Consider the following 42,725-nt stretch of genomic DNA (forward strand, 5'->3'; position numbering starts at 1 on the left):
ATGCGGAGCCCTTGTGGGAAGTACTCGGAGTCCTTCTGCTTAAACTCGTTCTCGGACATGCCCCAGTGCACCCACTGGGTGCCGTTGCCTGGTTGCCAGACGCCGGCGAAACGGCCTTCTTCGATTATGAGTGAGGTGATGCGGAGCCCTTGTGGGAAGTACTCGGAGTCCTTCTGCTTAAACTCGTTCTCGGACATGCCCCAGTGCACCCACTGAGGCGTCAGGCGGCCCCATGTCTGGGGTCCGACGATGCCATCGACCGCTATGTCGACGCGTTGCTGGAATTCGCGTACTCGGCCATCGGTGACGGGGCCGAATCGGCCGTCGACCACGAGCTGCAGGTCCGGAAGATGATCGTTGAGCAGCCGCTGGAGCTTTCGTACGGCCGGCCCGTGAGAGCCCTGTTGCAGGGTAGGAGTGCCCGCAGCGGCTTCCTCCGACTGCTCGCCGCCGGAGAGCATCCACCAGGTCTGCGGGCCCACCACGCCGTCGACGGTGATTTCGACACGCCGCTGGTACTCCTGCACCCGGGCATCCGTCGCAGGTCCGAAATCCCCGTCCACGGCCAGAGACGGCAGATCGGGGACGTGGTCGTTCAGCAGATGCTGCAGCTTCCGCACCGCTTCACCCTGAGACCCCTGAGAAAGTGTGGGAGTGCCGAAGTGCACCCACTGGGTGCCGTTGCCTGGTTGCCAGACGGCGGCGAAACGGCCTTCTTCGATTATGAGTGAGGTGATGCGGAGCCCTTGTGGGAAGTACTCGGAGTCCTTCTGCTTAAACTCGTTCTCGGACATGCCCCAGTGCACCCACTGGGTGCCGTTGCCTGGTTGCCAGACGGCGGCGAAACGGCCTTCTTCGATTATGAGTGAGGTGATGCGGAGCCCTTGTGGGAAGTACTCGGAGTCCTTCTGCTTAAACTCGTTCTCGGACATATCCCAGTGCACCCACTGAGTGCCGTCACCCAGTCGCCAGACCGCCGCGAAGTCGTTGCTTGTCATGATTCCTCCACTGCGACTTGCATTACCAGGTATTCCTGACGTCAGCCGTTCGGTGGCCTGAGCCTGACTGAGTCCGTTACTGCGTCAGGCGGCCCCATGTCTTGGGTCCGACGATGCCATCGACCGCTATGTCGACGCGTTGCTGGAATTCGCGTACTCGGCCATCGGTGACGGGGCCGAATCGGCCGTCGACCACGAGCTGCAGGTCCGGAAGGTGATCGTTGAGCAGCCGCTGGAGCTTTCGTACGGCCGGCCCGTGAGAGCCCTGTTGCAGGGTAGGAGTGCCCGCAGCGGCTTCCTCCGACTGCTCGCCGCCGGAGAGCATCCCCCAGGTCTGCGGGCCCACCACGCCGTCGACGGTGATTTCGACACGCCGCTGGTACTCCTGCACCCGGGCATCCGTCGCAGGCCCGAAATCCCCGTCCACGGCCAGAGACGGCAGATCGGGGACGTGCTCGTTCAGCAGATGCTGCAGCTTCCGCACCGCTTCACCCTGAGACCCCTGAGAAAGTGTGGGAGTGCCGACATCGTCTGGTATGACCGGCGTGCCGCCCACATCGGGCTCACTGGCAAGCGTTCCGGCTGCTCGATATATCGACGCCAGATATTCCTGCCCTGCTTCGGCGAGGCTTTCAAGCAAGGGGGTGTCTTCTTCTTGCTCGAGCGCTTGATTTCCCATAAACGGAGTTGCAGTAGCCCGAGGGGCAAGAGACTCGAAGTGAAAAGATTCAAGCGCGATGACACCTGGGCCGTGCGGATCGAACCGTCCATCAACGATTCCCGTCACGTTCTGCTGGAAAAGCGTGATCGCGCCGGTGGTCTTGGAGCCTACCAGGCCGTCAACCTCGAGGAGGGGGGATATTTCATTCTGCCCCCTCCAGTCGTTCAGCATGAGCTGCACGTACGCAACATCCGAATTCGAGTTGCTTCCCCCGCTTCCGACGGACTGCTGAAGCGGGGACTCGGCCGTCGAAGCGAAGAGGCTGGCGAAAGCAGGGACGAGCACAGGCCCGGTTGTCAGAATCAGGTAAACCAAGGCTGCCACAACGGCCTTGATGAGTAGCTTTTCCAGCAACTCTCCCAGAGCTCTGTCCAGGCAGATCTTGTACACCACAACGCCGTTGCGCGGCATATCGGTCACGAAGCGCACCTTGACGGGAACCCCGAACCATGTCCCATTCCAGACCGGCACGTCTACGGCGCCGCTGAAGTGCGTTCCCCTGCTGTAGACAAGCCCATTCGGGGCGCATACCTCACCCTCGAACCACTGAACTTTTTTGATCGCCTTGTTGAGGCCGTCGATAGTGTCGGGCTTGATCTCGTAGAATTCTCGGCGCCCTGGCTCGGTAGTGATGATGTCGGGCACCGGAAAATGCGGGTCGCCCGGTTGTTTTTTGGCCAGGCATTGGGCGCGAACATCCTTCGTGAGGAACGGGTTGTGCATCTGAAGGTATGCCAGGAGGTGATCGCACCGATGGAACCCCATGCCCACATCGAAGAAGTCGGTCTGAAGAGTCCCCGGTTTGAGGAATTCTTGGCAGCCACCCTTTTCTTTGCAGTAGTGCTTCTTGATGATGCGTTCTGCCACGTCTCCAAACAGTGAGATCATCCTGCGCTCTACCGTGTCGGGCGAGCCCTCGTATGCTTCGCTGGGCGCACGGCAAATGCTCATGATAATCCCCTTCGGGTAACCCGTCCGGCGCGTGGTGCTTCTGACTGGGTCTCACGTCGCTGCCTGGCCGACCTTCACGGCGGCCTTGGCTACCTGTTCCGGCTTGTCCCGCGAGATGCCGAGACGTTCGAGCATCGACCGGTCCACTGCCGTCTTCCCGGCCGGCGGAAGGTAGAGGGTGGAGATACCTGTCACCGGTGCGTCGGGCAACTTCGCCAGCGGGACGTGCGTCATGACCGGGTCGCACACGGGAATCTGGGCCGCCTCGTACACGACCACGTCGTGATCCGCGGAGTACTCCTCCTGGAGAACGTCGACCAGAACTTCGAGGCCTGACCTGCTGTAAGGCCGATCTGTTCGGTAGCCCATCTCGCCGATGACGGCGATCTGCCAGAGAATCAGCGGGACGTTGGGGTCGTAGCACCGATGGTGGACGAGGAAATCCATCCTCTGCGACGCTCCGGCGGCGAACTCCCTAATTCCACAGTAATAGCAGCGTGTCGCAGCGCAACTCGACCACGTCGGGCGTGACTCGACGCCGGTATCGTCAAGAACTGGACGGACTGGAGGGCGCGGCAGGCGTGATGCGTGCTCAGCCCGTGAGACCGATCTCGCGTAGGGCGTCGGCCGGGCGGTTTCGGTTCTCCCGAAAGAGCGAAACGGACATCAGGCCACGTACCGCCCTCTCAGAACCCACCTGCAAATGGAGTCAACCGCCACCTACGAAGCCACACATCCGTACGGCACCGAATCTCTTCGGTGCTGGCCGTCTGGAGTGTGCTGGGGTAGTTGGCTATCCGTGCGCTATCCGGACATTCGGACGCTCCGGCTTGGTTACGGAACTTGGAGGTTTCGGCAGACGTCGACCTGCTCATGACCTTGGTCAGTCTTGCCTTGCAGGCTCAGCAGACATGGCCGATTCCCGGCGATGGCCCACGAGCGCGGTGCAATGATCAACACAGCGGGACACTCCCACGTGAAAATCTCAGCGGAAGCTGAGCAGCACCCATTTCCGGCAGGTGGCACCGTGACGGACAGGGCGCGCGAAGAAGACGCCATTCACGGAATCGTGGAGCGCCTGACGAATGCCTTCAGCGCGACCCACAGCCCTGCCGAGGTCGAAGACGCTGTAACCAAAGCTTACGCGTCGTTCACGGACCGGCCTGTACGCGAGTTCGTCCCCGTACTGGTTGAGCGCAAGACGCGGAGCATCCTGAGTAATCATTCAGCCGACGAAGCGTAGCCAGAAAGCTGGTCCGCCAACCTCCAGACTCCATCGGCAAAATGTCGCCCAGGGGAACGAACGCTCTGGTCCGTCGTCCCTTCTGCGTGAGCGATGCGTGAGCGGACGGTGTGGCAGAAGCTGTTCTGACGTGGACCGCGCCCCATGGCGAACCTGTCCTGACCTGGTCGTTCCGGACACCGAGTCAGCGTCCGGAACCACCCAGCAAGATCCAGCCAGGACTTGAACGCCATGGGATGGACCCACTGTTCGCTCGGGCGGGGTTAGGAGCCTTCAGCGCCCGCTCCTTGACCTCCGGGGCAGACCGACGAACCGGTCCTCGAAGGCGTGCCGGGCCTGGGTGATCCGGAGCTGGATGTCGCGGAAGACCTCGTCTTCCTGATCGTTCACGGCGTCCCGGACAGCGTTCGTCCACCGTTCCCAGAACGCGCCCAGCAGCCTGCCGGAGGCGGCCCGACGGTGGGTGGCCGTGCGCAACCAGGTCAGCGGGCTCGACATCATCGCTGCCGTCATCCGCCGGGACGGTTACACAACGACGCTTGCTTCGTCGGCGCCGCCTGAGCGAACTTCGCCTACGACCACGATCTCGACGCCCCCAAGATGAGCGGCGGCATCTACCAGTGATCTCCGGCCGGCCCAAATCGCGGATTCTGCAGATCCTCTCTCCCTGACGGCCCGATCACCCGGGCCGCTGTTCACCACTCCCCTTCGAGGTAGACGCCGTGATCGCCCATCTGCAGCGCGCCAGCAACACCGTCGGCCTGCTCTCATACCTGTACGGGCCGGGCGAACGCGGCAACCACGCCAGTCCCCGGCTGATCGCGGGCGACGGCCACGGAGCGCCGATCGAACTGCTCGCCGAGTCTGGCTCGCTGCCTTACCTGGCCCATGCCCTCGACGCCCCCGTCGAGCGTCTCGGGGCCCGTGCACCCGAACAGCCGACCTGGGTCTGCTCGGTCCGCTCCGACCCTCGTCGGCCGGACCTCACCGACTCTCAGTGGGCCACCGTCGCCCGCCGCCTGGTGGCCGCCACCGGGATCGCCCCGGGCGGCGATCCGGACGCCTGCCGATGGATCGCCCTGCGCAACCAGCCCCGGCAGGTGCACGTAGTGGCCACCCTCGCCCGTGAGGACGGCAGCCTCCACAACGCCTACCGCGACGCCTTCCATCTGCAGACCGAGTGCCACCGCATCGCCGGCGAACTGGGCCACCTGCCCACCGCCCCTCACCCGATACCCCGCGCCCAGGAGACCCACGTGCCTGCCCCCTCCATCACCATCACCGCCGAGCCCAGTGGCAGCGTCTCGGCGAAGGGTGCAAGCGACGACCTTTCCGCCACGCTCCTCAGGCACGCCGGCTTCCAGCAGATCGAGGACTGGTATGGCCGACGCCATCGCCTTCCCACCACCACGCAGGCCGCTGAGCGTGCTGCCGTCGCCACTCATGCCGCCGAGATGCTCCGCGCAGCCCGCTACGACGTCGACCTCGATCCCTTCCTCGACACTGCCCGGATGGCCACCCCGGCGAACCCGCTCGGGCCCTACACCGCCGGAGCGGAACTCCTGCGGCTCACCGACCAGATCAGGGCTGCCGAGAGCGGTGCAGACCTTCGGCAGGCAGTCGACCACCTCCTTCACCCCGAACACGGCGCACTGGAGCGAGTCCGAGAAGCGCTGGAGGCAGCAGGCGAGCAGGTCACCGACCTCGATGACGAGGCGTACCAGCTCGCCGACCGGTTCGGCTTCGCTGCCGAGTTCGTTGGCTCGGCGCAGTCGGAACTCGTTGGTGCGGACGGCGAGTTGCGTCGTGTCGGCGACTCGCCGCAGCCCCAGATCGAGACACGGGCTCACTCTCCGAAGCTCCCCGACCCTCGAAGTGCCGCTCTCGCCACGTCGCCTGCAGCGGCTAAGGCCAAGGTCTCTTCGGCCCTCGGTGCCGGGGCGGCGGACGCCGGCGCGGCCGCACGTCCGTCGCAGGTCCCTGGCCCTCGGACGCGGTGACCCGGATGATCTCTTCGCACCCTCCGACCGCCAGCCTGCCGCGCACCTACCTCGTGCGGGCCGCCGGCGCTGGTCGTCCTGCCTGGTGCGGTGCTGTTCGTCCGGCCCAGCGCCGGAACGACGATGCCGTGCCGCTGCCCTGCTACGCAACGAGACCGACGCCCGGACCCAAGTCCGTCCATCCGAGTGGGGCCCGTCGGCTGCGTGCCCGACCCAGCCGGGAAGTCCAACCCAACGGCCGAGGAGCAACCGTGCCCGAGTTCTACCCGAGCGTCGGCGAGGCGGTCAGCGCCGCGATGCGGTGCAACATCCGGCTCGCCCATGGCAGTGAGACGTCGGGCTCCGACAGGCCGCTGCAGGTCCGCTATCTGCCCCGTCCTTCCGCTGCCCCGTACTCCGTCCCCGGGATGATCGCGCGGCTCACCGAGACCGCAACGCCCAACGCGGTTGCCGCAATCATCGAGGAGGTCAACGGTGCACTCGTCGGGGCTCTGCCGCAGCTGACCGAACTCGTCGCTGCTGCCGCCGACTGGACCCGTGTCCGCCTGGCGTTCGACGACCCCCACCTTCGAGACCTGGACGCCGCTGGCCGCCGCCCACGGCATGCTCCAGGACGTCCAGGAGCAGTTGAAGCTCGCCGAGGACGGGATCGCCGCGTGCCCTGCCGAACTCACCAATCCCAGGCACCACAAGATAGTCAACGTCCTGCGGACCAGGGAGCTGCTCACCGACGTTTTCGGTACCGGCGCGGTCGCCTCAGCCTCGACACCCGCCGACGGCGAACCGGCAGCGCGTTGCCCGTACCTCCTCGCCGACTGCCGCCGCCCAACACGCGAGGTCCCCGACCAGTTCCGCAGACGCGTCGGCGAGCGCTCCGCCGACCCGAGCCCCCCCCACACCCGATAGCCCCGACCGTCCGCTTTCTTCGCGAACAGGAGCTGCTTCGATGACCAGCAGAAGAGCGCCGCGCGCCCCGCCCCATCACCCGCCTGCGCTCACTCCCAGGACCCACCGTGCCCGCACCGCGTACCAGCGCGCCCTCGACCACCACCGGGTCGGACGCGCTCCTCTACCTCCTCTTCGGCATACTCGGAATCACGCTCGCCTTCGGTTCGCTGGCGTGGCTGACCGGAAATCTCAGCAACTCCCTCTTCGGCAGCGGCTCTTGGGCTCCGTTCAGGGCTACCGACGCGCTGCTTCACCCCGATGTGCTGTGGCCGCACCTGGGCTCCACGGCCCTGCTGGTCGGCGCTCGGATCTTCCCCGGGCTGCTGTCCGTCTGCCTCACCATCCTCGGCCTGGCGCTGTGGATGCGGCTGCGCGGCGGCGCGAAGAACGGCCTCGCCCGCAAGGCCGACCTCGCCCCGCTGCTGGACAAGGAGATCACCGCCAAGGCCAGGAGCCTGCGGCCGTCCCTGAGCGGCCGGGAGTGTAAAAGAGGTCGCTCCTGCTGACCGCGGCATCCTGCTCGGCACCCTCTCCCCGGGCCGCGCCGCCGTCCGCTCCTCCTGGGAGGACGTGATCGTCGCGATCATGGCCCCGCGCTCCGGCAAGACCAGCGGACTGGCGATCCCCGCGATCCTCGCGGCCCCCGGCCCGGTCCTGCTGACCTCGAACAAAGCGGCCAACGACGCCTTCACCGCCACCGTGGACGCCCGCGCCAAGGTCGGCACGATCTGGACCCTGGACCCCCAGCAGATCGCCCACCACCCCCGCGAGATGTGGTGGGACATCCTGGCCGACGCCCGCGACCTGGCCGGGGCGAAACGTCTTGCAGGACACTTCGTCGCCGCCAGCGTGGACGAGTCGAACGGCTCCGACTTCTGGTCCACCGCCGCGAGCAACACGCTCGGCGCACTGTTCCTCGCTGCCGCCAGCCACCAACGTCCGATCACCGACGTCCTGGCCTGGCTCGCCTCCCCTGCCGACCGCACTCCCGTCGACCTGCTCACCGACGCCGGCCACGACGCGGTCGCCGCCCAGCTCCAGGGCACCGTCTCCGGCGCCACGGAGACGCGGGACGGCATCTATGAGACCGCGCGGCAGTATGCGAGCTGCCTGCTCGATCCGGACGTCGCGGCCTGGGTCACGCCCAGCAAGGATCTCCCCGAGTTCAAGCCCTTCGCCTTCGCCACGTCCCGCGACACCTTGTACCTGCTGAGCAAGGACGGTGGCGGCAGCGCGAGCGCGATCATCGCCGCTGCGGCCGATGCCGTGATGCGGGCGGCCGTGGTCGTCGCCGAGCGCTCGGGCGGGCGGCTCGACCCGCCTGCCCTGTGCGTCCTCGACGAGGCCGCGAACGTGTGCAAGATTTCGGATCTCCCCGACTTGTACAGCCACTTGGGCAGCCGGGGTGTCATCCCGATGACGATCCTGCAGTCCTATCGGCAGGGCCAGCGGTGCTGGGGCGAGGCCGGAATGGACGCCCTCTGGTCCGCCGCCACCGTCAAGATCATCGGAAGCGGCATCGACGACGCCGACTTCGCCGACCGCCTCAGCAGGCAGGTCGGTGACCACGACGTCCAGACCACCTCGGTGTCGACCAGCGAGGGCGGCAAGTCCACCTCGGTCAGCATGCGCACCGAGCGGATCCTGCCGCCCGATGCGATCCGTGCCCTCCCCAAGGGCAAGGCGTTGCTGCTGGCCACCGGCATCCGGGTGGCCTTGCTCGACCTCCGGCCCTGGTACAAGGAGCCCTCCGCCAAGGTGGTCGGCCCGGCCTCGGCCCGCGCGACGGAGGCCATCACGGAGCGGGCCCTCGCGAAGAACCTCGGCCGCGACGACTTCGGGCTGTCGGCATGAGCGCGCCCGCGCCGCTCCCCGGGCGACTCGGGCGCTCGCCGGCCGTTCTGCGCGGCGGCCAGTGGTGGCTGGTCAGCGAGGCCGGCTCAATACCCGCCACCGATCCCCCGTTCACCAGTGCTCTGGACGGCTTCGCCCAAGCTGTGGCCGCTGCCGACCGGGCGGTCGCCGACCTCCATGCCCAGCAGAGCGAGCCTCCCACTTCCGACGCGGGAGGTAAGCGATGAACCCGCTTCTGGGCGCCGAGCAGGCGGTACTCGGCTCCGTGCTGCTCGACCCGGGCCAGCTCTCGCATCTTGACTGGCTCGCGCCGGATCACTTCTACCGGCCGGTCCACCATGCGCTGTTCGCCGCGCTGCGCAAGCTCCGAAACGACGGCCACCCCGCGTTGGCAGCCGAGAAATCCGTACCTCTGTCGTGGGTGACCGACGCGGTCGATGAGGCCAGCCTTCACGTACGGGGGCTGACCGCGGCGTACGCCCACACTCTGATCTCGGCCTGCCCGCGTGCCGCACACGCTCCGGTATACGGCCGCATGGTGCTGGAGGGGGCGATCCATCGCAGCGTCACGGCGCACGCGATCCGTCTTCACCAAGCGGCTCGCGCCGACGCCCTGCAGGGCGAAGTCGAGGGAGCCCTGCACTACGCGGACGTTCTGACCGGAGTGCTCAGCGATCTCGCACAACGATGGGGAACCGAACCGCGCCCGGTCGCGCCCACTACTCCGCCGGCCACAGCCCTGGCTCCGCCGGTCCGGGCCGACCGGGTCGCCGAGGACGAGCGGTTCCTTCTGGCCGTCCTGGCTGAACGGCCGAGGGCCATGGACGAGGTGGTGGGCTGGCTGCGGCCGGGCGACTTCGCCGACCCGGCCCACGGGCAGCTCTACCGCTGCCTCGGCTCGCTGCACCACCGGGGCGAGCCCATCGACCGGATCACCCTGCTCTGGGAGGCCCAGCGGCGCGGCCTCCTGACCGACGGCACGTTGTCCAGCGACCAGATCACTGCCATCTGCGACTCCGTGGGTCTGGATAGCGCCGAATGGCTCGGCGAGCTGGTCATACGCTCCTCGGTCACCCGCACGGCGGCCACCTCTGCGCGTGCCGTCCGAGCCCTGGCGGAAAACGAGGCGCTGGCCCCCGGGCGGCTCATCAATCACGCCCTGCACGCACTCGGTCCCCTCGACGAAGTACGCACCCGCTGGCAGATGGCGACCGGCCGCCCCGCACCAACGCCGACGGCCCCCACTCCTTCGCCGAACGGCCCACTGCCCGCGCAGGTGCACGCCGCCCTCGCCCGCAGCACCCCGCGCCCAGCCTCGCCGCTCTCGGCCCGGCCCGGCTCTGCGCCTGCCCCAGCCGCCGCGCGACCGGCCGCCCGCAGCCACAGCTGAAGCCTCCGCTCTCAGCCTGCCGCTCGCCCTCTCCATTGGATTTCACCATGAACAGCACCCCTGTCTCCAATGCTCTGGCCCTGCGTGCCACAGCCTCAGCCTTCGATGCCCAGCGCGGCAAGCTGCCGGTCCCCGGAGACCCTCACCGCTCGCCCGACAGCGTCGCCGTCGCCAGGCAGATCTCCGAACTCGGCGAGCTGATAACCGGCTTGGGCGACGAGGTCCTCTTCCGTGCAGCCGACCAGGACCGGGAGGTCCACACTGCCCGGGTCGTCACCAGCTTTTCCGCGGCTGTGGGACCTGTCGGCGAGGCGGCATCCGCGCTCGGGGCAGTGGCCCACCAGCTCTTCTTCCTGGAGCAGACCGAGCACCTGCGCGACGCCCGGGATGCCCGGGAAGCCGCAACGCGGGTGATAGACGACGCGCTCGGTATGGCGGACACGGCCCTACGCGAAGCCGCCGACTCCCTTCACGCAGCGTCTGCGGCCCTTTCGCCTCCGTCCTTGCGGTTCCACGCCGCCCGCAGCCGGTCCACGACCGCAGCTCCCGTTGCGGCGCCACCTCCCGCCGGCGCCCCGGCAGCAGCTGCCCCGGACCGGATAGCGCGGAGCCGGTGACATGCAGACCACCATCGCGCGCCCTCCGCTGATCGGCTCGCTCTGCTCGGGGTACGGCGGACTGGACCTCGGGGTGCTGTCCGCCCTCGGCGGCACGCTGGCCTGGCACGCCGAGGTGAATCCGGACGCCTCGCGCATCCTGGCTCGGCACTGGCCCAGGGTGCCCAATCTGGGCGACATCACGACCGTCAACTGGTCCACCGTTCCCCGGGTGTGCGTCCTGACGGCGGGCTTCCCCTGTCAAAGACGTCTCGGTCGCCGGCCGGCGGGCCGGACTCAACTCCCAGACCCGCTCCGGGCTGTGGCTGCACGTCGCCCGTGCAGTCGAGGCCCTCCGACCCTGTTTGGTGGTGATCGAGAATGTGCGCGGCCTCCTCACCTCACCCGCCGGTTCCCCTGGCGACGTGGAATTCTGCCCGTGGTGTCTGGGAGACACCCCAGGTCAGCCTCCTCTGCGGGCACTCGGTGCCGTACTCGGATCCCTGGCCGACCTCCGGTACGACGCAAGGTGGCTCGTGCTTCGCGCTTCCGACATCGGAGCCCCGCACCGTCGCGAGCGCACCTTCCTCACCGCCTGGCCCACCGACCACCCTGCTCAAGACCCCGACCAGCAACATCGGCAAGAACGGCGGCTCCCAACACCCCGAGAAGAGGAAGAGCGGGGGCCACGGCCCAAACCTGGCCGACGAGGTGGAGTGGCTCCTGCTGCCGACCCCGAAGGCGTCGGACGGGACCAAGGGCTCGCCCAACAAGCGCCACGGCAAGGGGGACATGGCCCTGCCGAGTGCGGCGGCGTCACTGCTGCCCACACCGCGGACCGGCGACACCGGAACCCCGGGCCGCCGGCCGGGCAAGGGATGGCGCCCTCCCTCGTCGGCGGTAATCCTGCCGTTCTGGACGGAATCGGCTCCGGGAACCGGGGAGCAGACCAGCGATGGGGTGCATACGCCGCCGCCATCACCCGATGGGAGACGCTCACGCGTCCCGCGCCGCCGCCCACCGACGCGGCCGGACGGCTCCGTGCCGACTTCGTGGAGTGGATGCAGGGCCTGGAGCCCGGCTGGGTCACCGCCACTCCAGGGCTCGGCCGACCGGCCCAGCTCACGGCGCTCGGCAACGGCGTTGTGCCTCAACAAGCCGCCCGCGCAGTGCAGTTGCTGGCCCCTCCCTTCCCCCTTTGCCCTCGCTGCACGGCGGCGTAGCGCCTCACTACCGGGATTTCCCGGCCGGACCAAATCGCGGATTCTCCGGACCCTCTTCCCCATGTCGCCGTCCCACAGATGGAGCACGCCCCCATGTCCGACACCAGCAAGACCACCCCCGACCCCGGCCCCGAGCCGTTCCGCGTCCCCGACGGGGATCTCGACGACCTCGCCAGCGCCCTCGCCAAAACCATGGCCGAGGTCAGGCAGCACGGCGTCATCCTCGACCGCCTGGGCTCCGAGCCCGCTCCCGCGTCCGCTGCACCCCAGCCGACTGACGGCATTCCGGCCGTAGAAGCGGCCGACTCCGAACAGGGGGAAGGCCCCACCTCGGTGTTCATCCTTGCCTTGGGAGGCGAGGCGTACGCCGTCGAACTCGCCGCGCTCAGCGACTGGGTGAACTACCTCTTCCTGCCGGTGTACGGACGGGAGATCAGCACAGCTCGCCCCTGGTGTGCACAGTGGCACGAACACCCCGAGGCCGTGGCCCGGCTGCACGCCCTCTGGCTCGCGTGGCAGCAACTCACCGATGCCGAGGCCGGCCTGTCCGGTCCTTCGACGTGGCACCGCGACCACCTGGACCAGGCACTGGTTCATCTCCGTGCACCCGACGGCCCCTTCGCCGCGTGCACGACCAGCCCGGCCCGGCCCAACCACCGCGTGCTGGCAACCCCCGCACCCAAGCGGTTCGGGCTGGCGGCATGAGCAACGAACTCGACTTCCACCTCGCCGATTTGGAACCCGCAGACGCGGACTCCGAAGACGCGGAGCAGCGGTTGTGGTCCGGCGACCTGACGGTCCTGGCCGAACACCACACCACCCCCTACGGCTCCCACAGCTATGTCATCGCCCACGACAGGTCGGTCACCTGGGGCGTCCCCGGCGCACCGCAGATAGTCGCGATCAAGGTCGCGCGGGATCTCAGCCTGAACACGTTCACCTTCGAGTCGACCTACCACGCCACCTTGTCCTTCGCCCAGAACTGGCTGATCGAGCACGGCTGCCCGCCCGATCGGGTCGCCCAGGTCCGCTGGGACTTCATGAAGCCCACCGACGACCTCACTCTCTGGCTGGACCAGCAGATCCGGGAGTCGGGGGCCCGGTACGAGGTCATAGACAGCTGGACCTCGGACTCCGACCCGTGTGAGACGTGGACGTTGACCCGCGACTCCAGCGCCTCACAAGCACCGATTCGTGTCTTCCTCGAAGAGGGGAACCACGAGGCCCGCACCTGCACGATCCGCGAGGGCGCGTTCGACGACGAGGCCGCCGCTCGGAACTGGCTGGACGACCGCAGCAGTCCGCTGCCGCAGCCGCCTGGTTACCGCGGTGAGGCTGCCTCCCGGCTGGCACGCGCTGCCCTCTACCGGTCGGCCAGCACCTCCGCGACCCCGAAGGCCGGCCCCGATACCCGCCACGCGCCGTCGGCGGGCACGGCCCAGCGACCGAACCGGGGGAAGTGGCTGTGAGCCGCGCCCGCTTCGCCTTCGCTGCGCACCCGGATGCCATCGCGGACCTGCGGGCACTTCCGGACGAGATTCGCGACTTGGCACTGCTTGAGCTACAGAATCTCGTGCACGGAAGTGACGACTGCCTGCCGCTGAAGGGCCGCCTCGCAGGCTTCCACAAGGTCTACGTCGACCCGTCCGTCTCCTACCGGCTGATCGTCCAGTTCCGCCCGGCTCCACCGACTTCGCACCACAAGCGCGAGATCTACCTCCTCGCCGCCGGCAGCCGGAAGGACTACGCGGTTTACCGCTCGGCACACCTGCGCACCAGCCCTCAGCAGGACGGCGGGACAGCCTCCGCCGCCGAGGCGCGCGTGCAGGCCGCTCGATCCCGCTCTCCCCGCGCATTCGATCAGCCGACAGCCGTTCCGGCAACTCCTCCAGCAGCAGCCCAGCCCACTGCCGCCGCTTCCCGAAAGGCTCCCCAGCGATGACCGCCAACCGTGCCACTCTGGCCCGTGCCGAACTGGCGGTCCTCCTCACCAATGCCGCGCAGAACGTCTCCGGGATCCTCACCGCCGAGTACCCGACAGCCGCTAGCCGCTCCTACCTGCACCCCGTGCTGGGTGCGCTGGCCGCCGGCCCCAGGGTGGTCTGCGAATTGAACGACCGGCTCGAAGAGTTCGTGGCCGCCGAGCCGCTCCCCACGACGCCAGCAAGTCTGTTCACCCTGGCCTCCTACGCCTCCGCGCTGGGATGGCTCACCGAGTCCCTCGCCGAGCTGACCACCTCAGTCGACCAGATCTGCACACGCGTGGGCATCCCCACCGAGCCGCCGGACCCCGCATGCGCCGTCACCGCCAGCGTGGAGCAGGACAGCGAGTTCGACTTCGCCTTCAGCGCGCTGGAGTTGGCGGCGATTCGCACCGCTGCAGAGGCCGCCGGTCTCCCACCGGGCGACTACGTCGAGGTGCTCTCCGAGTCCCTGCTCGCAGCCTCCCGGATCACCGACGCCTGCATGGAGATCTCCAGCGGCCTCCTCGAAGACGCCGCGTACGTCCTCGGCGAGGCGACCGACCACGTCTGGATCGGCCACGGCCCCGACAGCCTGCCCACTCTGGTCCGTTCGCTACTCGCCCGGATGGAGGCCGCCGAGAGCGCCTCCCACTGACCACTGGGTCTCACCGCACAGCTGAAAACCCCTTATCCCCTAACGGAGTTCATCCCGTGCCCGTGTCCATCCTCGTACAGCCCTCCGCATCCTCGATCGGCTCGGTCGACGCCCACCGTGTCGAGGACGCGCTTTCCCTGATAGCACCGAAGTGGACCACCTGGTCGGCGCAGACCCTGGCACAGCAGGGCCACCCCATGCGTGTGCGTGACGTCGCCGCCAGGCTCTCGTTCATCAGCGAGCATCTCGTCGGCAAGCGACTGGCCCAGATGCACGCTGACGGGCTGGTCACCCGAGCCGACGACCGCCGCGGGGCCCCGTACCAGCTCAGTGCCCTGGGCGATTCACTCTCCCGGGTGCACCGTGCCCTGTCGGACTGGTCCCAGACCAACCTGTCGCTCGGCGCGATAGCCGGTGCCGAACGAGTCGAGGACGCCGTGCGGCGTCTGCACCTTCGGCATTCGACCGCCGTGATCCAGGTCCTCGACACGGGCGGCCCCATGCGGTTCGTCCGCATCGCCGAGGAGGCCGGCCTGGACAACAGCCTCACCCAGCAGCGGCTCAACCGGCTTCAGGCCGATGGCCTGGTCGCCCGTACCGGACCGCGCCACGGCGACCCCTACATCCTGACCGACGCCGGGCGGGCGCTGGGTCCCGTCTACGCAGCCATCGAGCACTGGAGTAACGCCGCCACACGAAAGCGCTCAGTACCCCCGGCCCCCGCCACGGCGGCCACCCGGACCCACACCGGCGTCCCGCTGGGGGCGGACGGCATCCGGACCGCTGCGGCCCTGCGCCGGAACACCGCCGCGCCGAGTGCCCTGTTCAGTCACGCACCGCAGGCGCAACCGCGGGTGCTGGCGGCCGTCACCGCCCTGTCGGCCGCTTCTCGGGGCCGGTGATCCAGGTGGCGCTGAGAGCGCGCCGCTTCTCCCCGTTGCCACGGCGCCCGCGTGCAGTCGAGCAGCCCGTTGCGCTGCGCACGCGGGCGCGTTCCCCTCCTACGCCCCCCGGAGCCTCGACTGTGAACGCCCAGCCCTACGAAGAGGTACTGGTCAGCCCCATGTACCTGGCCGGCTCCAACGGGACCGGAGACGCTGGCTTCGCCCCCGTCGCCCACTGGCCGCACCACTATCTCGACGAGGGTCCCTGCCGGCTCCTTGTGACCTCGCCCGACCAGAGGATTCGTATCGGCTGGTTCGGCGACGACTTCGAGCTGTGGAAGTTCACCGCAGCTGAGGACGCCGTCTCCGCACCCCGATGGCAGGCAACCTTCAACCATGTCACCCCGGCCGAGATCGTCGCCGGTCTCACCACCGCTCTGGCACACGACTACGCCGAAGCCGACGCCGCCGACGGCAACGGGCGCTTTCTGGCGAGCCCGTCGTTGTACTGGGCCGACGCGGTCCGGCCGCTGACCGATGCCGGCTGGGTCCGCGACGGCACGGCCCACCGCGGTACCGTTGAGATCATCGCCCCTGACGGACAAGCAGGCGTCCTGATCGACAACCGTCTCTCTGGCTGGGACGACGAAACCGTCACTCTGTGGGCCGGTCCAGTGGGCTGGGGCACTCGCGCGGAGGCGGTCTTCACCGCCCGCACCCCGTCCCACTTGATCGCCGCGACGGCCGCCGCCATGACCGATACAGCTCCTGTGCTGCGTGAGCGGCATCAGATCGATCGCAAGGTGGAGCATCTGGTCACGCTCACCCCCGTCGGTTCAGCCGCCCCCCAGATTGCTCGGGCTCCGACCCCACTCGACGTGCGCCGCACGGCTGTCGCCCAGGCGGTCCACCGCGCCGCACGTTTCCCGCAGACGGCCGCCGACCTCCGGGTCATGGCTGCCCGCAGCCGCACAGCGACTTCAGCACAGAACCGGTCGAGCAATTCCGCGCGCGCTCTCGGGACCAGGCCGCTGGCCAGCCCGTCGGCCTCACGCCACAGCCGCTGACGCCCGCACCCCGGGCCTTCCGGGGCATCACCTCTGACCAAAGCACCTCCGAATGCCGGGAGTTCCGTCATGCCCGACGCCACCGCACTCGACCAGGCCACAGCGATGATCGTGAAAGCCTGGGGCCGCCCTATCGAAGCTCTGGAATCCCTCGCGGTCCGCCGTCCCAGCGACGACCCGCTCCTGCGGTCGGCCATGCACATCCGATCGGCCCTGGTCATCACCGACAACGCCGTGTCCGTGCACCAAGACCGTCTGCACTCCCTTACCCGGCCCGGCCACGTGCCGGCCTTCTACGACCTGGAACGGATCACCAACTCGGCGGCGGACCTTCGCGTCGCCCAAGCGGAGAGCCGCACGTCGCTGCAGGCGATCAGCCACGTGATCGAAGCACGTGAAGCCGCCGTGACCGCGAGCGGGGCCCCAACAGTGCGGCTGGCCCAGGCCGCTGTCGCCCGCTCCGGGCACACGCCGCGCGCCCTGGGCCAGGCACCCGACCAGCCCGTCCCTCCGGCCGCTGTCGGCCCGACGGCGGCCGGCCTGGGGCCGCGCCGCTGACTGGTCAAGCGAGGCCCTCGTCTCGGTGGGCATCCCCGACGCGGGAGCCCACCGCGCGGGCCAGCTCGTCCACCGTCAGTTCAACGCGACGCCCATCCGCGCTCCGTTGCTCCACCACCTCGTCCTCGTCCCGCCGTCCCTCGGACTGGCCGCCGACAGCCCACTGGCCGTCGGCGGCCATCGCGATGTCACCCACCGTCCACGGCCTCCCGGCAGCGCGGATCTTGCGCTCCAGCCCGGCTCCAGCCCGGTGTCTGCTCGGCTGCGCCATCCCTGCTCCCCCTCCGGTCCCGTGCGGCCTGTTGCCGCAACCGAGTTAGGACAACCGCGTCCGCCGATCCATTCCGTGCCACGGGCCACCTGCTGACGGCCGCCAGTTCGCCCACGGCAGACGTCGCTTCCGGGAAACGACTACGTACTTCGGCACACCGCATGCCAACGTACGGGAGTTGGGAAAAACCGCAGGTCAACGAAGGGATCATCCAACCCGTGAACGCCTCCGCCACCCTCCTGCCCGCCGTCGTCCAGCCCCCCGTGGAAGACCGCTGCTGGCTCTCCTCCGACCATTGCGCGGGTCCGGTGCTCGACCTCCTCGGCCCCCTCGGCTGGACAGTCGTCGACACCCCGGAGGCCAACGTCCACGCGACGAGCCCGGACGGCCGCGTCTACGTCGGCTGGCTCCCCGAAGACCCCGCCGCCTGGAAGCGCGGCATCGTCTGGCAGGTCCGGGTACAGCCCACCGAAGGCGACCCATGGGTCCAGGAGTTCGGTCTCTACACCCCCGCCGAGGCCGTTGCAGGATTTCTCGCCGCGCTCATCGCCACCTCCAGCCGCTGACCTCGCTACCGCCCCCTGACTCGGAAGGCCCCTCCATGGCTTAGCGCGCCCCGCTCACCAACCACCACGACGACGGCACTCTCTGCCCGGCGGACCACAAGCACACCAGCTCCGGCAAGCCGCTTCCACCCCGACTGCCCCGGTCGCGCGTACACCCAGGCCATCTGCTCGTGCGGCGAATGGGAAATGAAGCAATCCGGCAAGGGCTACGTCAGCGAAAGCCGCAAGCGGCACCTCGCCGGCCGCACCCAGGGACCGAAAGTCCTTCGCAGCCTGCTTCGCCTCGACGGTTCCTGACGCTCCACCACCAACCCCGCCTTGCCGTCCCGTACCGCTCTCGGAGGTTCCCGTGCCCCACTCCCTGACCGTCGGCCACCTGCTACGCCAACTCCAGGAGCTTGACCCCAACCTGCCGATCCGCCTCGCCATCAACCCCGACTTCCCCTTCACCCACTACCTGGGGGCCGAGGTCGTCGTCCTGGACGGCAAAGCATTCATCGCCGACGACGGCCAGGAGGACTACCTCCCAACGACGGTCAGCGACGCCCTCGCCTGGACCTGACCAGTCCCACCGACACGCCCCGGAGGCTCCTATCTCGTCGCGATCCCGCCCTTCGCACGTCCTTGCGCTGCACGGCCTCGCCACACGGCCCATGCCGAGCGGCGTACGCGGCGCGCTGGTCCAGCACGCCTCTGACCTGCCCGACGGACCGGTCAAGATCACCTGGCTCCCCGCCGAGACCCCAAGACTCCCCCTCGGCCGCATTCGCCTTCACTGGGAACCTGCCTCCCTCGCAGGCTGGGACGTCACCGCCCACCTGGGCCTGGCCACCACCGAGGTGCACCTCGCCTCCTGGCCCGCCGCCCCGGACGACTGGCCGCGCCTGGTCCGCCCGACCATCCACGAGGTACTCGGCCTGTGCGCCGCCCTCGCGGTGGCAACCGCCGCCCTCGACCTCTCAAATCGCCTCGCCCAGGTCTGACCGAACCGCACAAGGCCGCCCCACGCCGATCAGGCAGGGGCGGCTGACTCTGTTCACAAGAACAGGGTCTGGCACAGGTTCCGTGCTGCCTGCTGCCATCGAACCCAGGCGACGCTGATCTTTGCCATCCGACCGAGCCATCGCAGATCAGCCGACCGTGTCAGTGCCCGGTCGCATACTGACGCCCATGCAGATATCGGCGTACACACTCAAGCGGGCCTGGCACCAGGTGGCCGTGGGCTCTGACGTGCTCGACGACGCGATGCTCCCGCCCACCGGCACCTCTCCCGACCAGTACGAGCAGCACGTGGGCGAGTCGCACGGTCGTCTCTTCCTAGTCCTGGACGACGACGGACCGGTGCGCGGCCACACCGGTCTCTACCGGGAGGTCTTCGTCACTCAGGACCTGGATCAGGTGCTGTACTTCGCCGCCGAGGACGCGGTCCGCAAGCTCGCCGAGCACATCGCGGCCCGGTCCCCGGGCCGCGGCCCGGTGGCCAATCTCGTCTCCGGGCAGGCCGAGCTGCTGGACCGGATCAACCCCGCCTGGGGCAGCAGATTCCGCAACGGCGGCATCGACGGGACCCAGCCCTCCACTGCGTGCGGACGCGACCCGCTGGAGCGCCTCGCCTGGATCGCCGACAGCTGGCGCGAGCAGGACCCCTACACCCACCTCGCCTTCTTCCGCGGCGAGAGAATCAGCGCGGAACAGATCGCCCTGCTCCACGGAGCCGACCCCGCACAGATCGCCGCCGGAACTTGTCTTGCGGATCTGCGGAACATGGACGGCGGGGCCTTCGGCTCCTGGGACATCGTCTGGGAAACGTGCTGCTTCGGGCAGGCCGGCGGCTGGGCGTTCCTGATGTACCACGAGACCCCCGGCTTCGGGCCCGATGTTGAGGCTCTCACCCGGCTCGGCGTCACTGAGACAGTCCACCTGAGCGCCACCTCCGCGAAGGCCATCTACACCTTCGACTACATGCGCAACGGCCGCCGCATTGACGACGACTGGGGCGCCTTGGAGCTGATCTGGTACGACCGCGGCCGCGCCCCCTACTTCCGAGGCGGTCAGCTCGACTTCCTCAACCAGGCCATACGCCGCGCCGAACTCGACCACCCCGAACTAACCTGCGAGTTCGAGCTGTACTTCCATGCCCTGGAGGACGCTTTCGGCCTCCAACTGCCCCGGCAGGACATTCAGCAGGGAACGGTCCGGGCCGCGCAGTGGGCACGCCGCAACAGTTGACAGTCCCGCCCCGAGAGCCTGCCGAGGACCGTGGCATCTCATGGCGGCCCGCCTACCCGCGTGAATGACCCCACCTCGACAGCCGCCGAAGCCGTCCTCGGGCGGAACGCGTTGGCACCATCGAGCTTCGCAGCCCCGGCGGAGCCCCCGTGCCGTGGGGCCTGGGTGCCCCTCCCACCGGCAGGTTCCGTCGACCAGGGTCAACACTTCTGCCGTCCAACACCTCCGGAGACGGGCAGAATGCAGGACATGGCGCCAACGCGCCGCCGGGTGGGAGGTCAGCCCTCCTGCGCAACGAGTGGCGAGGATGCTCGGTGATGTTTTCGCGGTTCAACGACCGTGGGCTAGTCCTGCCCGCACCAAACCCACGGGATGAAGTCCAGAAGCTGTTCTCTCGCTACCGGGATCTCGACGCGATGAACGACGAGCCGGTCAAGCGCGGCAAAGCGTTCAACAGCTTCCTGGGATCGCTGCTTCAGACAGGCGGCCTCGAAGCGCACACCGATCAGCGGGGCCTGGATGGCCGCGACGAGATCGACGTCGCCTTCTCCTTTGAACAACGGCACTTCATCCTCGAGGCCAAGTGGCTCGCGGAGAAGGTCAATGACGACGCCCTGGAGAAGCTCCGCGGGCGCCTGAAGGTGCGACTGCCGGGCACCATCGGTTTCTTCGTCTCGATGAGCGGCTACACCCAGTACGCGCTGGACAAGGCGAAGTTCTTCACAGGTGTCCTCCTGCTCGACCGAAGCCATATCGAGGCCCTCGTGACTGGGCTGCTCACGGCCCCGGACCTCGTCAGCCGGATTCTGTCCTGGGCGAACCGCCGCGGCGGTTCCTACCCGCCACTCGACGAGCTTCTGTCCGCTCCTGCGGACGATGCCGGCAACTGGTCCCCTCCAGAGGCTGCACCCGATGTCGTCCAACAGGCGACGGGTGTCAGCGCTGCCGCGGTCTTGGCCGCTCAGCCCGGCACCGCTCTCACCGGCATGACGACCTACGGCGGCAATCTGCTGCTCACTACAGGTGACGGCGTCCTTCGGCTGGATCCGGCGACGGGCGAGGTTCGGTGGGTGCTCAGCCTCCCAGGAAGCCGGGACTCAGCGCTCCAGACCGCGGCGGGCACGGCGGTGCTGTGCGGGGCGGCCGTCGTCACCACCACCGGCAGCACCGGCATCACACCCGTGGCCGGGCCGTTCCCCAACCTGGCCCGTCTGCTGACCAGCCCCGCGGGGGAACTGTGGGTGTTCGCCACCACCGGACCGCCCGGCTACGGCGGACGTCACACGGTCACGCGCGTCGCCGCCCGGCCCGCCGAACAGTGGGAGCACAGCATCGACTTCGTGGGCAAGATCGACGACATGGCGCTCCTGCCTGACAACCGGCTCTACCTCGTCGGCGGAAGCCGCGCCGGAGTCCTTGGCATCCGGGAGGCGATGGCATTCCCCGAGCAGGACTGGGAGCGAGCCGCGCCTCTCAGCGAGGTCTCCGCCCTTCTGCCCTGGGGAGCCCACAAGGTGCTTTCGGCCGGCCGAGCCTCCGGCGGAACAGCCGTCCAGGTGTACAGCACCGACCTCCGCACCCACGAACACACGCTCCTGGCCACTGTCCTGGGTCAGCGTGCCGTCGGCCTGGCCCATGGGAAGGATGACATTGTGAGCTTGATCGTGGACGCGTGGTTGCCTCGCTCGGCGCTTCCTAGGCCCGTGCTGATCTCATTGGCCATCCCAGACAGCGCGGAGTAACCGACCTGGCTGCGGTGTTCAGACTCCGCGGGATCCGCCAGCCCTCACGGGTGTCCCGAGCATTCAATGCCATACGGCTCGTTACTCCAGGTAGGTGCCGGCGAAAGCGCCGTCAAAGCCGAGTGCGATCAGGCCCTGTTCAACGCTGGGGTAGGTCGTCCCGTCCGGGATGGCGATCAGGGCGTCGAAGTCGGCTCGGCTGATCTCGGGTTCGAGCCACTGGTTGCTGCAGCGGCAACGGACCCAGACGTTGCGGGTGTGGTTGATGAGCAGCCAATCACGCCTGGCTCGGCAGGCCGAGCACATCACGGGGATCCCGCACAGGGACAGCTCCGGCGGGTGGCTGAGGCAGCGTGTTGCGCCGGGTCCGCTGGGCGGCTCCGTCTCGTACTGGAGTTGCAGCAGCGGATCGCTGCCGCCCGGGGCAGCGGGCGCGACGGGAGTCTGCTCTACGTGGTGGTTGGTCGTTCTGAGCACGAGCGTCATCTCCCGGTCGAGGGCCTGTCTCTTCATCCCTAACGGCCGGTGAAGCCGGTTGTCCAGAGGTTTCCTGCAGACGAGGGGCGGGCCTGCTGAGCTGCTGGTCAGCGGCGCGGCGGGCGATTGCGCAGGTCCGGAGCGGCGGGCCGATTCGCTGCCTGTTGTGCGGTCCGAACGTCGGACTGGTTGGCTGCGGACTTGGCGCGGCCGGTGCTGGCCTGCGGGCGTCGAGCAGCGTCGCCCGGGTGCGCGGGGAGCTGGGCGAGTCGGCGCAGTCGCCAGACCAGGACGTCATTCACGTCCTCGGCCGTGTCGAGTTCGCGCATGTCGATGGCCTCGTGCAGGAGGGCCTTCGGGTCGTGGCCTGCCTGCTCGGCCTGAGCCAAGGTGGCGGCCAGGGCGTCGTTCTTCGTGCTCGTGCCGGGTCGGGTGCTGTTCTCGGGCAGGGCGGCGCGGATGGTGGTCTCGTAGGTGCGGCGCTGGGCTTCGGGCAAGGCTCGTCCCTGGTCGCGGAGGGCCTGCATGGGTGCGGCGGCGGCCTGGCGGTAGGCGGCTCGCAGGTGCTCCGCGGTCTGACGGGAGGCTTCGGCCTGCTGGGCGTGACCGTGTGCGGAGTGCCAGCGTGCTGCGGCCAGCGCCACCAGGACCAGGGTGGAGACGAGCATGGCGGTGGTTCCGCCGTCTTCTCCTCGGCCGAGCGCGCCGCCGGCCTGGATGATGCCCCGGGCCGCCGAGCGGATCGCCCGGATGTCGGCGCGTTCGGCTCGGACGTGGCTGCGGGTGGCGCGTTCGAAGGAGCGAGCGGCGGCACCAAGTTCGGCGCGGGTGGCAGCCGGAGAGGTCTGGGCGACAGCGTCCAGGAGTTCGCCGACTCCGACGAGTTGGGCTGCAGCTTCGTCGTCGTCGCTGTTTAGGACGACTGCGGCGCGCTCGGCGATCCCGGTCGCGGTGCGTCGCCCCCGTGCGGGAGGCGACCAGTTCGACCGACCGCTGTCCGCTTCCGGCAGCGGGGCCTCGTCGGGGGTTCCGGCAGCGAGGCGGCGTTGGATCTTCGGATAGGAAAGGTCGGGGGCCAGGGTCGAGCCCGCGAACCAGACCGGCTCGCGGTCACGGTTGCGGTCCCCGGGCAGCGCGACCGTGTAGCCGAGGACGTCACCGGAGGGGGCGTGCCGGAGCTTGACGCGCAGGCCCGCCTCACGAAGGCGGGTGAAGAACTCGGCTTCGCTGGCGGCCCCGGCAACGGCCTGGCGGACGGCCTCGCGCAGCATCTCGCGCGGTGTCTCGGGTCGGCCGACCCGCTCCGCCTTGAAGCGCTCGGCGCTGGTGGGCGTCTTGGCACCGGTGCCGTCGCCGGGCTTGAGCTGGCGCAGGTCCATCTCCTGTTCGATGCGGCGGCATTCGGCCTGGGCCTTCTTGAAGTCGTAGTTCATCCTCGGGCGGCGCAGGTCGCCTCGGACCATGGTGGCCAGGATGTGGATGTGGTCGTCCGCGTGGCGCACGGCGACCCAGCGGCAGCCGTCCGGATCGCCCTCGGGGGCGAGGTTGACGGCGTGGACCAGGCGGCGGGCGACGGTGTTCCACTCGTCATCGGTCAGGATCCGGTCGCCGGGGTCGGTGCGGACCGAGCAGTGCCAGACGTGTTCGGCCGGAGCCTTGTCGCCGGACTGCTTGACCCGCAGGTCCAGGGCGGCGGCGAGCCTGGCGAGGGTGACCTTGGGGCCGGGGTCGGGGCTGGTGTCGCGGCCGGGGTCAGGGGCGAAGCCGTCCCAACTGCCGACAAGGTGGGGGTCAGTGTGCTCGTCACGCTTGCCGGGGCCGTACAGGTAGATGAGCAAGCCGTGGGTACGCGAGCCGCGTCGGATCTTGGGGACCATCACAGACGCTTCTTCACCAGGGTGTCGGCCGCGTCGTCTACGCGGGCCAGGATACGGGTCAAGGTCGTCAGGGCGTGGTCGAGTTCGCCGGGGCGGGGCTGTCCTCCGGCGTTGTAGACGAAGGCGATCTGGTTGATGTTGTTGCCAACACGGGAGATGGCGGTGCGCAAGGCGGCCAGCTCGTCGATGGCGGCGTCGAGCTGGTCGTTGGTGTGCACGATGGTCGAACCGTGGGCGACGGCGAGGCCGGCGGCAGCGAGGAAACGGGCGACGGTGACGGCGCGCTGCTGGGCGGCGGCGGTGATCTCGGTCTTCTCGGTGTCGGACAGGCGGGTGGTCGTCTTGTGGGTGCGCTGGCTCGGGTTGCGCGGGCGTCGGCGTGGCTTTCGGTCGGGGAACGCGGGTTGGCTCGAGATCTGCTGCTCGCGCGGGACGCGGTCGTCTGCTTCTCCTCCCCCGACGGGCGCCCCCTGGTGCCGGGAGTCCGGCTGGTCCCCGTGCGCCCACGCTCGGGGACCAGCCGGACTTCCCCCGCCCTCCTGGGCGGGGGCAAGTGCGTACGACGAGCCGTAGGACCGTCGTACGCGACAACTTGCTCCGCCAGGAGCCGTCGTGGGGACACGCTGCTGTCCGGACGTGGTGGCTGCCGAATCGTTGGCGGTCACCGGCTCGCCTCTGTGTCGTGCTGGTGGATGTCGCGGACGACTTCCTCTATCCAGTCCATGGCGAGGACCGGATGGTGGAGGGTCCAGGGACGACTGTGCGGGTGTCGTTGCACAGTCCAGGTGTTGTCGGGTCCGGCTTCGGCGCGGTGGAGATGGCCGCGCTGGTGTAGGACGGTCAGCCAGGAGTCGACCTCGGCCGGTGTGGCGGGGTTCGTGCGCATGGCGGTGCTCTCCGGTTCGCTTCGGGAAGTTGTAGGCCGCGTGTCCGGGGGCGGGTGACCGGCCGAAGTGTCCGGCTTGGTCACCCGGCCCCGTGCTGTCCGGTCAGTTCCGGGAAGAGGTGACGGGCTGTCCGTGCTGTTCTCGGAGCTGGACCATGAGGGCGGTCAGTGTGTCGCTGGACAGCGGGATCTGCTGACCTCGGATCGCCTGGGCGACCACCTTGCGGGTCAGTTTGTCCTCGGCCCTGACCGCTGACCGGGCGATCTCCAGCAGCTCTTCGGTGTCCGGGTCACGTCGCCGGTCACCGGGCGTCCGGATGGCCGGTTCAGTGACCGGCGAAGGAGTGACCGGCCGGTCAGTGGCCGGCGGGAGCCTGTCCGGGTGACCGGTGACCGGCTTGGTGCCAGCCGGTCGGGCACTGACCGCCGGGACGGTGTCCGGCTGTCCGGCCAGGTCAGCGGCCTCGGGCCCCTTGCCAAAGCGCGCGGTGTCCGGGCGGGTGGTGTCCACCAGGGCGCTGTCCAGGGTCGATGCCCGGACGGCCGGGTGACGCTTGTCCAGGGACAGCCGGGGCCTGTCGGTCAGGGCGCTGACCGACTGTCCGTCGCTGACCTCACCGGGCTGGGGCTGGGGCTGACCGGCCCGGTCAGTCCGAGTGACCGGGATGCGCTCAGCCTGACCGCGCTGACCGGCCTGATCGAAGTCACCTCGGTCACTGTCCTTGGCCGGCCCCCGGGCGATGAGGATGTAGAGGTGGACCGCTCCTGCCAGGGCGAGCGGAGCGATGGTGGACAGCACCGCGACTACCGTGTCCCCGAGCCTCAGTCCAGTGACCGAGGAGGATTCCTCGTTGAGCCTGACCGCGTGCAGCGCGTTGGCCCAGATACTGGCGGCGGTGGCCGTACCGAAGAGCGTCCAGACGTAGAGCCGGGCGCGCAGGGGCGCTTCTCGCAGGACCAGCAGGGCCCGGACGCCGTAGGCGATGAACCCGTCGATCACCAGCGGGAAGAGGTAGGTGAGGAGACCGCGGACGTGGATGGCGACAGCCATCTGCTGGAGAGCGTCGTAACTGAGGGCACATCCCGCGCCGCCGAGGGCGATGATGACCGAGCGGTCCCATCCGGTGATTCGCGCCGGCTTGGGCGTACTCGCGATGGTCACGCCGCCGTCCCGAAGTCGTCGCGGCCCAAGCGCTCGCCGTCGGTCTCGGGGGGCGCGGTGGTCGTCGTGGAATTCTTCAGGTCTCGGTTGCGAAGGGCTCGGCGGGTCTCGCGGTACAGCTTCTGGGCGTGTTCCTCGGTGATCTTCAGGAGCCAGGCCAGGCGCTGTTCGGACAGGCCGTGCCGGTAGGCGGCGTGGACCACCGCGCGGCGTTCGGCCTTGGTGAGGTGGACGTCGCGTCCGGCGACGGTGGCGTTGACGCGGCTGTAGTCGAGTCGGCTGGCCAGCTTCTCGTGCAGCGGCGCGCGTTCCTCCTGCGTCATTCCTCCCCTGATGCCATGGGTGTCGCCGCCTTCGAGGGCGGCGTCGAGGCAGATGCGGCGGACCGAGCACTGGCCGCACAGTGACTTCGCAGTGGTGATCTTGGCGGTCTCGTCGGGCTCGGGGAAGAAGATTTCGGGGTCCACCTGGTTGTACTCGGTGCTTTGGCAGACGGCCTGGTCCTGCCAGGTGTGGTCGCCGAGCGACCGGTGGTGAGCAGGGGTGATCGTCGTGGGGGGCATGCGGGTTGCTCCGATCGCTCTCCGCGCGCAGGGGCGTCGGCGGAGAGGTGCGCTGGGTCGGGAGGTGCAAGGGGCGGCGCGTTGGGGCGCGGCCCGGCATGGTGGCCTGTGGCCAGGTCAGTCGGCGGTGCGGTGGCGTCTGCGGTCGACCGGCTCGAACTCGACCCGGGTGGTCATCTGCGCGAGCCGGGAGGTGACGCGGTCGCCGAGGTAGGCCCGGAGGTCCTTGATCGCCAGGTTGGTGGTGACCAGCGTCGGGAGCATGTAGTTGTACCGGCGGTTGATCAGCCGATACGTCACTTCCTCCACCCATTCGGAGGCCTTCGCCGCGCCGAGGTCGTCGATGATCAGCAGAGGACAGCGACTGACGGTCGCCAGCTCCCGCTCGCTGTCCACCCCGGCACGGGGGCGCAGGTCGGCGTACAGGTCAGCGGCGGTGGCCGCGCGCCAGCGCACGCCGACGCCGCTCTGCACCAGTCGCCGGACCGCGCCGTACGCCTGGTGGGTCTTGCCGGCGCCGACCACTCCGGCCATCAGCAGGCTCGGGCCGGTGGTCACCTGCCGCCGGGCTCCCAGGCTGGGAGCGACGGCCTGCCGGGCGACCTCGTGGGCCCAGGACAGGACCTGCGGGTGGTCGGCCACCGCGTCCCGGTAGCGCGGGGGGATCCCGGCCAGCAGAGCGTCCAGCGGGGAGAACGGTTCAGGTTCGTCTGCCAGCGCGGCGACGGCGGCCTGGTCGATGTTGCGGGCGGCCAGGATTCGGGCCATCCGGCCCAGGATCCCGTCGTTGCCGAGGGTCTGCGGGTCGCGGGTACGGGTGCGCATCACAGCTCCTCGGCGTAGGCGGCGGCAGCGTCGATCGGGTTGGTCCACGCCTGGTGAGCGGGCACGGTAGGCCGGATCCCCGGCCGCGCCAAACCGGCGGAGCGTGAGTTCATGGCCTCGTTGACCATGCTGGTCAGCACGCTCGGGTGCCTGGGGTTGGCGGCGAAGTTCTGCAGCCCTGCCCTGATGTGCTCCGGGGTGATCCCCTCTGCCAGGAGCTTCTTGGCGATCCGCCCGAGGTGACCGATCACGTCACTGGGTGGGCGCTCGTCGCAGGCGGCGATGTACTCGCCGACGAGCTGGTTGGCGGAGACGGCGGCGGGCGCTGTGCGCCCCGTAGGGAATGAAGATCCAGGATCCAAGATCCTAGATCCAGACGCCGAGCCCTCTCCGAGGTTTCGGAGAACCTTCGGGGAGCCTTCGGGGAATGTCTCCTGACCTGCGGTTTTCTTGCCGATGTGGTCAGTGGTGCCGGCAGGGCCGACGAGGGCGTCCTGCGGGGCGGTCGGGGCCTTGCTCCGAGTGCCGGGCGGTATAGGGGCGGGAGGTGCGGGCAGATCGAGGGCTCGGGGAGTGTTCGGCGAAGTCTCAGCGAGTTCTCGGGGAGGGAGAGGCGACGCCTCGGGGCGCTTGGCGCAGGTCCCCTTGCAGGGGCCGCAGCGGTCCGCCGCGTGATGCTGGGGGCAGGCAGGCAGTCGCGACTGACTGGGCTTGTCGATCTTCTGGTGCTCGGACCAGGTCACGACGTGGAGGTAGCGGCGGCCGTCGCAGCCGGTGTAGCGGCAGAGCAGTCCGGCACTGTCGAGCTGCTGCAGGTCGTCCTCGACGTGGACCGAGGTGTGCTCGGCCCGTAGGGGCCAGAGCAAGCCCGCGATAATCGCGGCGTTGTCTCGGTGGCGGCCGTGGTCGTCAGCCTGGGTGAGAAGGCCGAAGAAGGTCCGCTCGGCCTCGACGGTCACCTCGGCGAGCGACTCGGAGACGAATGCCTCCGGCTTGATGGTTCGGATCCGCGCCATGTCAGCGGCCCCGGCCGACGGCGGCGACGAGGTCGCTGCGGGTGAGAGTTGCGGCGGCGAGGTCGAAGGTGTGGGGCCAGCTCCAGTCAGCGTCCGGCCACACCCGCAGGACCCAGCGGGCTGCGACCCTGGCCGTCGTCCGGCTCAGCTCGATCGCGTCCCCGGCCACGTCCTTCGCGACGGCGTGCGGATGGGGCCACGCCTGCTTGGGGTCGGTGAGGCTGACGTGGATAGTGGCCGCTCCAGGGACCATGTGGGCAAGCTGTGCCGCGAGGCGGTGCTGGCGGGCTACGTCCGGGCATGCCGGGATTCCGCTTGGCATGGCGAGCATGCGATACTCCGTTGTTCGTAGGAGCGCGGTGCGGCGGTTCTCGTGCAAAAGCCCCGCCGCCCGCGAGATGTGAATCGGTGCCCTTCGGGGTGCCGACCCGGCGTCCAGGAGTTGGTAGCTCCGGGACGCCGGTCTCACTTCCACTCGATTCGGCGCTCAAGGCGCCTTGTACTCATCGGCTCCTCCCTTCTCCGCAGTCGCGTGTGCGTCGCGGCGACGACCGGACCATACGAGCAGCTTCGTGCCACAGTCCAGCGGCTTCGCTTGCCGCCCCACCAGGGGTGGAACACTTCCGTGTCGCGAATTCGCGATCAACGTACACCTTAGTGGTCAGCCTCCGTCAACTAGAGTGGTAGCACCGGCCAGCTGGGGCGACAGGGCACACACTTCAGTGGTCTAGAATCGCCGGAGACACAGGAGGTGAGGATGGAGGACGGGCAGCAGCGCACCGTCGCACACAAGCTGGACTACCTGTTCCGGACGGTCCATCCGGCCCACCGGGGTCCCTATACGTATGCGGAGGTCGCAGAGGCGATCCAGAGCGCATCAAAGGGAGAGGGCAAGGGGCTGTCCGCCAGCGCCATTCAGCAGTTGCGCACCGGCGCGAAGAAGAACCCGACCATGAGCACGATCAAGGCGCTCGCGGACTTCTTCGGCGTGGACCCGGCATATTTCTTCGACGACGAAGTCGAGGAGCGAAGCAATCTGGAGCTGGAGCTGCTGACGGCGATGCGCGATGCAGACGTCCAGTCGGTTGCACTGAGGGTGTCCGGACTCTCCCCACAGGGGCTGCGCCAGATCAAGGGCATCATCGAACACGTACGGCAGATCGAGGGACTGCCGGCCGACGGCACCGAAAGCTAGTACCGCGCATACGTCTGCGACACAGGAGCTTGCCGCCGAAAGCGCGCTCCGCATGCCGCACGAGCACCCAATCTCCCATCCCTCGGGCGCCGAACGCGGCAAGAAGGAAAGGTCCTGGACTCAGGCAGCGGGTTCATGCATGAGCACAAGGAAGCGGGCCCCCGGACGGCACGTAAGCATCATCTCCGAGGTCTGGACGGCTACCTCTTGGCATGGATGATGATCGAGCCTCAGGCGGCGAACAGCCCCGTCGGCGAGTTCCATCACCTCGCGCGTTTCCCAGATCGCCCGCGCATCTCCGTTATCTAGGATTTCCTGCAGAATCCGCCACAATAGCCTGCACCCCGGATCTCGGGCCAGCGCGATCCGGATCTGCGAAAGGAGCGGGCGAGCCCAGTCGTCCCACCAGTTAGCAAGCTCCTCGCGCGCATCGGGGTAGAGAAACATCCAGCGCGCCAAGTTTTCCTCATGCGCAACCCAAGGAAACCATTCCAACAACGGATCATTGCATCCCACGATATTCCATGCGCGATCCAATACGAACGCCGGGTGCGGAAACTGGCTATCGAGCAGACGCTGAATATTCGAGTCCACCTCAACCGGCTCCGCAGAGGCCATCTCGGTCGGCAACTCGGGAGACCGGCCCGTAGCGTGCAGATAGAGCACGAGGCGCTCACCTGGACTGAGCTGCAGAGCCAGGGCAAGTCGGTCCAAGAACTCGGACGAGAAGTTCGCCACCCGGCCACGCACAAGCTCGCGGTACCACCGGTCGCTGACTCCGGCCCGGCGCGCCACCTCCTTCTGGGACATTCCAAGGCTGGGATCGAGTCGTTCACGCCACGCATGCAGCAGCACCGACAGCGGCTCGCCATCGCTGTACCCGGCCATCCCTGGGCCATCATCCATGCGGCAGGACCCTCAGTTCCTCACGATGTGCACCCCTGTACGGTGATTTTCTACGGTAGGTCCACTGGCGCGCACCCCGAGGAGAGCCCCATTACGCCACCAAGGCGATCGACGTCGAGGAAACGATCACCAGGACTCCCCGCGCGGCAAGGAAAATACGTCCGCGAATCGAGCGGAACCCATCCCACCGATAGACCAGAAGAGTGATTCAACCCACACTCGGGAGACGGGGCGCGGAAGTGCGACTTCCGCTCGACCTCTGACATAGTGCGGCTTGAATCAAGTACGGAAAGCCAGTCGTCCGCATTGTGCGGGCCAAGGCGATGTGACATTCCTGGCGGTGGCGTAGATGTTCCACCGGCGACACTCGGAACCAATTCCGAAGATACGCCTCCCCGAAATACCGGACCCATTCAACGTCGAGGATCTTTTCCTCAACGTCAGTAGACAGCGGGGCCGGCCCATCCATCTGCTTCCTCGGCCACTGCCGCCCGGCAGCCCGTGCGGTCTATGGATTTCCACCGGCACCGCCGACTACATGCTCTACGAACAGGCAACCACCCCGGCACACCAGGACCACATCAAGCTGCACGAGCTCGGCCATCTCCTCCACGACCACGGCATCGGCCAGAGACTAAGCAGCGAGGTGGCCCGCACCCTGCTGCCCACGCTCAACCCGACGGCCATCAACAGGATGCTGGGGCGCGGCCAGTACACCGGCGAAGAAGAAGTCGAGGCAGAGACTTTCGCCTCCTTGGTGCTCACCCAGGTCAGCCTCCGGTCCAGGGAACCCGAGCGGCCCGTACCACCGGGGTCAGCCGATGTCGTCTTGCGCCTTGAGAACACCCTTCGAAGCCCTAAGCAGCGCAAAGCTAAATGATCAGCAACCTTCACAACGTTACATATCCTGCGGGTGGCCTCGTCAGTTCCGGTGCCCTTGCCTACAAACTCATGGACCTCAGAAAGGACCGAGGAAACCCGGTTCTGCGGTCCCTGTGCCTGACACTGGCCTGCGCCGCCCTCGGGTTCGTCGCGGCCACTCCCGCCGTCTACCTTCCGATCAGCACGGCTCTCGACCTGAACAACCTGGGCAAGCTGGCTGTTCACGGATCCCTAATCGCCTTCAGCGTCTGCGTGCAGAGGCTGCTGCTGGTGTGGAGCTACCCCCCGGAGTCGGCCCGCCCAAAGGCCCGCCGCCGTGCCATGGCCGGCAGCATCCTGCTACTGGCCATGATCGTCCTGCTCGCCCTGGCACCGGTCCACGACGGCACGGCTGCGCATTTCACTGAGACTTACGCCGCCACCCCCTACATAGCCGAGTACCTCTTGCTGTACGTGACAGGCGTCGGCGTCGGACTCGCCGAGATCGCCATCCTCTGCTGGCGATTCGCGAAGGTCGCGGGCCGTCCCTGGCTGGTCCGCGGCCTGCGCCTCACCGCAGTCGGCGCCGCAATCGCACTCGGCTACTGCGTTATCAAGGGCCTGTACGTCATCGGACGCAACGTCGGCTTCAGTCTGGGTACTCTCTCCGAACTCGACTCTGCCTTCGCCGCCGTCGGCGGCGCGATGGTGTGCATCGGCCTGGTTCTCCCTGCCCTTGGCCCACGCTTGTCCGCAGCCGCCCGGTGGCTCGGCCACTTTCGCGCCTATCACCAGATCTTCCCCCTCTGGCTTGCCGCCTACGAGGCCATGCCCGATGTCGCGCTCGATCCTCCCTCCCGTCCGCGGCTGGCTCGGTGGCGTCCCGGGCAGCTGCACTACCGTCTGTACCGCATGGTGATCGAGATCCGTGATGCGCGCCATGGACTGCGGGAACACCTCGATCAGGACTTGGCAGCGGCGGCCGGGGCACTCGCACAGCAGGCAGGCGCAACCAGCGATCAGCAGAATGCGGCAGCCGAAGCCGCAATGCTCCGAGAGGCGCTGGGTACAGCCCGCAACGTCGGTGCTCAACAGCACGCATCCGCGGCCGCACAGCCGCTGCCGCCGCTCGGCGGTAAGGACTACCCCGGCGAGCTCGCCTGGTTCCTCAAAGTGGCCCAGGCATTCAACCGCCGGCCTCCCCGCTCCGGCCGCCGCCCCCGTCTCTCTCGGCTCAACCGCTCAGGAGCGCATGAATGAGCACGGAGACGAGGGTGAACTTTCGGTCGGCCGACCAGACACCGAGCAGCCAAAGCTCACCGGGAACCCGCCTCGCCAAGATCCTCAGCGAGCTCTTCGCCCCCTTGATCCAGGTCCTGGCACAGTCAGCGCTCGCCCTGCGCCACGCAACGGCCGCCGCCGGCCTGGGCTGGTGGCTACTCGCCTCGTTCTTTGGCAGCGCCCTACCCATGCTGTTCCTGATCTACGGGACCCGTCGAGGCTCCTGGCTCGACCACCACGTACCCCAACGCGAACAGCGCATCATCCCGATGCTCGTCATCCTTTCCTGCCTTCTCATCGGCACCGGAGCTTTCGCTCTATCGGATGCCCCCAACGCCATCCGCGCACTTTTCCTCTCGTTGGAAATCCAACTCGCCGCACTCACAGCGATCACCCGCTGGTGGAAGATCTCGGTACACACCTCAGTCGCCGCCTCCACAGTGGCCGTGACCGCATGGGCGTGTGGGCCCCTCGTCGCGCTGGCTGTTGCACCGATGGTGCCGATCACCATGTGGACGCGGACTCATCTGAAGGCTCACACACTGCCCCAGGCAACAGCGGGAGTCCTGGTCGGCGCTTTCCTAGGCGCAGTCTCACTGACGCATCTCATGTAGAGCCAGCATGGCCACGCTCCGCTCGGGCGCACCACCCGCGTCGACGGCCGCTGGCACGCCGCCGGGCGACTCGAGGCTCTCCGCTCCGAATCCTGCCGGCCAACGAGCCCAGCGCAAAAAGGCCGCACGCGCCCTGTGGAAGAGTGTTTCCTGGGCATCCGGGCGCCGAGATTCTGCTGAGCTTCCACAGGCTTGGCATTCAGCTCACCGCCCGGGTCCTGGCTGAAGTCGGGGACGACCGAGGCCGCTTCGCCGACGCCCGCGGCCTGAAGGCAACGCGGGCTCGTCGCCCATCACCCGGGCTTTCGGCAAGTAGTCCGCTATCACCAGGCGGCGAGTGGAGAACGACCGGCTCAACTACACCGGCTACCTCTGGGCCTTCTCCCCGCTGCGGGCCTCTGCCGGGGCCAACGCCCACTACCGGCGCCGGCGCGAGCAAGGAGACTGGCACGCGGCCGCCTGGTGCGGCGGGTCACTGGCTGGCTCACATGCCGTCCTACAAACCTTGAGCGAGGAAGAGCGCACGGCCCTCAAGGACGTGCTGGCCCGCTGCCCTGATCTGCAAGCTTCGCCCTCCACTCGCTCCGTGACCTCGACGCCGTGACCGCCGGACTCACCATGCGCTCTCACGCCACGGAGTCGTCCGGCCCCAGAGGGATCCGGGCCACCTCTTTCCACGTCATGGTCTTCGACCTCTCGGCGGTCGTGGCCGTGACGTCGACGAGATAAATGGCGGAGATGTGCAGAGGAGCGTGGCTTGGCCTGATACGGCGCAACCGGCGCTGTGCCTCATCAGAGTCGGCATGGTCGTAGGCGTACGCAGTGGACAGATGCTGGACGCTCCACGGATATCGGGCCGCTTCCTCGCCGCACACCCTCCGAATGGTGTCGCGGGTGACGTCGTGGAGAGAAGCGAGGCCCTCGTCGGGATGCAGGTCCGCGATGACCCCTGTGTGATAGCTCAGGAGCGACCCAACCATAACTTCCAGCGGCTCGGCGGTCGCCAGCCGCTGACGCAGGGCATCCACCAAAGCCTGCCGCTCCTCCTGCGGCACAGCGTCAGCTGGACGCCCGCTGATTTGGTCGATGTTGATGTGAAGCCAGCGCGGCTCGACTGGGCACAGCGGGAACCCTTCGTCGATCAGCACCTTGTTCGCCTCGGCGATGAGGTTGATCAAGGGCACATGGCGAGGGTCAGCGAGATCGACTACTGCATAGATGTGCAGAACGCTCTCGGCCCTCCACGTCTCCGTCCCGTGCAGGAACGTCAAAGGCTGCACCTATGAACTCCGGAGTCAGAGGCTGATACCAAAACGGACGTGAAGCTTGCGTATCCCGGCAGTGTAGCCGCGGCATTAGTAGGTCATGGGGAGTCGAGTCCTCCATTCACGATCGCCCCCGTCGCAGGGTAGTTGTAGGTACTGATCGTCCAGACACACACCAGAAGGTCGTTCGTGTCGGCGAAGCCGGGTCCGGGACGGTACCGGCGGCCACCGAGAACGCCACGTGCACGCGTCGCCTGGCGGCGCTCTTCCGGCCACGCGTGCCACCGAGACGGCCGCCGCACCGGACGGAGGGCGCGGTGCGGCGGGCCCGATATCGTCCCGGGCCGTCCGGTGATGGCGCCTTTTGAATCTCCCCACCCCGTGCTCGGGGGTCGGACAGACCTGCTCGCCTTGATTCCCCACCCACAGGCCGCTGATCTGCGGACGGGCACCACAAGGGAGGGGCCGCCCGATAGCCAGCCAGGTCCAGGGGCGGGGCGGACTGTCCAGGGTGGCCGGAGGCCAGCGCGTAGCGCCGCCGGAGGCCAGCGCGTAGCGCCGCCGCAGGCGCCCTTGACCGGCCGACACGGCCCGCACACTCCACGAGCGGGCGGCCCCGGCCCTCATTGCCCACAGCAACCGAGTGGGGAACGAAGAGCAGCTGTGGGGGAAGTTGCGAATCCCCATCACCGGAACAACAGCGCGGCAACCGCTTACCGGATCACGCGCGGAACCAAAGGCCGAGGTGGAGGTGAGACCAGGCACACGATGTGGTGGCTGTCCTGTCGGGGAAAAGCGCGCCCCGGTAGTCGGAAGAGCGCTGGCTGCCGGGGCTCTTCCCTCGTCGGACAGCCTTTACACGCCCGGTGAGCGCACTCAGGTCCTGCGCTCGCTGCTGGAATCTCCGAGTCCACTAGGCAGGCCCCGTTTCACGCGATCCGCACTGGCATGCGATCAGCAGTGCCCGGTGAGCTGCCGGGCAACGGTTTCCAGCACTTCGTCGGAGAGAGTTCGGTCGGCGACAGCCCTCGCGATGAGCGTGGCACCGACGAGGGCGCTGAGGGTGATCATGGCCTCGGCGCGCGCCTCCTCGGAGTCGTTGCCGCCGAGGAGGTCGAGGTAGCCGCGGACCCGCTTCTCATAGGCTTCCTTCAAGGCCTGGTCGCCGCGCCCGGCGGCAGCGCCGAGGGTGACCAGCGCGCAGCCGGTGCCGGGAGAGTCGCGGTGTTCCCGTCCGAGGTAGGAGTCGACGAGGCCGGCATACCGGTCCTGCTCGCCCATCCCCGCGAGTTCTTCCACCTCCACCGGACGCTCGGTCAGAGCAGCGGCCGCAGCCTGTGCGATCAGGTCGTCCCGGGAGGCGAAGTGCTTGTAGAAGCCGCCGTGTGTCAGCCCGGCCTCCTGCATGATCTCGGCGACACCGGGACCGGCCAAGCCGCTCTCACGGACCTTGCGGGATGCGACGCGCAGCACCCGCTCACGGCTCGCCGCCTTCTCCACCCGCGAGTGCCCCATGCCTGCCTCCCGTCGAGGAACGGCGCAGAGCCGCCCATATCAAGATGATTTCCATCATACAAAAGGCGGCGGGCAATCATTACAGGCCGCCCGCATCCTCGCCCGTGCAGGCCGGGCCGAGTATCGGGGGCACCGGTGTCACACCGCGCTCGGCATGCCCGTCAGGTGACGTCGGTGCCCCACGGGTTGTCGATCGCGAGCAGCCAGCCGCCGTCGGCTTGCTTGCGGCATACGTCGGCGGTGCAGCCGCTCGCCTCCAGGACCGTGCCGTCGGGTGCGGTGCCGCGCAGTCGCCACCGCATGAGGTGCAGCGAGACGGTCTCGCCTTCGATGATCTTTCGGTGATCGACGATGAGTTCGGGCTTCAGAGCGATGAAGTTCTCGGCTGCGGTGCGTGCCCCCTGCATCCCGGAGAGGATGTCGCCGGACTGGGTGACGATGGTGGCGTCGGGCTCATAGCAGGCCAGCACGGCGTCAATGTCCCCGGCGTCCCGGGCGTCGACAAGGGTCGTGATCAGAGTGAGCGTGTTCGGGAAGTACACCTGTCGGACCTTTCCTGGGCGTCTCTGGGGCTGGCGCCCGACCCGGCCCCGGGCCGGGTCGGGCGCGGGGCCGCGTTACCGGTTGGCGGTGCCGCTCTGGGGATTGGTGAACATGGGGTGGCCCGCGACGGTCTTCTCCACGGGGACCTCCTCCTGGACGACGTCCCAGTGCTCGACCACCAGACCGTCCTCGAACCGGAAGATGTCCACCGCCAGCAGGGGCGTCTCGGTGGCACCGGAGTAGCGGCCGTGCGCCATGACCAGGTCACCCTCGGCGAGGACGGCACCCGGCTCGTACCGGGTGGTGGCCGGCAGCGAACCGGCGAAGGCACGCAGCCCCGCCTTCAACGGCGGGATCGTCGGATTGTGCTGGATGTAGTCCGGATGCACGTACCGGTCCAGCGCGGTGAAGTCCTGAGGACCGAACGCCTTGGCAAGTACGTCGAGGATGACGGCCTTGTTCTGCTCGGGTGACGTCTGAGACATGGAAGGTCCTCCACAAGAATTGTTGACCACTTGGACCACAACCAAATCATGTTGTGGTCCAAGCGGTCAACAAACCCGTAGGATGAATGTCGATGCACAGGACATGCAGCCGGGCCGACGGCCCGAACGGGCTTCGGAGAGGTGACTACTCGGACATGGGCAGGACACGCGGGTTCGACGAGGGCGAGATGCTGGCCGTCATCCGGGACCAGTTCTGGTCCCGCGGCTACGAGGGCACCTCGACCTACGACCTCATGGCAGCGACAGGCCTGGGCAAAGGCAGCATCTACAAGGCCTACGGCAACAAGCACGAGCTGTACCTGCACACCTTCGACGACTACTGCAAGACCCTCGTCGCCGAGGCGCGGCAGGCTCTCGCGCCCGAAGCCGGAGGTACGCCCCTGGAGCGCATCGGGCACTACCTCATGGACATCACCGGCCAGATGTCCCGCCAGTCACCCCCCGACGGCTGCTATCTCACCAAAGCCACCGTCGACCAGGCGGCCGCCGACGGCGCCGTCGCCAAGATCGCCAGGGATGCCTACGAGAACATCGCCGGCGCCTTCGAGTCCGCAGTGCGGGAGGCTCAGTCTGCCGGCGAGGTGGCCGCCGACAGAGACGCGCGAGGATTCGGATACCTCCTGCTGTCCGTGCTTCGCGGTGTGGACTGCCTGTCCCGCACTGGAGTGACCACCGACATACTCACGGCCACGGCCCAGGCCGCCCTCACCTCCCTGCGAGCCTGAGACTACGCACCGAGGCCGCGGGCGACAGACGTCCGGCGACGAGCGCGCCTCCGTCCGGCCGACCGAAGAACACGGCGGCGCGGTTCCGGGGTGCTCGGCGGTGCTGTCGAACCACCTGCCGAGCCCCGACCCTCAGACCAGGTTCAGCCTGTCCAGGAAGCTCGCTGCAACGGTCACGTCGCCGGCCACCCGAGTCACCTCGCGCCACGGAGCCCGGGTGGTCGACCAGGCCAGGAAGTCGAAGGTCGACGAGGTCACCACAGCTACCGGGTCTGGAGCTGCATGGGCGGCTTCCACGACGACGGCATCCCCGACCCGGCGGACAACGACGCTCGTCGATGCCGGTCCTGTCAGATCAAGGCCGATGGGCGCCTGAAGCGAGCGATACAGGTCGGGCTGCATCCTCGGGATTCCGGCCATGAGCCAGTAGACGGCGGGCCCGATCCGCTCTTCGCCCATGGGTGGCCGCGGAAGCTTCAGCGGCCCACGGGGGGCGAGGAGATCGAAGTGCAGGTGCGCGGCGAGGTCGAAGGTGAACATGTTCGGGATGGCGTGCAGTTCGTACGTCCCCAGGTTGAGCATCTCGGCAGAGGACGACGCCAGGGGCTCGTGCTGGAGGCCCTCGAACACAGGGAAGGCGATCTCCGCCTGAGCTCGCAGGAAGTCGACGATCGCGGCAGGCTTCCGCTCGCGAGTAGGACCGACCATGACCTCGTTCAAACGCTCGATGCCAAGGGGCGGATCCGGGTACTCCGCCACCCCTTGCACGGTTGCCACCAGCAGCGAGATGAGCTGACCGGCGTGCGAGAAGACATCCTTGACCGTCCAGCCCTCAGCGCCGCTGGGGCGCCTCCAGTCGTCATCGTCGAGCGACCCGGCAAGGGCGAGCACATCCTGCGCCAACAGGCGAAAGCCCGTCATCCCCTCAACGGTCATAGTGACCTCCACTCTCTTGGACCGGTCCGCAACTCGCCGTCACCAGAACGTCAGCCACAAGAGACGCCGCCGAGGTGCACGCCCACCCGCTTGATCCGCCGGTCTCGGGCGTGTGGCCCATCGAAGCAACGCCCGCCTCGCTCGGCATCCCGTGGCGTGCGTAGTAACGGACTCAGCGTCGCCACGAGCAGAGGCGCTGGGCGCACGGTCACCCCTTGAGCGGGGCGGGCGGCTTCCGTGACACACCGATCCCACCCGGCGCATCCAAGCACACACCCCAGGCGACCCGAGTCCAATGACTGGACTCAACGCGCCTCAAAGGGTTACGTTCTCGATGGGTCCATTCAACGGACTCATCCGTCGATCACGACACAAGGTGCCCTCATGACCTCATCTCCGCGCGTTCTCATGGTCGTCACGAGCAACTCCCAGCTCGCGGACACCGGCCGCTCCACCGGGCTGTGGGTGGAAGAACTCGCCGCCCCTTACCAGGTCTTCCAGAAGGAAGGCTTCGCCATCGACATCGCCTCCCCCAAGGGAGGCCGTCCGCCGTTCGACGACTTCAGCCTCGGCGAGGAGTACGTGACGCCCGCCGTCCGCAGTTTCCTCGACAATCCCGACAACTCTGCCCTCCTCGACGCGGTCGAACGTCTACAGGACGTCGCCGAGCGCCCGTACGACGGTGTCTTCGTCGTCGGCGGATTCGGCGTCATGTGGGACCTCGTCGGAGACGCCCACCTGCTGGCCGTACTCAGCCGCACGGCCGACGCGGGCCTCCCGCTCGCCGCTGTCTGCCACGCGCCGGCCGTCCTGGCCGACGTCCGCCTCGGCGACGGAACACCACTCATCCGGGACAGGACGGTGACCGGCTTCAGCGACGACGAGGAGAACGCCGTCAACCTGGGCGTCCACTACACGCGTACGGTCGAGCAGGCCCTGCGCGCCGCGGGCGCGACCTACAGCAAGAACGACTCCGTGTTCGTCCCTCACGTCGTGCACGACGGTAGGCTCCACACGGGCCAGAACCCCGCCTCTTCCGAGGCCCTCGCACTCGAGTTCGCCCAGGACGTGCGGTCATGACGACCGCACCGGTCCCCCCGGCCGATCTCGCGGCTTCGCTTGCCGACGCCCGGGTGATCGACCTGTCTCGTCCCATCGAGGCAGCCACGCCCCACAGCCCGCACCATGCCCCCTTCCAGATGGCGCTGTTGCGACGCCATGGCGACGTCGTACGAGAAGCCGGCCTCAGCGGCGCCAACGAGTTGATCACCATGGGCGCCCACACCGCCACGCACATCGACGCGCTCAGCCACATCAGTCTCAACGGCCGCCTTCACGGCAGCCACGACGCGGCCGAGGCCCAGCGCGGAGGCCGCTTCCAGGTGCTGGGTGCCGAGACGATCAAGCCTTTGCTGGGGCGTGGAGTCCTGCTGGACGTCGCCGCTCACCGCGGCACCGGGGCTGAAGGGCTGCCCCCGGGCTACGCCATCACGGCCTCGGATCTCCAGTCCACGGCCGACGCGGCCGGCGTGCGTGTCGAGAGCGGCGACACCGTCTTCGTCCGCACCGGATGGGCCACGACACGCTACGCGGACACCGACCGGTACATCGGCTGGGACACCGGTGTCCCGGGACCCGACCTCTCCGCGGCCCGGTGGCTGTCCGCCCGGGGCGTCGTCGCCACCGGCACGGACACCGCGGCGTACGAGGTTCTCGCCCCCGGGGCAGGCCATGCCCGTCTTCCCGTACACGGGCACCTCCTCGCCGAGGCGGGCGTACACCTGATCGAACAGGCCGCCCTCGACGAACTCGCCGCCCACGGTGGACGCATCTTCGCCCTGATAGCGGTACCTCTGCGCATCGTCGGCGCCACGGGCAGCCCCCTACGGCCCCTAGCACTGCTGTAGGCACAGGCCCGCAGACGGCCGACACAGCGACCGAGGACGGCTGTTGTCCCGTCGTCCCGCCATCAGCACGCACACAAGGGAGCCCCCATGAAAACCGCCGCGGAGCTCATCCGCGCCTTCACCCGGTCCTTCCGCCAGGGTGGCGTCGACGAGGCCGTACAACTCTTCGCAGACGACGCCACGTTCCAGCTTCCCTATCTGGCCTCTGTCAGCATCCAGTCCAGCTACCACGGCCGCGAGGAGATCAAGGGCTTCCTCCAACTCGTCCTCGATCTCTACCCCGACTGGGCATTCGATCCAGCCGACACCAAGATTCTCATCGACACCCCTGACCAGGCCTTCGCCGAGTACATCGCCCGGCCCACGGCCGCACCCACCGGACGCAAGATCGAGCACCTGTTCATGGGACGTCTCGTCGCCGAGAACGGAAAGATCAAACTCCTCCGCGAGGCCCTGAACACCGTCGCCGCGGCCCAGGCCCTGATGCCGGGAGGGCCTGCCGACATCCCCATGCCGGTCGGCGTCATCCGCTCCTTCTGATCCGCCACCGTATTTCCCGGCCGAACCACCCCTCGCCGCGGGGCCTGACACATGGCCAGGCCCCGCGGCACCCATACCTGAAGGCAAGGCCGTGACTACGGACAGCCGAGCGATGTTCTCGGCACACCGCCTCCCACTCTGGAGGACTCCCCCGAGGCCTCGCCGCCCGGTGCCGGTCGCCAGGCTCGGCCAATAGCCCGACCGCTTCCCGGCCCCGTGGTAGCCGGAGTGTCCGACCACGCGAAACACGTGATTCCTCGTACCGGGGACCGGCAACAGGCTGTGCGCCGACGGCACGACCGGCTCCACCGCCGACGCGGCCTCGTATCGGCCGATAAGGCTGAGCCCAGGGACCAGTGACCGACCGGACCGCCGTCACGGCGGCGGTACTTCCTGGAGGTTCATCATGAAAGATCTGCCCCCGCCGCCCACCCCGCACCTGGAAACCGCGGCCCAGGAACTCGCCGACGCCACGGCGCCCCACCCCCGGATCTACGAGATCCCGCCCCAGCAGGGCCGAGACATCCTGGCCGGACTGCAGGCCGGACAAGGGGTTCTCAAACCTCCCGTCGACGAGACCTGGGTCGCCGTCGACGCCGGCGAGTGGGGCACCGTCCGCACCCGTATCGTCAAGCCCGCGGGCGCCGTCGGCCCCCTCCCCGTGATCATCTACATCCACGGCGCCGGCTGGGTCTTCGGCGACGAGAACACCCACGACCGCCTCGTACGAGAACTGGCCACAGGGGCGCAGGCCGCAGCCGTCTTCCCTGTCTACGACCGGGCGCCCGAAGCCAAATACCCCACCCAGATCGAGCAGAACTACGCGGTCGCCCAGTGGGTCGTGGCCCATGGCGCCGAACACGGGCTCGACCCGACGCGCATGGTCGTCTGCGGCGACTCCGTCGGCGGCTGCATGTCGGCCGTCCTCGCCCAAATGGCCAAGGACCGTGGCGGCGTCTCGCTCGCCGCGCAGATCCTGCTCTACCCGGTCACCGACGCCGGTTTCGACACGCCGTCCTACCTGCAGTTCTCCGACGGCTACTACCTCACCCGGGACGGCATGCTCTGGTTCTGGGACCAGTACACCGGCGACGACTCCCAGCGCAAGGAACGCTACGCCGCCCCACTGCGCGCCTCCCTCGCCGACCTCAGGGGCCTGCCCCCCGCCGTCGTGATCACCGCCGAGGCCGACGTCCTGCGCGACGAGGGCGAAGCCTACGCGGCCCGCCTCCGGCAAGCGAGTGTCCCCGTCACCGCCGTACGCG

46 protein-coding genes and 4 pseudogenes are annotated in these 42,725 nt (G+C 68.3%); 30 read left to right on the plus strand and 20 right to left on the minus strand.

Annotation, left to right across the window (positions count from 1 at the left end; all coding sequences use genetic code 11):
• The 3 genes from KVT45_RS48485 to KVT45_RS48495 form a co-directional block, all read right to left on the minus strand.
• Positions 1–998: peptidoglycan-binding protein (locus KVT45_RS48485; protein ID WP_217559105.1), on the minus strand; the 998-nt coding region annotated here is incomplete at its 3' end.
• Positions 999–1,074: 76 nt separating this feature from the next.
• Positions 1,075–2,670 carry a peptidoglycan-binding protein gene (locus tag KVT45_RS48490; RefSeq protein ID WP_217559107.1) on the minus strand — a complete coding sequence of 532 codons (1,596 nt, stop codon included), beginning with the start codon at positions 2,668–2,670 and terminating at the stop codon, positions 1,075–1,077.
• A gap of 51 nt (positions 2,671–2,721) precedes the next feature.
• Complete coding sequence (locus tag KVT45_RS48495; protein ID WP_217559109.1) at positions 2,722–3,117, minus strand: hypothetical protein; 396 nt, start codon at positions 3,115–3,117, stop codon at positions 2,722–2,724.
• A 502-nt stretch (positions 3,118–3,619) separates the two neighbouring features.
• Here KVT45_RS48495 and KVT45_RS48505 point away from each other — a divergent pair.
• Positions 3,620–3,913 carry a three-helix bundle dimerization domain-containing protein gene (locus tag KVT45_RS48505; protein WP_217559322.1) on the plus strand — a complete coding sequence of 98 codons (294 nt, stop codon included), beginning with the start codon at positions 3,620–3,622 and terminating at the stop codon, positions 3,911–3,913.
• Between the two features lie 273 nt (positions 3,914–4,186).
• Here the strand turns inward: KVT45_RS48505 and KVT45_RS48510 are convergent, their stop codons facing one another.
• Positions 4,187–4,426 carry a hypothetical protein gene (locus tag KVT45_RS48510; protein WP_217559111.1) on the minus strand — a complete coding sequence of 80 codons (240 nt, stop codon included), beginning with the start codon at positions 4,424–4,426 and terminating at the stop codon, positions 4,187–4,189.
• Between the two features lie 209 nt (positions 4,427–4,635).
• Here KVT45_RS48510 and KVT45_RS57135 point away from each other — a divergent pair, with 209 nt between their 5' ends.
• From KVT45_RS57135 to KVT45_RS48580, 14 genes and pseudogenes are all read left to right on the plus strand, one after another.
• Positions 4,636–5,913, plus strand: a complete 1,278-nt coding sequence (locus tag KVT45_RS57135) for a hypothetical protein (RefSeq protein ID WP_254648448.1) — start codon at positions 4,636–4,638, stop codon at positions 5,911–5,913.
• A gap of 537 nt (positions 5,914–6,450) precedes the next feature.
• Positions 6,451–6,819 carry a hypothetical protein gene (locus KVT45_RS57140; RefSeq protein ID WP_254648449.1) on the plus strand — a complete coding sequence of 123 codons (369 nt, stop codon included), beginning with the start codon at positions 6,451–6,453 and terminating at the stop codon, positions 6,817–6,819.
• A gap of 107 nt (positions 6,820–6,926) precedes the next feature.
• A pseudogene (locus KVT45_RS48530) lies at positions 6,927–8,715 on the plus strand (type IV secretory system conjugative DNA transfer family protein).
• A gap of 223 nt (positions 8,716–8,938) precedes the next feature.
• Complete coding sequence (locus tag KVT45_RS48535) at positions 8,939–10,105, plus strand: DnaB-like helicase N-terminal domain-containing protein (protein ID WP_217559118.1); 1,167 nt, start codon at positions 8,939–8,941, stop codon at positions 10,103–10,105.
• 47 nt (positions 10,106–10,152) lie between these two features.
• A complete protein-coding gene (locus KVT45_RS48540) occupies positions 10,153–10,722 on the plus strand; it encodes a hypothetical protein (protein ID WP_217559120.1) in 570 nt (189 codons plus the stop codon).
• Between the two features lies 1 nt (position 10,723).
• A pseudogene (locus KVT45_RS57150) lies at positions 10,724–10,897 on the plus strand (DNA methyltransferase); the annotation flags it as partial.
• Between the two features lie 121 nt (positions 10,898–11,018).
• Positions 11,019–11,924, plus strand: a pseudogene (locus tag KVT45_RS48545) (DNA cytosine methyltransferase); the annotation flags it as partial.
• A 93-nt stretch (positions 11,925–12,017) separates the two neighbouring features.
• Positions 12,018–12,629, plus strand: a complete 612-nt coding sequence (locus KVT45_RS48550; RefSeq protein WP_217559123.1) for a DUF4913 domain-containing protein — start codon at positions 12,018–12,020, stop codon at positions 12,627–12,629.
• Complete coding sequence (locus KVT45_RS48555; protein ID WP_217559125.1) at positions 12,626–13,393, plus strand: glycosyl hydrolase; 768 nt, start codon at positions 12,626–12,628, stop codon at positions 13,391–13,393. Before KVT45_RS48550 ends, KVT45_RS48555 begins: the two co-directional genes overlap by 4 nt.
• Entirely contained in the window at positions 13,390–13,866 is a 477-nt protein-coding gene (locus KVT45_RS48560) for a hypothetical protein (protein WP_217559127.1), read from the plus strand. The genes KVT45_RS48555 and KVT45_RS48560 overlap by 4 nt, the downstream gene beginning before the upstream one ends.
• On the plus strand, positions 13,863–14,543 hold the full coding sequence (locus KVT45_RS48565; RefSeq protein ID WP_217559129.1) for a hypothetical protein: 681 nt from the start codon (positions 13,863–13,865) through the stop codon (positions 14,541–14,543). The genes KVT45_RS48560 and KVT45_RS48565 overlap by 4 nt, the downstream gene beginning before the upstream one ends.
• Before the next feature lie 56 nt (positions 14,544–14,599).
• Entirely contained in the window at positions 14,600–15,445 is an 846-nt protein-coding gene (locus KVT45_RS48570) for a winged helix-turn-helix transcriptional regulator (protein WP_308311104.1), read from the plus strand.
• Between the two features lie 161 nt (positions 15,446–15,606).
• On the plus strand, positions 15,607–16,494 hold the full coding sequence (locus KVT45_RS48575) for a DUF317 domain-containing protein (RefSeq protein ID WP_217559131.1): 888 nt from the start codon (positions 15,607–15,609) through the stop codon (positions 16,492–16,494).
• A gap of 69 nt (positions 16,495–16,563) precedes the next feature.
• Positions 16,564–17,052: a hypothetical protein gene (locus KVT45_RS48580; RefSeq protein WP_217559132.1), complete on the plus strand. Its 489-nt coding sequence runs from the start codon at positions 16,564–16,566 to the stop codon at positions 17,050–17,052.
• 4 nt (positions 17,053–17,056) lie between these two features.
• Here the strand turns inward: KVT45_RS48580 and KVT45_RS48585 are convergent, their stop codons facing one another.
• The gene (locus tag KVT45_RS48585; RefSeq protein ID WP_308311105.1) at positions 17,057–17,248 is read right to left on the minus strand and encodes a hypothetical protein; all 192 of its coding nucleotides are present in this window, start codon (positions 17,246–17,248) and stop codon (positions 17,057–17,059) included.
• Positions 17,249–17,541: 293 nt separating this feature from the next.
• On the opposite strand from KVT45_RS48585, the gene KVT45_RS48590 reads away from it, so the two are divergent.
• The 5 genes from KVT45_RS48590 (at position 17,542) to KVT45_RS48610 (ending at position 21,860) form a co-directional block, all read left to right on the plus strand.
• Complete coding sequence (locus KVT45_RS48590) at positions 17,542–17,889, plus strand: DUF317 domain-containing protein (protein WP_217559139.1); 348 nt, start codon at positions 17,542–17,544, stop codon at positions 17,887–17,889.
• A 349-nt stretch (positions 17,890–18,238) separates the two neighbouring features.
• Positions 18,239–18,451, plus strand: a complete 213-nt coding sequence (locus KVT45_RS48595) for a hypothetical protein (protein ID WP_217559143.1) — start codon at positions 18,239–18,241, stop codon at positions 18,449–18,451.
• Between the two features lie 91 nt (positions 18,452–18,542).
• The gene (locus KVT45_RS48600; protein ID WP_217559144.1) at positions 18,543–18,872 is read left to right on the plus strand and encodes an esterase; all 330 of its coding nucleotides are present in this window, start codon (positions 18,543–18,545) and stop codon (positions 18,870–18,872) included.
• 187 nt (positions 18,873–19,059) lie between these two features.
• On the plus strand, positions 19,060–20,118 hold the full coding sequence (locus tag KVT45_RS48605; protein ID WP_217559151.1) for a hypothetical protein: 1,059 nt from the start codon (positions 19,060–19,062) through the stop codon (positions 20,116–20,118).
• Between the two features lie 416 nt (positions 20,119–20,534).
• Entirely contained in the window at positions 20,535–21,860 is a 1,326-nt protein-coding gene (locus tag KVT45_RS48610) for a restriction endonuclease (protein WP_217559153.1), read from the plus strand.
• An 81-nt stretch (positions 21,861–21,941) separates the two neighbouring features.
• On the opposite strand, the gene KVT45_RS48615 is transcribed toward KVT45_RS48610, so the two are convergent.
• The 9 genes from KVT45_RS48615 to KVT45_RS48655 form a co-directional block, all read right to left on the minus strand.
• A complete protein-coding gene (locus tag KVT45_RS48615; protein WP_254648452.1) occupies positions 21,942–22,373 on the minus strand; it encodes a hypothetical protein in 432 nt (143 codons plus the stop codon).
• A gap of 71 nt (positions 22,374–22,444) precedes the next feature.
• Positions 22,445–24,214, minus strand: coding sequence for a relaxase/mobilization nuclease domain-containing protein (locus KVT45_RS48620; protein WP_217559155.1), 1,770 nt, complete (start codon positions 24,212–24,214; stop codon positions 22,445–22,447).
• Positions 24,214–24,879, minus strand: a complete 666-nt coding sequence (gene mobC, locus KVT45_RS58270) for a plasmid mobilization relaxosome protein MobC (RefSeq protein WP_217559163.1) — start codon at positions 24,877–24,879, stop codon at positions 24,214–24,216. Before mobC ends, KVT45_RS48620 begins: the two co-directional genes overlap by 1 nt.
• Positions 24,876–25,100, minus strand: coding sequence for a hypothetical protein (locus KVT45_RS48630; RefSeq protein ID WP_217559165.1), 225 nt, complete (start codon positions 25,098–25,100; stop codon positions 24,876–24,878). The genes mobC and KVT45_RS48630 overlap by 4 nt, the downstream gene beginning before the upstream one ends.
• 103 nt (positions 25,101–25,203) lie before the next feature.
• The gene (locus KVT45_RS48635) at positions 25,204–26,262 is read right to left on the minus strand and encodes a DUF2637 domain-containing protein (RefSeq protein WP_217559167.1); all 1,059 of its coding nucleotides are present in this window, start codon (positions 26,260–26,262) and stop codon (positions 25,204–25,206) included.
• On the minus strand, positions 26,259–26,825 hold the full coding sequence (locus KVT45_RS48640) for a WhiB family transcriptional regulator (protein WP_217559169.1): 567 nt from the start codon (positions 26,823–26,825) through the stop codon (positions 26,259–26,261). Before KVT45_RS48640 ends, KVT45_RS48635 begins: the two co-directional genes overlap by 4 nt.
• A 117-nt stretch (positions 26,826–26,942) precedes the next feature.
• Positions 26,943–27,650 carry an ATP-binding protein gene (locus KVT45_RS48645; protein WP_217559178.1) on the minus strand — a complete coding sequence of 236 codons (708 nt, stop codon included), beginning with the start codon at positions 27,648–27,650 and terminating at the stop codon, positions 26,943–26,945.
• Positions 27,650–28,666, minus strand: a complete 1,017-nt coding sequence (locus tag KVT45_RS48650) for a hypothetical protein (protein WP_217559180.1) — start codon at positions 28,664–28,666, stop codon at positions 27,650–27,652. The genes KVT45_RS48645 and KVT45_RS48650 overlap by 1 nt, the downstream gene beginning before the upstream one ends.
• Position 28,667: 1 nt before the next feature.
• Positions 28,668–28,997, minus strand: a complete 330-nt coding sequence (locus KVT45_RS48655) for a transcriptional regulator (RefSeq protein WP_217559182.1) — start codon at positions 28,995–28,997, stop codon at positions 28,668–28,670.
• 426 nt (positions 28,998–29,423) lie between these two features.
• On the opposite strand from KVT45_RS48655, the gene KVT45_RS48660 reads away from it, so the two are divergent.
• Positions 29,424–29,861 (plus strand): helix-turn-helix domain-containing protein, encoded by a 438-nt coding sequence (locus KVT45_RS48660; RefSeq protein ID WP_217559189.1) that lies wholly within the window; start codon positions 29,424–29,426, stop codon positions 29,859–29,861.
• A gap of 120 nt (positions 29,862–29,981) precedes the next feature.
• On the opposite strand, the gene KVT45_RS48665 is transcribed toward KVT45_RS48660, so the two are convergent.
• Positions 29,982–30,749, minus strand: coding sequence for a helix-turn-helix domain-containing protein (locus tag KVT45_RS48665; protein ID WP_217559211.1), 768 nt, complete (start codon positions 30,747–30,749; stop codon positions 29,982–29,984).
• A 556-nt stretch (positions 30,750–31,305) separates the two neighbouring features.
• On the opposite strand from KVT45_RS48665, the gene KVT45_RS48670 reads away from it, so the two are divergent.
• From KVT45_RS48670 to KVT45_RS48685, 4 genes and pseudogenes are all read left to right on the plus strand, one after another.
• Positions 31,306–31,647 carry a hypothetical protein gene (locus KVT45_RS48670; protein WP_217559219.1) on the plus strand — a complete coding sequence of 114 codons (342 nt, stop codon included), beginning with the start codon at positions 31,306–31,308 and terminating at the stop codon, positions 31,645–31,647.
• Positions 31,644–32,888, plus strand: coding sequence for an MAB_1171c family putative transporter (locus KVT45_RS48675; RefSeq protein WP_217559228.1), 1,245 nt, complete (start codon positions 31,644–31,646; stop codon positions 32,886–32,888). Before KVT45_RS48670 ends, KVT45_RS48675 begins: the two co-directional genes overlap by 4 nt.
• Complete coding sequence (locus KVT45_RS48680; protein ID WP_217559230.1) at positions 32,885–33,523, plus strand: hypothetical protein; 639 nt, start codon at positions 32,885–32,887, stop codon at positions 33,521–33,523. The genes KVT45_RS48675 and KVT45_RS48680 overlap by 4 nt, the downstream gene beginning before the upstream one ends.
• A 164-nt stretch (positions 33,524–33,687) precedes the next feature.
• Positions 33,688–33,983 (plus strand): annotated as a pseudogene (locus tag KVT45_RS48685) (transposase); the annotation flags it as partial.
• Between the two features lie 166 nt (positions 33,984–34,149).
• Here the strand turns inward: KVT45_RS48685 and KVT45_RS48690 are convergent.
• The 4 genes from KVT45_RS48690 to KVT45_RS48705 form a co-directional block, all read right to left on the minus strand.
• Positions 34,150–34,701, minus strand: coding sequence for a 2'-5' RNA ligase family protein (locus KVT45_RS48690; RefSeq protein WP_217559232.1), 552 nt, complete (start codon positions 34,699–34,701; stop codon positions 34,150–34,152).
• 1,041 nt (positions 34,702–35,742) lie between these two features.
• Complete coding sequence (locus KVT45_RS48695) at positions 35,743–36,303, minus strand: TetR/AcrR family transcriptional regulator (protein ID WP_217559234.1); 561 nt, start codon at positions 36,301–36,303, stop codon at positions 35,743–35,745.
• A 161-nt stretch (positions 36,304–36,464) separates the two neighbouring features.
• Complete coding sequence (locus KVT45_RS48700; protein WP_217559243.1) at positions 36,465–36,845, minus strand: DUF4440 domain-containing protein; 381 nt, start codon at positions 36,843–36,845, stop codon at positions 36,465–36,467.
• A 75-nt stretch (positions 36,846–36,920) separates the two neighbouring features.
• Complete coding sequence (locus KVT45_RS48705) at positions 36,921–37,331, minus strand: nuclear transport factor 2 family protein (protein ID WP_217559258.1); 411 nt, start codon at positions 37,329–37,331, stop codon at positions 36,921–36,923.
• A 155-nt stretch (positions 37,332–37,486) separates the two neighbouring features.
• Here KVT45_RS48705 and KVT45_RS48710 point away from each other — a divergent pair, with 155 nt between their 5' ends.
• The gene (locus KVT45_RS48710) at positions 37,487–38,077 is read left to right on the plus strand and encodes a TetR/AcrR family transcriptional regulator (RefSeq protein WP_217559267.1); all 591 of its coding nucleotides are present in this window, start codon (positions 37,487–37,489) and stop codon (positions 38,075–38,077) included.
• Positions 38,078–38,209: 132 nt separating this feature from the next.
• On the opposite strand, the gene KVT45_RS48715 is transcribed toward KVT45_RS48710, so the two are convergent.
• Positions 38,210–39,013, minus strand: coding sequence for a maleylpyruvate isomerase family mycothiol-dependent enzyme (locus tag KVT45_RS48715; RefSeq protein WP_217559275.1), 804 nt, complete (start codon positions 39,011–39,013; stop codon positions 38,210–38,212).
• A gap of 384 nt (positions 39,014–39,397) precedes the next feature.
• On the opposite strand from KVT45_RS48715, the gene KVT45_RS48720 reads away from it, so the two are divergent.
• From KVT45_RS48720 to KVT45_RS48735, 4 genes are all read left to right on the plus strand, one after another.
• On the plus strand, positions 39,398–40,093 hold the full coding sequence (locus KVT45_RS48720) for a type 1 glutamine amidotransferase domain-containing protein (RefSeq protein ID WP_217559284.1): 696 nt from the start codon (positions 39,398–39,400) through the stop codon (positions 40,091–40,093).
• Positions 40,090–40,920, plus strand: coding sequence for a cyclase family protein (locus KVT45_RS48725; RefSeq protein WP_217559293.1), 831 nt, complete (start codon positions 40,090–40,092; stop codon positions 40,918–40,920). Before KVT45_RS48720 ends, KVT45_RS48725 begins: the two co-directional genes overlap by 4 nt.
• Positions 40,921–41,007: 87 nt before the next feature.
• Positions 41,008–41,460: a nuclear transport factor 2 family protein gene (locus KVT45_RS48730; protein ID WP_217559301.1), complete on the plus strand. Its 453-nt coding sequence runs from the start codon at positions 41,008–41,010 to the stop codon at positions 41,458–41,460.
• Positions 41,461–41,866: 406 nt separating this feature from the next.
• On the plus strand, positions 41,867–42,725 hold an 859-nt coding region (locus KVT45_RS48735; protein ID WP_217559308.1), incomplete at its 3' end, for an alpha/beta hydrolase.

The sequence above is a fragment of the Streptomyces sp. GbtcB6 genome (assembly GCF_019091475.1).
Taxonomy (GTDB): Bacteria; Actinomycetota; Actinomycetes; order Streptomycetales; family Streptomycetaceae; genus Streptomyces; species Streptomyces hyaluromycini.

What these genes read in the sequence shown, in the direction of transcription:
- KVT45_RS48640 (WP_217559169.1), bottom strand. Translation starts at nt 26,825, where the DNA reads ATGCCCCCCACGACGATCACCCCTGCTCACCACCGGTCGCTCGGCGAC.
- KVT45_RS48490 (WP_217559107.1), bottom strand. Translation starts at nt 2,670, where the DNA reads ATGAGCATTTGCCGTGCGCCCAGCGAAGCATACGAGGGCTCGCCCGAC.
- KVT45_RS48565 (WP_217559129.1), top strand. Translation starts at nt 13,863, where the DNA reads ATGACCGCCAACCGTGCCACTCTGGCCCGTGCCGAACTGGCGGTCCTC.
- KVT45_RS48695 (WP_217559234.1), bottom strand. Translation starts at nt 36,303, where the DNA reads ATGGGGCACTCGCGGGTGGAGAAGGCGGCGAGCCGTGAGCGGGTGCTG.
- KVT45_RS48705 (WP_217559258.1), bottom strand. Translation starts at nt 37,331, where the DNA reads ATGTCTCAGACGTCACCCGAGCAGAACAAGGCCGTCATCCTCGACGTA.
- KVT45_RS48660 (WP_217559189.1), top strand. Translation starts at nt 29,424, where the DNA reads ATGGAGGACGGGCAGCAGCGCACCGTCGCACACAAGCTGGACTACCTG.
- KVT45_RS48550 (WP_217559123.1), top strand. Translation starts at nt 12,018, where the DNA reads ATGTCCGACACCAGCAAGACCACCCCCGACCCCGGCCCCGAGCCGTTC.
- KVT45_RS48610 (WP_217559153.1), top strand. Translation starts at nt 20,535, where the DNA reads ATGAACGACGAGCCGGTCAAGCGCGGCAAAGCGTTCAACAGCTTCCTG.
- KVT45_RS48670 (WP_217559219.1), top strand. Translation starts at nt 31,306, where the DNA reads ATGCTCTACGAACAGGCAACCACCCCGGCACACCAGGACCACATCAAG.
- KVT45_RS48630 (WP_217559165.1), bottom strand. Translation starts at nt 25,100, where the DNA reads ATGCGCACGAACCCCGCCACACCGGCCGAGGTCGACTCCTGGCTGACC.
- KVT45_RS48555 (WP_217559125.1), top strand. Translation starts at nt 12,626, where the DNA reads ATGAGCAACGAACTCGACTTCCACCTCGCCGATTTGGAACCCGCAGAC.
- KVT45_RS48715 (WP_217559275.1), bottom strand. Translation starts at nt 39,013, where the DNA reads ATGACCGTTGAGGGGATGACGGGCTTTCGCCTGTTGGCGCAGGATGTG.
- KVT45_RS48655 (WP_217559182.1), bottom strand. Translation starts at nt 28,997, where the DNA reads ATGCTCGCCATGCCAAGCGGAATCCCGGCATGCCCGGACGTAGCCCGC.
- KVT45_RS48645 (WP_217559178.1), bottom strand. Translation starts at nt 27,650, where the DNA reads ATGCGCACCCGTACCCGCGACCCGCAGACCCTCGGCAACGACGGGATC.
- KVT45_RS48710 (WP_217559267.1), top strand. Translation starts at nt 37,487, where the DNA reads ATGGGCAGGACACGCGGGTTCGACGAGGGCGAGATGCTGGCCGTCATC.
- KVT45_RS48580 (WP_217559132.1), top strand. Translation starts at nt 16,564, where the DNA reads ATGCCCGACGCCACCGCACTCGACCAGGCCACAGCGATGATCGTGAAA.
- KVT45_RS48535 (WP_217559118.1), top strand. Translation starts at nt 8,939, where the DNA reads ATGAACCCGCTTCTGGGCGCCGAGCAGGCGGTACTCGGCTCCGTGCTG.
- KVT45_RS48730 (WP_217559301.1), top strand. Translation starts at nt 41,008, where the DNA reads ATGAAAACCGCCGCGGAGCTCATCCGCGCCTTCACCCGGTCCTTCCGC.
- KVT45_RS48605 (WP_217559151.1), top strand. Translation starts at nt 19,060, where the DNA reads ATGCAGATATCGGCGTACACACTCAAGCGGGCCTGGCACCAGGTGGCC.
- KVT45_RS48510 (WP_217559111.1), bottom strand. Translation starts at nt 4,426, where the DNA reads ATGACGGCAGCGATGATGTCGAGCCCGCTGACCTGGTTGCGCACGGCC.
- KVT45_RS48600 (WP_217559144.1), top strand. Translation starts at nt 18,543, where the DNA reads ATGCCGAGCGGCGTACGCGGCGCGCTGGTCCAGCACGCCTCTGACCTG.
- KVT45_RS48540 (WP_217559120.1), top strand. Translation starts at nt 10,153, where the DNA reads ATGAACAGCACCCCTGTCTCCAATGCTCTGGCCCTGCGTGCCACAGCC.
- KVT45_RS48725 (WP_217559293.1), top strand. Translation starts at nt 40,090, where the DNA reads ATGACGACCGCACCGGTCCCCCCGGCCGATCTCGCGGCTTCGCTTGCC.
- KVT45_RS48575 (WP_217559131.1), top strand. Translation starts at nt 15,607, where the DNA reads ATGTACCTGGCCGGCTCCAACGGGACCGGAGACGCTGGCTTCGCCCCC.
- KVT45_RS48615 (WP_254648452.1), bottom strand. Translation starts at nt 22,373, where the DNA reads ATGAAGAGACAGGCCCTCGACCGGGAGATGACGCTCGTGCTCAGAACG.
- KVT45_RS48620 (WP_217559155.1), bottom strand. Translation starts at nt 24,214, where the DNA reads ATGGTCCCCAAGATCCGACGCGGCTCGCGTACCCACGGCTTGCTCATC.
- KVT45_RS48650 (WP_217559180.1), bottom strand. Translation starts at nt 28,666, where the DNA reads ATGGCGCGGATCCGAACCATCAAGCCGGAGGCATTCGTCTCCGAGTCG.
- KVT45_RS48680 (WP_217559230.1), top strand. Translation starts at nt 32,885, where the DNA reads ATGAGCACGGAGACGAGGGTGAACTTTCGGTCGGCCGACCAGACACCG.
- KVT45_RS48505 (WP_217559322.1), top strand. Translation starts at nt 3,620, where the DNA reads ATGATCAACACAGCGGGACACTCCCACGTGAAAATCTCAGCGGAAGCT.
- KVT45_RS48720 (WP_217559284.1), top strand. Translation starts at nt 39,398, where the DNA reads ATGACCTCATCTCCGCGCGTTCTCATGGTCGTCACGAGCAACTCCCAG.
- KVT45_RS48675 (WP_217559228.1), top strand. Translation starts at nt 31,644, where the DNA reads ATGATCAGCAACCTTCACAACGTTACATATCCTGCGGGTGGCCTCGTC.
- KVT45_RS48665 (WP_217559211.1), bottom strand. Translation starts at nt 30,749, where the DNA reads ATGGCCGGGTACAGCGATGGCGAGCCGCTGTCGGTGCTGCTGCATGCG.
- KVT45_RS48495 (WP_217559109.1), bottom strand. Translation starts at nt 3,117, where the DNA reads ATGGATTTCCTCGTCCACCATCGGTGCTACGACCCCAACGTCCCGCTG.